49 protein-coding genes, 1 tRNA gene, 1 other RNA gene and 5 pseudogenes (1 of these 56 running past the window's edge) are annotated in these 57671 nt (G+C 40.3%); 38 read left to right on the forward strand and 18 right to left on the reverse strand.

The window, feature by feature from the left end:
• The 7 genes from ACFIKI_RS06260 to ACFIKI_RS06290 form a co-directional block, all read left to right on the forward strand.
• Positions 1–195 (forward strand): hypothetical protein (locus ACFIKI_RS06260; RefSeq protein ID WP_375666360.1); only part of this gene is annotated, 195 nt, incomplete at its 5' end.
• 28 nt (positions 196–223) lie between these two features.
• Complete coding sequence (locus ACFIKI_RS06265) at positions 224–388, forward strand: hypothetical protein (RefSeq protein WP_375666361.1); 165 nt, start codon at positions 224–226, stop codon at positions 386–388.
• Positions 385–579 carry a hypothetical protein gene (locus ACFIKI_RS06270; protein ID WP_375666362.1) on the forward strand — a complete coding sequence of 65 codons (195 nt, stop codon included), beginning with the start codon at positions 385–387 and terminating at the stop codon, positions 577–579. Before ACFIKI_RS06265 ends, ACFIKI_RS06270 begins: the two co-directional genes overlap by 4 nt.
• Entirely contained in the window at positions 576–794 is a 219-nt protein-coding gene (locus ACFIKI_RS06275; protein WP_375666363.1) for a hypothetical protein, read from the forward strand. Before ACFIKI_RS06270 ends, ACFIKI_RS06275 begins: the two co-directional genes overlap by 4 nt.
• 195 nt (positions 795–989) lie before the next feature.
• Positions 990–1754: a lambda exonuclease family protein gene (locus ACFIKI_RS06280; protein ID WP_375666364.1), complete on the forward strand. Its 765-nt coding sequence runs from the start codon at positions 990–992 to the stop codon at positions 1752–1754.
• Positions 1755–1873: 119 nt separating this feature from the next.
• A complete protein-coding gene (locus ACFIKI_RS06285; protein WP_375666366.1) occupies positions 1874–2155 on the forward strand; it encodes a hypothetical protein in 282 nt (93 codons plus the stop codon).
• Positions 2156–2183: 28 nt separating this feature from the next.
• Positions 2184–2429, forward strand: a complete 246-nt coding sequence (locus ACFIKI_RS06290) for a hypothetical protein (RefSeq protein ID WP_375666367.1) — start codon at positions 2184–2186, stop codon at positions 2427–2429.
• Positions 2430–3397: 968 nt separating this feature from the next.
• Here the strand turns inward: ACFIKI_RS06290 and ACFIKI_RS06295 are convergent.
• Positions 3398–3631 (reverse strand): annotated as a pseudogene (locus ACFIKI_RS06295) (DnaJ domain-containing protein); the annotation flags it as partial.
• 288 nt (positions 3632–3919) lie between these two features.
• Positions 3920–4369, reverse strand: coding sequence for a hypothetical protein (locus ACFIKI_RS06300; RefSeq protein WP_375666368.1), 450 nt, complete (start codon positions 4367–4369; stop codon positions 3920–3922).
• Positions 4370–5322: 953 nt separating this feature from the next.
• On the opposite strand from ACFIKI_RS06300, the gene ACFIKI_RS06305 reads away from it, so the two are divergent.
• Positions 5323–5484 (forward strand): hypothetical protein, encoded by a 162-nt coding sequence (locus ACFIKI_RS06305; RefSeq protein ID WP_375666369.1) that lies wholly within the window; start codon positions 5323–5325, stop codon positions 5482–5484.
• 665 nt (positions 5485–6149) lie between these two features.
• Here ACFIKI_RS06305 and ACFIKI_RS06310 read toward each other — a convergent pair.
• A tRNA-Thr gene (locus tag ACFIKI_RS06310) sits at positions 6150–6224 on the reverse strand.
• A 175-nt stretch (positions 6225–6399) separates the two neighbouring features.
• Between ACFIKI_RS06310 and ACFIKI_RS06315 the strand changes: the two genes are divergently transcribed.
• The 5 genes and pseudogenes from ACFIKI_RS06315 (at position 6400) to ACFIKI_RS06335 (ending at position 9885) form a co-directional block, all read left to right on the forward strand.
• On the forward strand, positions 6400–6552 hold the full coding sequence (locus ACFIKI_RS06315; RefSeq protein WP_375622776.1) for a hypothetical protein: 153 nt from the start codon (positions 6400–6402) through the stop codon (positions 6550–6552).
• 159 nt (positions 6553–6711) lie between these two features.
• On the forward strand, positions 6712–8007 hold the full coding sequence (gene murA / locus ACFIKI_RS06320; RefSeq protein WP_375666370.1) for a UDP-N-acetylglucosamine 1-carboxyvinyltransferase: 1296 nt from the start codon (positions 6712–6714) through the stop codon (positions 8005–8007).
• Positions 8008–8079: 72 nt separating this feature from the next.
• Positions 8080–8422 (forward strand): annotated as a pseudogene (locus ACFIKI_RS06325) (UDP-N-acetylglucosamine 1-carboxyvinyltransferase); the annotation flags it as partial.
• Positions 8423–8851: 429 nt separating this feature from the next.
• On the forward strand, positions 8852–9244 hold the full coding sequence (locus ACFIKI_RS06330; protein WP_375666371.1) for a helix-turn-helix domain-containing protein: 393 nt from the start codon (positions 8852–8854) through the stop codon (positions 9242–9244).
• 242 nt (positions 9245–9486) lie between these two features.
• Positions 9487–9885 carry a helix-turn-helix domain-containing protein gene (locus tag ACFIKI_RS06335; protein WP_375666372.1) on the forward strand — a complete coding sequence of 133 codons (399 nt, stop codon included), beginning with the start codon at positions 9487–9489 and terminating at the stop codon, positions 9883–9885.
• Positions 9886–10230: 345 nt separating this feature from the next.
• On the opposite strand, the gene ACFIKI_RS06340 is transcribed toward ACFIKI_RS06335, so the two are convergent.
• The 9 genes from ACFIKI_RS06340 to purE form a co-directional block, all read right to left on the reverse strand.
• Entirely contained in the window at positions 10231–11052 is an 822-nt protein-coding gene (locus tag ACFIKI_RS06340) for a TIGR00282 family metallophosphoesterase (RefSeq protein ID WP_375666373.1), read from the reverse strand.
• A gap of 18 nt (positions 11053–11070) precedes the next feature.
• Positions 11071–11676 (reverse strand): 5-formyltetrahydrofolate cyclo-ligase, encoded by a 606-nt coding sequence (locus ACFIKI_RS06345; RefSeq protein WP_375666374.1) that lies wholly within the window; start codon positions 11674–11676, stop codon positions 11071–11073.
• 288 nt (positions 11677–11964) lie between these two features.
• Positions 11965–12125, reverse strand: a non-coding RNA gene (gene ssrS / locus ACFIKI_RS06350) — 6S RNA.
• Between the two features lie 746 nt (positions 12126–12871).
• Positions 12872–13657 carry a tetratricopeptide repeat protein gene (locus ACFIKI_RS06355; protein ID WP_375666375.1) on the reverse strand — a complete coding sequence of 262 codons (786 nt, stop codon included), beginning with the start codon at positions 13655–13657 and terminating at the stop codon, positions 12872–12874.
• 146 nt (positions 13658–13803) lie between these two features.
• Positions 13804–13929: a type B 50S ribosomal protein L36 gene (gene ykgO / locus ACFIKI_RS06360; protein WP_013545486.1), complete on the reverse strand. Its 126-nt coding sequence runs from the start codon at positions 13927–13929 to the stop codon at positions 13804–13806.
• A 705-nt stretch (positions 13930–14634) separates the two neighbouring features.
• The gene (locus ACFIKI_RS06365) at positions 14635–14808 is read right to left on the reverse strand and encodes a hypothetical protein (RefSeq protein ID WP_375666376.1); all 174 of its coding nucleotides are present in this window, start codon (positions 14806–14808) and stop codon (positions 14635–14637) included.
• 13 nt (positions 14809–14821) lie between these two features.
• The gene (locus ACFIKI_RS06370; RefSeq protein WP_375666377.1) at positions 14822–15172 is read right to left on the reverse strand and encodes a hypothetical protein; all 351 of its coding nucleotides are present in this window, start codon (positions 15170–15172) and stop codon (positions 14822–14824) included.
• Positions 15173–16249: 1077 nt separating this feature from the next.
• The gene (locus tag ACFIKI_RS06375; protein WP_375666378.1) at positions 16250–17368 is read right to left on the reverse strand and encodes a 5-(carboxyamino)imidazole ribonucleotide synthase; all 1119 of its coding nucleotides are present in this window, start codon (positions 17366–17368) and stop codon (positions 16250–16252) included.
• Between the two features lies 1 nt (position 17369).
• The gene (gene purE / locus ACFIKI_RS06380) at positions 17370–17867 is read right to left on the reverse strand and encodes a 5-(carboxyamino)imidazole ribonucleotide mutase (protein WP_375666379.1); all 498 of its coding nucleotides are present in this window, start codon (positions 17865–17867) and stop codon (positions 17370–17372) included.
• 822 nt (positions 17868–18689) lie between these two features.
• Here purE and ACFIKI_RS06385 point away from each other — a divergent pair.
• From ACFIKI_RS06385 to ACFIKI_RS06415, 7 genes are all read left to right on the forward strand, one after another.
• A complete protein-coding gene (locus ACFIKI_RS06385) occupies positions 18690–18842 on the forward strand; it encodes a DUF5993 family protein (protein ID WP_375666380.1) in 153 nt (50 codons plus the stop codon).
• 10 nt (positions 18843–18852) lie between these two features.
• Positions 18853–19428: a disulfide bond formation protein B gene (locus ACFIKI_RS06390; RefSeq protein WP_375666381.1), complete on the forward strand. Its 576-nt coding sequence runs from the start codon at positions 18853–18855 to the stop codon at positions 19426–19428.
• Positions 19429–21033: 1605 nt separating this feature from the next.
• Entirely contained in the window at positions 21034–21252 is a 219-nt protein-coding gene (infA, locus tag ACFIKI_RS06395) for a translation initiation factor IF-1 (RefSeq protein WP_004857577.1), read from the forward strand.
• Between the two features lie 236 nt (positions 21253–21488).
• Positions 21489–22181, forward strand: a complete 693-nt coding sequence (locus ACFIKI_RS06400; RefSeq protein ID WP_375666383.1) for a Maf family nucleotide pyrophosphatase — start codon at positions 21489–21491, stop codon at positions 22179–22181.
• A gap of 21 nt (positions 22182–22202) precedes the next feature.
• Positions 22203–22487, forward strand: coding sequence for a DNA gyrase inhibitor YacG (yacG, locus tag ACFIKI_RS06405; protein WP_375666385.1), 285 nt, complete (start codon positions 22203–22205; stop codon positions 22485–22487).
• A gap of 782 nt (positions 22488–23269) precedes the next feature.
• Positions 23270–24448 (forward strand): MFS transporter, encoded by a 1179-nt coding sequence (locus ACFIKI_RS06410; protein WP_375666410.1) that lies wholly within the window; start codon positions 23270–23272, stop codon positions 24446–24448.
• Positions 24449–24835: 387 nt separating this feature from the next.
• Positions 24836–25033, forward strand: a complete 198-nt coding sequence (locus ACFIKI_RS06415) for a helix-turn-helix domain-containing protein (RefSeq protein WP_375666387.1) — start codon at positions 24836–24838, stop codon at positions 25031–25033.
• A 633-nt stretch (positions 25034–25666) separates the two neighbouring features.
• On the opposite strand, the pseudogene ACFIKI_RS06420 reads toward ACFIKI_RS06415, so the two are convergent.
• Positions 25667–26007: pseudogene (locus ACFIKI_RS06420) on the reverse strand (helix-turn-helix domain-containing protein).
• 1012 nt (positions 26008–27019) lie between these two features.
• On the opposite strand from ACFIKI_RS06420, the gene clpB reads away from it, so the two are divergent.
• Positions 27020–29599, forward strand: a complete 2580-nt coding sequence (gene clpB, locus ACFIKI_RS06425; RefSeq protein WP_375666388.1) for an ATP-dependent chaperone ClpB — start codon at positions 27020–27022, stop codon at positions 29597–29599.
• A 413-nt stretch (positions 29600–30012) separates the two neighbouring features.
• Here the strand turns inward: clpB and ACFIKI_RS06430 are convergent, their stop codons facing one another.
• Both ACFIKI_RS06430 and ACFIKI_RS06435 read right to left on the reverse strand, forming a co-directional pair.
• On the reverse strand, positions 30013–30384 hold the full coding sequence (locus ACFIKI_RS06430; protein WP_375666411.1) for a helix-turn-helix domain-containing protein: 372 nt from the start codon (positions 30382–30384) through the stop codon (positions 30013–30015).
• 376 nt (positions 30385–30760) lie between these two features.
• Entirely contained in the window at positions 30761–31132 is a 372-nt protein-coding gene (locus tag ACFIKI_RS06435) for a helix-turn-helix domain-containing protein (RefSeq protein WP_375610687.1), read from the reverse strand.
• Between the two features lie 1530 nt (positions 31133–32662).
• On the opposite strand from ACFIKI_RS06435, the gene ACFIKI_RS06440 reads away from it, so the two are divergent.
• Complete coding sequence (locus ACFIKI_RS06440) at positions 32663–33898, forward strand: MFS transporter (protein ID WP_375622732.1); 1236 nt, start codon at positions 32663–32665, stop codon at positions 33896–33898.
• 669 nt (positions 33899–34567) lie between these two features.
• Positions 34568–34963 (forward strand): hypothetical protein, encoded by a 396-nt coding sequence (locus tag ACFIKI_RS06445; protein WP_375666390.1) that lies wholly within the window; start codon positions 34568–34570, stop codon positions 34961–34963.
• 1950 nt (positions 34964–36913) lie between these two features.
• Here the strand turns inward: ACFIKI_RS06445 and ACFIKI_RS06450 are convergent.
• Positions 36914–37282 carry a helix-turn-helix domain-containing protein gene (locus ACFIKI_RS06450; protein ID WP_375622909.1) on the reverse strand — a complete coding sequence of 123 codons (369 nt, stop codon included), beginning with the start codon at positions 37280–37282 and terminating at the stop codon, positions 36914–36916.
• Between the two features lie 1526 nt (positions 37283–38808).
• Between ACFIKI_RS06450 and ACFIKI_RS06455 the strand changes: the two genes are divergently transcribed.
• From ACFIKI_RS06455 to ACFIKI_RS06515, 13 genes and pseudogenes are all read left to right on the forward strand, one after another.
• Positions 38809–39156 (forward strand): hypothetical protein, encoded by a 348-nt coding sequence (locus ACFIKI_RS06455; RefSeq protein WP_375666413.1) that lies wholly within the window; start codon positions 38809–38811, stop codon positions 39154–39156.
• A gap of 297 nt (positions 39157–39453) precedes the next feature.
• Positions 39454–39636: a hypothetical protein gene (locus tag ACFIKI_RS06460; protein WP_375666391.1), complete on the forward strand. Its 183-nt coding sequence runs from the start codon at positions 39454–39456 to the stop codon at positions 39634–39636.
• An 80-nt stretch (positions 39637–39716) separates the two neighbouring features.
• The gene (locus ACFIKI_RS06465; RefSeq protein ID WP_375666392.1) at positions 39717–39893 is read left to right on the forward strand and encodes a hypothetical protein; all 177 of its coding nucleotides are present in this window, start codon (positions 39717–39719) and stop codon (positions 39891–39893) included.
• 382 nt (positions 39894–40275) lie between these two features.
• Entirely contained in the window at positions 40276–41637 is a 1362-nt protein-coding gene (locus ACFIKI_RS06470; RefSeq protein ID WP_375666393.1) for a PBSX family phage terminase large subunit, read from the forward strand.
• Positions 41637–43475 carry a portal protein gene (locus ACFIKI_RS06475; RefSeq protein ID WP_375666395.1) on the forward strand — a complete coding sequence of 613 codons (1839 nt, stop codon included), beginning with the start codon at positions 41637–41639 and terminating at the stop codon, positions 43473–43475. The genes ACFIKI_RS06470 and ACFIKI_RS06475 overlap by 1 nt, the downstream gene beginning before the upstream one ends.
• Positions 43476–43753: 278 nt before the next feature.
• Complete coding sequence (locus tag ACFIKI_RS06480; protein WP_375666414.1) at positions 43754–44527, forward strand: hypothetical protein; 774 nt, start codon at positions 43754–43756, stop codon at positions 44525–44527.
• 348 nt (positions 44528–44875) lie between these two features.
• Positions 44876–45994 (forward strand): N4-gp56 family major capsid protein, encoded by a 1119-nt coding sequence (locus ACFIKI_RS06485; protein WP_375666416.1) that lies wholly within the window; start codon positions 44876–44878, stop codon positions 45992–45994.
• 83 nt (positions 45995–46077) lie between these two features.
• The gene (locus ACFIKI_RS06490; RefSeq protein ID WP_375666396.1) at positions 46078–46773 is read left to right on the forward strand and encodes a hypothetical protein; all 696 of its coding nucleotides are present in this window, start codon (positions 46078–46080) and stop codon (positions 46771–46773) included.
• 536 nt (positions 46774–47309) lie between these two features.
• Positions 47310–48773 carry a hypothetical protein gene (locus ACFIKI_RS06495; protein WP_375666398.1) on the forward strand — a complete coding sequence of 488 codons (1464 nt, stop codon included), beginning with the start codon at positions 47310–47312 and terminating at the stop codon, positions 48771–48773.
• A 282-nt stretch (positions 48774–49055) separates the two neighbouring features.
• Positions 49056–49538 (forward strand): hypothetical protein, encoded by a 483-nt coding sequence (locus ACFIKI_RS06500; RefSeq protein WP_375666400.1) that lies wholly within the window; start codon positions 49056–49058, stop codon positions 49536–49538.
• The gene (locus tag ACFIKI_RS06505; protein ID WP_375666402.1) at positions 49535–50674 is read left to right on the forward strand and encodes a tail fiber domain-containing protein; all 1140 of its coding nucleotides are present in this window, start codon (positions 49535–49537) and stop codon (positions 50672–50674) included. Before ACFIKI_RS06500 ends, ACFIKI_RS06505 begins: the two co-directional genes overlap by 4 nt.
• A pseudogene (locus ACFIKI_RS06510) lies at positions 50671–51033 on the forward strand (phage tail protein); the annotation flags it as partial. The gene ACFIKI_RS06505 and the pseudogene ACFIKI_RS06510, both read left to right, overlap by 4 nt.
• Before the next feature lie 256 nt (positions 51034–51289).
• The gene (locus ACFIKI_RS06515; protein WP_375666403.1) at positions 51290–51736 is read left to right on the forward strand and encodes a hypothetical protein; all 447 of its coding nucleotides are present in this window, start codon (positions 51290–51292) and stop codon (positions 51734–51736) included.
• Between the two features lie 1377 nt (positions 51737–53113).
• Here the strand turns inward: ACFIKI_RS06515 and ACFIKI_RS06520 are convergent.
• Positions 53114–53852, reverse strand: a pseudogene (locus tag ACFIKI_RS06520) (tyrosine-type recombinase/integrase); the annotation flags it as partial.
• A 675-nt stretch (positions 53853–54527) separates the two neighbouring features.
• On the opposite strand from ACFIKI_RS06520, the gene ACFIKI_RS06525 reads away from it, so the two are divergent.
• Entirely contained in the window at positions 54528–54971 is a 444-nt protein-coding gene (locus tag ACFIKI_RS06525; RefSeq protein WP_375666405.1) for a hypothetical protein, read from the forward strand.
• A 1332-nt stretch (positions 54972–56303) separates the two neighbouring features.
• Entirely contained in the window at positions 56304–57032 is a 729-nt protein-coding gene (locus ACFIKI_RS06530; RefSeq protein ID WP_375666406.1) for a DUF4167 domain-containing protein, read from the forward strand.
• Positions 57033–57574: 542 nt separating this feature from the next.
• On the opposite strand, the gene ACFIKI_RS06535 is transcribed toward ACFIKI_RS06530, so the two are convergent.
• Positions 57575–57671, reverse strand: the 3' end of a protein-coding gene (locus tag ACFIKI_RS06535; RefSeq protein WP_375622700.1) for a hypothetical protein. It continues 353 nt past the right edge of the window; only the last 97 of its 450 coding nucleotides appear in the window; the start codon falls outside the window, past its right edge — the gene reads right to left on this strand; the stop codon is at positions 57575–57577.

Below are 57671 nucleotides of genomic sequence, written 5' to 3' on the forward strand. Positions count from 1 at the left end.
GGGGGGGATAAGGCAATGGAGGGGCAGCGGGTTATCCAGTGGAATGATACGAAAGCATGTTGGAGAACAAAAATGAGGCTTTTAGGGAAGAGAAGCAGCAGTGCAGCGTGGAGGAAAGGCAAGCTGGCACGTGCTAGAGGAAAAGAGCAGAGGAGGAAGAAAAGCAGAGCGTGTGATGGAGGGGGCGGGGTGTAGGGAAGCTGGGGGTGTAGGGAAGCAGCACATGAATATGCAAACTTGTTGGGAAATGGGAGGGAGCTTAGAGCGCATGCAAGGTGTGTATGCTGGAGAGGAGAGCGAGAATGTGGGAGTGAGAGCAAGGTGTTTAGAGATATGGGGCGTGATTTGGGGCGCTTTTGTGGTGCGTGCTGGGGGAGTGCTGCAATGAAATGGCCCAAGAGGTTTTTCATTGTGGTGACAATGGTGCACCTTATGCTTTCATTCTTGGGAGGGAAGCTTAGGGGAGCCGCTTTGGGGGGTGACTTTGGGGGGGGTGACTTGGGGGGAGGAGCTTTGCGGGGGCGTTTGTGCGGCTTTGGGAGGGAAATGTTGGTTACGTGGGAGGAAAAGGAGGGATGAAGAGCCCCATGTATGGGCAATTACGGGCTCTTGTGGGGGGCGTTGCCGGCTGGTTCATTGGGGGGGATAAGGCAATGGAGGGGCAGCGGGTTATCCAGTGGAATGATACGAAAGCATGTTGGAGAACAAAAATGAGGCTTTTAGGGAAGAGAAGCAGCAGTGCAGCGTGGAGGAAAGGCAAGCTGGCACGTGCTAGAGGAAAAGAGCTGGTTTAGACGTATTGGGACACGGGGGGAGATGTAAGGAGGACAGATTTTTGTGGTTTCAGCGGCACAATATTGAAGGATGCAGGATTGAAGGATGCAGGATGTTGTCGTTTTGAGTCCGTGTGAAGGATACAGCTTAAAAAAGGTGAATGCTTTAAAGAGGATATATTGCAAAACACTTTAAAAATGAAGGGGAGAAATACTATGCCAATCATTATCGATTGTATTCAAGGAACAGAAGAATGGCAGAAGGTGCGTAGTGGTTTGATTACGGCTTCTTTGTTTGAGATGGTTATGGCACGAACAAAACAAGGGCAAAAAACGTCACGCTATCAGAGTGTGATGATGAAATTGGCGGGAGAAAGAATTACAGGAAAAACCGTTGATGAAGGAACAACGCTTGCTCAGCGACGCGGGACTGAATTAGAACCAATCGCGCGACAGCTTTATGGAAAACTGACACATACAGAACCTGAATGTATTGGCTTTGTTTTGGCTGATGATCGCGGACAAGGATTTTCTCCCGATGCTTTTGTGGGAAAAAATGGCTTATTAGAAATTAAAACAAAAAAACCTGAAATTTTGATCCCTCATTTTACTCAAAAGAGCTTTCCAGCAGAACATAAAGCACAATGTCAAGGAGGGTTGTGGATTTCTCAACGCGAATGGGTGGATTTAATGCTCTATTGGCCGGATATGCCCCCTTTGATTAAACGGGCTTATCGTGATGAAGCGTATATTTGCAAGCTTGAAAATGAAATTAGCCGTTTTAATGAGGCTTTGGAGAAGATGGTACAGCAAATTAAATCTATTGGGACAGGTTTTCATATAAGAACAGAAATTGCTTTGAAGGAGGGGGAAGAAAGGGTGCTTGGAATGAAGACAAGGCGTATGCTGGAGGGCAAAACAAGAATGAGACGGGGTGGGAAGGGATCTTGTGTAGCGTTGAGGAGAGGCAAAGTTCTATAAAAAGCAAGTTCAGGGGGAAAAGAGCTGTTTTTTGTATTGGAGGAGGGGGCCAAACAAGGGAGGGCGCAGGGAAGTAGGGGAGCGTAGCGACTTGGGGGAGGAGCTTTGCGGGGGCGTTTGTGCGGCTTTGGGAGGGAAATGTTGGTAGCCCCATGTATGGGCAATTACGGGCTCTTGTGGGGGGCGTTGCCGGCTGGTTCATTGGGGGGGGGGATAAGGCAATGGAGGGGCAGCGGGTTATCCAGTGGAATGATACGAAAGCATGTTGGAGAACAAAAATGAGGCTTTTAGGGAAGAGAAGCAGCAGTGCAGCGTGGAGGAAAGGCAAGCTGGCACGTGCTAGAGGAAAAGAGCAGAGGAGGAAGAAAAGCAGAGCGTGTGATGGAGGGGGCGGGGTGTAGGGAAGCTGGGGGTGTAGGGAAGCAGCACATGAATATGCAAACTTGTTGGGAAATGGGAGGGAGCTTAGAGCGCATGCAAGGTGTGTATGCTGGAGAGGAGAGCGAGAATGTGGGAGTGAGAGCAAGGTGTTTAGAGATATGGGGCGTGATTTGGGGCGCTTTTGTGGTGCGTGCTGGGGAAGAGGAATGCCGCGCGTTCTGCTTTTGTCTAGGGGGAAGTTTGGGGGGGGAAGTTTGGGGGGGGGAAGTTTGGGGGAAAAGTTTGGGGTCATGAATGTGAAAGCATGGTGGGAAAATGGGGAGGGTAAAACAAGAATGAGGCGCGGTGGGAAGGGATCTTGTGTAGCGTTGAGGAGAGGCAAGCTTTAGTCATAAGGCAAGAAGTAGGCGGAAAAGCAGGTGGGTGTTGAAGGGAGAGAGACTTCGCGTGACAGCTATTGCTTGGGAAAATGGAAGAAGGTGTTTCAGAGGGGAAGTCAAGTGAAAAATAAGAGAGATAAGGAAAAACTTTGGGGGAAGATGTTAGGGAAGTGAGATAGGAGATGGGCGCGCGGTTCTGGCCGCTTTTGTGTTGTGCTGTGTTTGGGGGCGCGATGAAAGACCCCCATGATGGCTAAGTTGCCGGACAAGTGCTTTTTCATTGGAGAGGAAATGCTCCTTGTGGTGCTTTTGTTCATTGAGAAAGTGTCGTTTGAGGGGCGTTTTTTAGCCGATATGGGAAAAAGATGTAGCGGCATGAGAAAAAGACTGTGTGGAGTCAAGTGAGCTTGGTGGGGGAAAGGTTGGGGGGCAGGTTGTGGAAGAAAATAGAGGGGTGGAGGAAACGGGAGAATAAAAAAAGAACGGATAAAGACGCGACAACCTTTATGGTTTCGACAATCCCTGGTTATAGAAAATCAAAAATGACCACATCTTGTAAATTCACTGTGGGTCGTTCTTAAAGCTCTTCAAAAGCACTGATCAATAAATATTTCTCCATATAACTTTGATAAATGATATTAGTATGATCCCGAAGATAAATGCTCCAATATTTACCAAATATCCTTTTATGCTGATGAAAATTAATAACCCTATACTTATTATTCCTAGTGGTATATTCCACGTAAAAAACGAAATTATATAACACATTATAGGTATTATTCCACAAATAATGAAAATTACATTCATGATACTACCAATTACATGTTCGGTATTATTTTGTCGTCTGTTCTCTTGGTTTCTACTAATTTCAGAAGCCTTATGATTATCTTTAAAAGCTTTATGATAGAACGGATTGTAAGCAGCTCTCTTTTGAGGATCTTTAAGAACTTCATAGGCTTCACAAATTTTTCTGAATTTTTGTTCTGCTTCGGTACTAGAATTATAATCAGGAGGGTATTGCAGAGCTAATTTACGAAAAGCAGATTTTATCTGTTTATCATTGCATGCGGAGCTTACACCAAGAATTCCATAATAATCGTCTTCATTTACTATCATTAATACAGCCACTTGTATATTGCTCTTATTTTATAAGATCGTTTAATTGATCTCTTTTGAATGTATCGAAATGTGTTATTTTTATGTTATAAATATGGTGAAAATTGTATTGAGTGGCATGGCTGTACTTGGGGCTATTGTCTCTAAATGAGAGGAGATACAGTTCAAAACGCTTAAAAATGCAGGGTGTTTTTAATATTTTAGGAATATTTTTTACAAAAATAGATTAAAAGAGAGACGATAAATCAAATGTAAAAGGGACAGCAATAATAGCCAAGGTTGTCATTATTATAAATAAACAGGCAGGAACCTAAATCTAAAACGCCAAAGTAAACTTATGGGAACAGACATTATCGTTGTTATTACGAATGCTACGATAAACCATTGCAGGAATAAGTTCATTATATTGATTTCATGATTAAAACGATTTTGATTAAGACGATTTTGTTTTAGTTCTTCCTCTGAAACACAATCGATAATAGAAACACCATAATAAACAGGAAATTTTCTACTTGGACAAGCACTAACAGAAAATTGTTCAAGCTCTAACCATTCTCTTTCGCGTTCTTTTTCTAATAGCTTCTTTTTTATTTTCTGTCTTATATATTCTTTTGAAATACAATTGATCGGAGAAGTACTTTCAACAAAAAGACCATCTATTGTACATCCACTCGTTGTATGATGCGTAAATAAAACAGCGCTTATTACGATAGCGAGGAAACTAAAGTGTTTAAACATAGGGTATTTATTGTCGTTTGTTTCTGATAAGCTTTTATAATTTATTTCTGTTGAATAAATCAATATGTGTTATTTTTATGTTGAAAATATGTGCAAAACATGTTTAATGAAAACGACAATGATGGTCATACTGTACTAAATAAGGGTGTGGTACAGGCTAAAACCCCGCACATGCGGGGTTTTAGTTCGCTGGAAGAGATATCACAGCAGAAAATATGCAGAATATGTAAGGGGACTCTGTAACCAAAATGGTTATTCTAGAGATGGGGATAGGAGGGAATATCCAAAATACTTCAAATGAAATATACTTGTTGTTGTACATTCACGCGCTTGCTTTAATAGAGATATCTCGCTCTAAGCTCATTTCACACCTATTTCTGCTGGCGTTCGTAAATCTTATACTGGCGCCTGTGAATAATATCGTGAGGGGTATAACGATAAAGCCCTTTAGATTATAAAGTCCGTAGATTATAAACATTGCGCATCTTATCTTTACTTTATGAAAAAGTAAGTTGGTACCATCTTTGGCTCGGTGCCAAGATTGTGACATGGGCTGTAGTTTTTGAGACGATTCATAATTTCATTCACTGTGGAGGGATTTTTTATAAAAGGCATGCTTTTCTTGGAAAGTTTCACGCCATACGGATCTTTCTGCTTGTGAACTGTAAGCGAAGAGGGGTGCTTGATTTCAATAGAACAGAGGGAAAGAACTTTTTACCCTTCGGATTCTTATGCAAGAGGAATAACGCTATCTGTATCAATTAAAGTATTCGTGTAAAAAAGATGCATGTTGAAAGAGGGGGGCTTAGAGCACGTGGAAAATCATAGTGTATAAAGTTGGCAATGAGGGATCTTCTTTGAAACGGCGGGCTATCAATTTTCTGGCATATGGGATGTCTGTTATATAGCTGGTATATAGGATGCCTGGTATATGGGGATGTCTGGTATATAGGATGCCTGGTATATGGGATTTTTGCCATATGGGAGCGTGGGGTGGCTTCTTGAAAGCTTTATTGAGGGGGGGCTGTTTGGTTTTTGCTTTTGGTAAGGGGCGGGGAGAATGGGAAAGGCGTTGTGAGGAGGGGCTGGAAATGGCTTTGTTAGATCTGTTGTAAATGACGAATAGGATCGATGAAGCTTATTCTAATTTTTAGAGGGAATGCTTGTGCTGCTTGAGGTGGACAGAGGAGCTGGAAAGATAAGATTATGGGGTTGGAGGCGGCTAAAGGTATCAACGGGATGTATTCAAACAATGAGTTTATAATAATTCATTATTGAGATTCAATTTGAATTGTAATGAGAGCCCAGAATGGTGTGAGATGGTCTTAGTCCTCTTATTCAAACGTTCTTATATTGAATCAAGTAAAATCGTTTGCTTGCATATTACAAGCGGGATGAGCTTGTGGGGGAAAAATATTCAAGAAATAAAATATTGAAAAAATAAAAATGCCTATATCGTCTCAAGTGACAAGAGCTGTTGCAACAGTGAGGCTTGGTAAAGAGAAGGATAGGGAAAATCTTACAGAAAGGAAAGAGAGGGAGAAGCAAGGAGAGAGAGGGAGAAGCAAGGGGTGGGGGATATTCTTTGGGGTGTGTCAATTTCAAAAGCCGTTCGCAAAGCATTTTGGAAATTAAGCGTGTCATTGAGGCTCTTGATTTTGAAAGCCATTGATTTTGAAAGCCATTGAAACCCATGGTTTAAAGAATGGAGGATTTGATAAAGCTGATGGAGGATGGTGGAAAAGAGAAGAGGAAAGAAGAAAAATAAAGAAAAATAAAATGGTGCTGCGAGAGAGGATTGAACTCTCGACCTCTCCCTTACCAAGGGAGTGCTCTACCACTGAGCTACCGCAGCCCTTTTCAATCTTTGCGCTGTCTTGTGCCATATTGTCAGAAAATAGGCAAGAGAACATTTGTATATTCTTGCAAGAAAACGTATCTTATGTCATGACATATGTTTCTTATATGCTTAAATATTTAAGGTTATGAGTTGCTTGATAGAAGCTCAACACTGTTTAAAAGGTTGCGCAATGACACAAATGTATCAAAAACAAAAACAAAATGAAATTAATCATCAAGATGAAAAAGCAAAACGACGTCAAGAAAGATTGGCACAACAATTGCGTCAAAACCTGAAACGTCGAAAAGAGCAAAGTCGTAAAAGAGCACAAACAGAACTCTAAAATGCAAAAAAATGTTTTTTAGTAAATTTTTGCAACCAAACTTCTCAATAATTTGTTCTCATAGTTAGAATGCGTTCTAAAACAATTAATAAAGCATAACTTCCCGAAGGGGGATAATCCTTTGGAAGGGCAGGCACAAAGGAAAAGAGGGAAAACACAATGGATTCTATTCAAATTGTTGGGGGAAAAAAACTTCAAGGAACAATTCCTATTTCTGGGGCAAAAAATGCTGCATTGCCTCTTATGATTGCAGCGCTGCTTACTGAAGAAACACTCACTTTAGAAAATATTCCGCATCTGGCCGATGTCGAATTGCTTATTCGTATTCTCAATAATCATGGGGTTGGATATGCCGTTGATGGACAAGAGTTTAACGATGAATGTGTGAATTCAAGAACAATTCATTTTACAGCGCAAAAAATAGCCACAACACGGGCGCCATACGAACTGGTGAAAAAAATGCGCGCAAGCTTTTGGGTTATCGGACCTCTGCTTGCACGATGCGCAGAAGCTTATGTTTCGCTTCCTGGAGGATGTGCTATCGGAACACGACCTGTCGATTTTATCCTTGAAGGACTGAAAACTTTAAGCGCACAGATTACTATCGAAAATGGATATGTTCATGCAAAAGCGCTAAAGGGGTTAAAAGGTGCTCACTATCGCTTTCCTAAAGTTACTGTTGGTGGAACCCATGTGATGCTGATGGCGGCGACAATGGCAAAGGGGACAACCGTTCTTGAAAATGCGGCTTGTGAGCCAGAAGTGACAAACCTTATTCGAACCCTGAATGCTATGGGGGCTCAAATAACCGGTGAAGGAACAACAACACTTACAATTGAAGGGGTGAAAAAACTCAGCGGTGCTAGAGTACGCGTTATTGCTGATCGAATCGAAGCGGGAACATATGCAATGGCTGTTGCTATGACGGGAGGAGATGTCTTTCTTAAAAATGCAAATCCTAATCATCTCACAAAAGTGCTTAAAGTTCTCCAAAAAACAGGACTCGAGATTCAAATAGAACCTCATGGAATTCATGTTAAGAGAAATCCAAAGAACACCAAAATTATGCCCGTTGATATTAAAACAGGACCTTATCCTGCTTTTCCAACGGATCTCCAAGCACAATTCATGGCGCTCATGACACGGGCTGAAGGAAGCGCGCATATTACAGAGACGGTTTTCGAAAATCGTTTTATGCATGTTCAAGAACTCAATCGCTTAGGAGCACAGATAAAGCTTGATGGGCAGACGGCAACCGTTTATGGAACAGAGAATTTGCAAGGGGCTCCCGTTATGGCGACGGATTTGCGCGCTTCTGTTTCTCTTGTAATTGCGGCATTGGCGGCAAAGGGAGAAACAATCGTTAATCGTGTTTATCACCTTGATCGTGGATTTGAGAGATTAGAAGAAAAATTGGCTCGTTGTGGCGCAAAAATCCAACGTATCACAGTGTAAAGCTTTCAAAGATATGCTCCAAAGAATGGCTTTGAGAGGTTGCTTGGGGGTTGGCTGTTGTGTGGGCGGCATGCTTTCATGACGCGGGCTGAAGGAATCGCGCATATTACAGAGACGGTTTTCGAAAATCGTTTTATGCATGTTCAAGAACTCAATCGCTTGAGGGTGCCGATAAAGCTTGATGGGCGAGAGGGCAACCGTCTCATGGAACAGAGAATTTGCAAGGGGCTCCCGTTATGGCGACGGATTTGCGCGCTTGTTGTTTTTCTTGTAATTGCGGCCCTCTTATCTTGTTCCATTGGCGGCAAAGGGAGAAACAATCGTTAATCGTGTTTATCACCTTGATCGTGGATTTGAGAGATTAGAAGAAAAATTGGCTCGTTGTGGCGCAAAAATCCAACGTATCACAGTGTAAAGCTGTAAGATGTCTCTCAAAAATGGCTTTGGGAGGGGGTGATATGTTGTTAGGTGTGCTTTTGGGAGGTGTGATCTCAAAAATAAAGGGTTATTAGTCCTCTCAATAAACGTGGGTTTTATTTCATGGTTTTGGAGTTTTTACGAGCGGGCATAAAAGTTTGAGAGGCGGGGGTGGAGCTCATAAAATAAAGACTGTTTTTAAATTTTATTGCTAATTTCCTGAAATTGCTTTATACCTTAAAGGGTAACTTTGGTCGTCTACGCAGCGATCAGTAGGGTCTGAAAGCCCTAAAGTTCAGTACATAAGATTAGCCTACTTTTGTAGGTATCCCGGGATTCCGGGAGTTTTTGCCATGTCCAGGTGCGATGAGCACTAAAAGCAAAAAAAGCTGACTGAACTCAGTACTTTCAGACTCCCGGAATACCAATGCGAGGGCGCTCGCAACCGGCAGGGGAGCTTGAAGTGAAAGCTAAAAATCCACACTTTAACGATATTTCGATAGGCAGAAAAATTCGCTTTAAAAGAACAATGATCGGGATGTCGCAAAAGAAATTAGGTAGCCAGTTAGGTGTGACTTTTCAACAAATCCAAAAATATGAAAAAGGCTCTAATCGTATAGGAGCTGGGCGTTTACAAGAAATTGCCGATATTCTTAATGTTCCCATTTCTTTTTTCTATACGGATCTCTCGACAAAAGAAAATGCCTTGTATTGCTGTGATGAAGGGATCGCAAGTAAAGAAGAGCACATCCTTTTGAAAAGTTTTAGAGAGCTCAAACCTAAAAAACAGAAAGCAATTTTGTGTTTGATTGTCTCATGAGATAAAAACACTGTTTTAAATTTATTGCTGGTCTCCAGAAATTATTTTATGAACAAGCACCAAGGTTCTCGTCGTACAGTGTGGTTGAATGGTGGAACCCAAAGCCTGAAAATCCAAGATGAAACATTAGCCTGCTTTATAAGTATCGCGAGATTCCGGGAGTTTTTGCCATGTCCAGGTGCGATGAGCACTAAAAGCAAAAAAGCTGACTGAACTCAGTGTTTTTGACTCCCGGAATACCAATGCGAGGGCGCTCGCAACCGGCAGGGGAGCTTGACGTGCAAACTAAAAATCCACACTTTAACGATATTTCGATAGGCAGAAAAATTCGCTTTAAAAGAACAATGCTGGGAATGTCGCAAAAGAAATTAGGTAGCCAGTTAGGGATGACTTTTCAACAAATCCAAAAATATGAAAAAGGCTCTAATCGTATAGGGGCGGGGCGTTTACAGGAAATTGCCGATATTCTCAATGTTCCCATTTCCTTTTTTTATTCCGATCTCTCAACAAAAGACAATGTCTTGTTTCCTTGTGATGAAGGGATCGCAAGTAAAGAAGAGCACATTCTTTTGAAAAGTTTTAGAGAGCTCAAACCTCAAAAACAGAAAGCAATTTTATGCCTGATTTCTCATTTGAAGTAAAAAGTTTAAAAAATCTCTTGCTAAATAAAATTATTATATACGCTCTTTTTTTAGAGAAGGGGTGTTAACATTTCCTCCGCAGAAATGTCCCAGTGTAGGCTTCTTCTCTTCATTCTAAAAAATCATAAAAAATTTATCCTTTATCTAAAGAATGACTTATGTCTGTTAGGAAGGTTGGGGAGCAAATTAAGGTGACAGCGTTTTAGGAAGAAAAAATTTTGCGAGGGGCTGGAAAAATCATCTTGCCAAAAAGAATAAGGGAATATTGGAGAGAAACCATCAAAGAGGCGGCTTAAAAGAGCAATCATTAAAAGAAGGGCAATAAAGAAGGATACCCAAAAAAGGCTACCAGAAATCTGGAACCTCAGGCTTTAAATGAGGACCAATCCGTACCGCCGAGACCTTGTTTGCTAAACCTGTGCGATCTGAAATCTCAACCGCTAAACCACAAAGGGTGGCTTCTCCACACGCCGGTTCAAAACGATCTCGCTTCTTTTTGTAAAGAAAACGGTGTAAGGGTTCTTCTTTATTCATTCCAAGTGATGAGTTGTAATCTCCACACATGCCAGCATCCGATAAATAGGCGCTCCCGTCTTCTAAAATCTGCGCGTCAGCCGTGGGAATATGCGTATGAGTGCCAACGATAACACTCACCCGACCATCAAGAAAATGTCCAAAACATTGCTTCTCACTCGTCGTTTCTGCGTGAAAGTCAAAAATAATCGCATCGGCTTGTTCCATCAAGGAACAGGCAGAGAGAATATTTTCTGCTGTTTCAAATGGATCTGATACTTTGCACGGCATAAAAACACTGCCTAAAAGATTTGCAACAAGAACACGGGCACCATTTCTTGCCGTAAAAACACCAACTCCTCTTCCTGGAGTCCCTTTCAAAAAATTGGCTGGACGTAAAAAACGATCACTCTCATGCGCATACTGCAATGCTTCTTTGTGAGAAAAAGCATGATTGCCTGTGGTGACAACATCAACACCGGTCATCAAAAGATCTTGATACGTCTCTTGCTTAAGACCAAAACCACCAGAGGCATTTTCACCATTTACCACAACAAAATCAAGCTGCCATTTCTCAATCAGTTGAGGAAGGTGTTCAAAAACAGCTTTACAGCCCGTGTTACCAACAATGTCACCTAAAAATAAAAAACGCATAGGCGCTTTAATCACATTTTAACATTTTAAGAAACCTTTTTCTGTAAAAATGCCCTGTAACTGTAAATCATATTCTGTCGGAGGAATAGAGGAAACTTCCTGACACGAGAAACCTATGCCCCATAATGTCATTGAATGTCCTTGCTTTTTGAGAGATTCAACCGCACGGTCATAATATCCTCCTCCATAGCCAAGACGGTGACAGTGACGATCAAACGCAGAAAGCGGAACAATAATATTATTGGGGACAACAACGCCATTGTCTGCACCCGGACCAAAGGTGCCAAAACGCATGGGCTCTAAAATCGTGCTGGGCGAAAAGGCACGGAAAATCATGGTGGTGGAATCAAGAACTGCCGGTAAGGCTAAATGTCCACCGCGTAACGCTATAGCATCAAGTAAAGGACGCGGGTCAATTTCCGATTTGATGGGCCAGTAGCCTGCCAAAATGAGGCGTGAAAAATCGGTTCCTTTTTGTTCAAGATACTCAATAACATGACAACAGGCACGCTGTGAAAAGAGGGCGCGCTCTTGTGTCGAAAGAGCATCACGCCGCGATAAACCACTTTGGCGGTGCTGTATGCGAACAGATGTAGCTGTCTTAGCAGAAGTATTCTGAGTCATTTTCTTAGCAATTCTTTTTATAAGCTGCTGGTATTTTATCCATTGTTGGCATTTTGTAAATCTCTGTATGCACAAAAGCTGGGCTGTGAAAAGAATGGGCGCGCTCTTGTGTCAGAAAGAGCATCATGCCACGATAAACCACTTTGGCGGTGTGGAAAGCGCCATAAAATAAAGCTCAGCGTAATTCTTATCTCTTGAAAAAGAAGTATCCTTATTGGGTCTATGAAAAAAGACGATCTTAATTTTTTAGCGGGAAAAATTTTTATGCAAAAAAGTTATACAAATAAAGGGTGATCCACAACAGCCGATGGAAAAAGTTGATCCCGGGAACCTATACAAATAGGTGGGCGCCATATGAAAAAACCCACGGGCTTCATCAGGGACAGCTCCCTTGGAGATCACTAAGGTCTCAGGAATATGTTATTTCCTGTCGAGAAGCGCAGAACACCCCCCTTAATATAAAACAATTTCAGAGTTTCTGCTAGTGATAAAATAACCTCGATCTCTTCTTTTTTATAAGGTTTCTTCAAAAGAGTGATGTTGCTGGTGACGGCTGGAAATAGCTGTATGATATATAGAATGCTTTATTCAAAGTAGAAAACATGAACGAGGGCGTAATGTGAAGCAGAATTTTTATTGAAAATGCTTGATTTGCTCTTTCAGGACAATGCTTGATTTTTATGTTTTGGAGGAGCTTTGAAGCGGGAGGGTTAACGGTGCACCTTTGAAGCTTTTGCTTTGTGGGCTTATAAGTTCAGGGCTGTTTTATCAATTTTGAGGAGTGGAGGAGAGCCGATATGGTATGGGCTGCTATGGTTGAGGCTCATAAAAATAAAAAAACAGACGATGACAGTTTATCAGAGGCGCTAATTATCAGAGGCGCTAAGCGATGTTTTAAGCTTTTTTCAAAAAGTATTTTTTGAGGATCGTGTTTACAAATTTTTTTTATCCATGATGGAAGGTGTGAAAAGAAAAAACGGTGTGAAAAGGACTGAAGCGTGAAGCGTATGTTTGCTATGAAAAGAAACTCTGTAAAGAGTAGAAATGTTTGGAAGATGCCTTCAATACAAAAAAGGTCCAAATTCAAAAACACTATCATTGTGCGGCTCAAGTGCAAGAGCATTAGTCAATATAATCAAGCACAAGTCCATCGTCTCACACCCCGATTGGGACCATCAATGTTGAATGATGGTGTTCAAAGAGCTTGTGGTGATTGTTCGTCTAACAGAGCTTGCACGCGCTTTTGAACCCTTTGCATTTGTGGGTAGTAATCTAATGCCGCTTCATAAGCTTTGAGAGCAAGGTATGGACGCTCTGTCGCTTCCATGGCAACGCCAAGTTCAAAAAAAGCACTATAATTACGTGGCTCAAGTTCAAGAGCATGGTTGAGATCAAGCAGGGCAAGTTTGAAATCGTTCAGTTGAATGTGAATCCAAGCACGTCTTATCCAAGCTTCAACGTGAGTAGGTAAAAGTGCAAGAGCATTGTCAATATAATCAAGCGCAAGCCCATAATCGTCGCTGTTGAGTGCATTTTCAGCCCATGACATCAAAAGATCTATCGTCTCACTCCCAGATTGAGACCATAAATGTTGAAGTTGTTGATTGATCTTTTTCGCTTTAGCAACATCAGCACAATATTTCAATTCTTTAAGTAAACGTGAAATTTCTGCTTCTTTGCGTTGCTTCATTCTCTCAACATGGGAAAGCTGTTCTGAGTCAAAATCTTCAAGAATAATCGCCGATGAATCAGAAGCAGTGAACGTTGAGGAAGCGGCTGGAGAATTGGGGATGAGATCTTCTAACGGTAAAAGAGATTGTGGAGAAGGACGATCTTCAGGAAGAGAAGGAGGATTTTGCCCATAGCTCGAGGGAACAAAACAAAAAATACCAACAAAAAAAAGAAAAAACGCGCGCTGAAAAATACAGAAAAAACGCAGCTGAAAAAATCGAAAGGCTTTTAAAAAAATAGAAGAATCCATAAAAACAAGCCCTCAAAAGATAAATCACCAAACATTATCAAATACTAGACTTGTAATCAAACAATAAACTCGTAACTCAAAAAAATCTCAGACAAAAATTTCTGCCTACAATTAAAGTAGGCATAAAAATATTAACTCTGAAAAAATTAACCTTGACGTGCTCTAAAACGAGGGTTCGTTTTATTGAGGATATAAATACGACCCTTACGACGCACCAAACGATTGTTACGGTGGCGCTCCTTTAGTGCTTTAAGCGAATTTTTAATTTTCATCATATTCACCGTTGAAACAGTTTACTTAACTCAATATCATAACCCCAATACGATAACACACTGCCTATCCTACGAAAATTGCATTATGATATCATCATTGCAGTATAACATTAAACGATACACTTTTTCATTGTGATCACAAAAAGAAAAACGCACCCCTTAAGGTACGCATTAACACACTTCATTAGCACAACGAATAAGTGAAAATTGCAAAAAAAACTGAAAGGAATCTAACAAGAAGTCTTATTCTTGTCAAGGGTGTATTCCTTACAAATTCCTTAGGCAGTGTTAATGGTTGCCTTGAAGGTAAAAAAATATTCTCGCAAAAGAAGGACAAAAAGATAAAGAGTGTAAACAAACTAAAAACTTTTCGACTTTGAATCAATAAATCCTGTCAGAGATGGGGTGCTTTGTCTTTGAGGAGGGGCGAGGGGGCTTCTTAAAAGGGGGGCTGGTGAAGCCCTGTTAGACGCATGTGCTGGCTGAAATGCTTGAAGTAGAGGAAATCAAGGGAGGGGGACGTTGGAATTGTTTCTTGTATTTGCTATACGCACATAATATCATGCCTATCGTTTCAAACGCTCCCTTACAAAAAGTCTCATATCCTCAATATGGGCTCTCAATAACTGGTAATCACATTAAATACATCGAGAAATATGAAAATAAGGATTATGGTATTTTAAATACCACGTTTTTCACGCTTTTTTATTTATTAATTCCTTTATTACATTTTTGATTTGCTAAGTTTAATCCTGTAAGCGCTTTACGGTACAGTTTTCGATATTTAATGGTAGAATAAACAAGCCAAACGGATAATGTTATTATTGCACAACCGATAATGATCCCTAGAATGCGCCCTAATATTATAGCTTCAATCATTTTTCTCTCCTTATTAATTTTGATTAGCAACCGCTTCGTTTAGTTGTTTCATTACTTTTTTCAGTTTCTTCTTTACTATGATCCGTAGCACCAAAGAGATGGGTATCGAACCGTACAGAATTAATGTGCATATCAGCCCGATTAAAGTTGCAGCATCCATTTGAGGTTCATCCGCATGGCCTAATATTGAGAGAAAAATGTATAAACAGACGCTTATAAAAATTATGAATATAAATTCTCCCAGTGAAACAACACCAGCCTTTATTGTTTCCTTAACTTCTTTTTGGATATCAAGGACTAAATCCCATTGAGGATATGTATCATTTTGATCTTTTGACGATGCATTTAATAAGTTTTTTTCCATGTTGATATTCATTTGTTTCTTAAATTTGTCTTTTGATAACGTAAATAACTCAATCTCTCAAATTATTTTTATGAGATGAAAAGAAGATTTCTGTACTTGTTATAATATAATACGACTGACTATAATACCTCTATAGCATATCTCCCCTTTATTATTATGAAACATGTACAGTTCTTCGTGCCGCTGTATAAACGATTCTTTTTGTGAGTACAATTATGGTTTATGACTAAACTATAGGTGAAGAGGCGTTTAATATGAAGTGTTTATGTCGGCTAGAATTTACTTAAGAGAAGCCTGATTGTTGACAGATTTGAATAACGTAACTTTATAGGGGAAAGAACGAAGGCAATAGACATAACGAAGGTGACAAATATTACAAATGTTAAAGTGAATGATATTTTAAACGGTTGGTGTTTTTGAGCGTAAGATAAATTTACGGTTTTCTTTCAGTGTGTGGTGTATTTACATCTGCTCTTTTAAGCTTTATCGCGAAATGAAACAAGAAAAGACGCTTCAAACTCTAGAAAATACGACATAGGTAATATCCGCCTTGTGAGGGAAAAGAGGAGGTTTCTATGATGGATGAGCTTAGTACTGTAATGATATCTTTGATGTGGAGTTCAGGAGTGGTGCGGGGCACTTGGCACTTTTGTGAAAGAATGAACACAAAAAGGGAGACTAGAGGCAATGAGAACGCATTGTTAGAATGCTCTCTATAGGCGCAAGAGAAAAGTTTATCCCCTAAAGGGTGGAATTAAAAGGGAAGTGAAGAGGACGACCTATAGCCTATAATATGGGGGAAAATGATGCCGTGGAAGGTGGAGGTGAGTGGGCTGGTGAATTGCTTTTAGTCGTGAAGGGATAGCCGCGATGGGATGTTTTTGAAAAGAGCAGGTGAAAGAGCTGGATAGGGGGGTGAAGAGGTGGGAGTGCTTGTTGTGCTGCATGGATATCGGGGTGGGGGGAGGCTTTTTTGAAGGTGGATAGATGTTCATGTAGGTTAAGCGGTTTGGAAAGTGAGAAGTTGTTTTTTCAGTTCATTGGGGAAGTGTGAAAAAGCATTTATATATATGTGTGTTAAAATTTGTTGGCAGTCCCCGTTAATTGGATCACATGACCCATTTTGCGGTGTGGGTGAACAGTGCTTTTGCCATATAAATGGATCGAGGTGTGCTGTTGCTTCAGAAAATATTTTAAAGTGTTGAGATTGTTACCAAGGAGATTTGTCATTTGGCAATCGCTGTGGCGATAGGTGCTGCCTAAGGGAAGTCCGCAAATAGCACGGATATGTTGTTCAAATTGTGAAGTTACGCATGCCTTTTGTGTCCAATGACCCGAATTATGCACACGCGGCGCTAATTCATTCACTAAAATATTACCATTCGTTAAGACAAAAAATTCAATGCAAAGAACACCAACATAATCGAGAGCATCCATAACCGTTAGGCTGATTGCTTGTGCTGCTTTTTGCACCTCAAGTGGAATATGTGATGGAACAAAGGATTTATGAAGAATTCCGTTTTTGTGTTGGTTTTCAGGGCAATCATAAAAAATATGCTCCCCTTGTTTGGTGCGTGCCGAGAGAACCGAAATTTCCGATAAAAAAGGAACTATTTCTTCCAAAATACAAGGCTGTTCCTGAAATGTCTTAAAGGCTCCGTCAAGGGTTTGTTCATCTGGGTGATAAAGCTTGATCTGATTTTTTCCGTCATAACCAAAACGACGCGTCTTTAAAAGACCACGTCCACCTAATGCATCAAGACCAGAAAGAAGAGAAGAAGAATTGTCAACAGCATGCCATGACGCGGTGCTGATCCCTTGATCATGCAAAAATTGCTTCTCAAAAAGCCGATCTTGCGTGATCTCTAAAGCTTTGGAAGAAGGATAAACAGGCTTGCTCTTCTCTACATATTGAACCGTTTGAAGCGAAAGATTTTCAAATTCGTAGCTGACAACATCACACTGAGAAATAAAATGATCTAAAGCCGATATATCATCATAAGAGGAAACCATATGGCTGTTTGCTGTTTGGGCCGCTGGACAATCTTCTTCAGGGCAAAAAATAACAGTTCGAAATCCTAACTCTGCTGCCGCTATGGCTAACATGCGGGCTAATTGTCCTCCACCAATTAAACCAATGACGCTCCCTGGAGGTAGTATGTGAGATGAAGGGATAGTGTTGGAGAACGGTGCCATTTTAAACCTCCGTTACAGGTGTTTGGGCAACATTGGCTGTTTGTTGCTGACGCCAATCTTGTAATCGTTGTGCGAGATCATGATCGTAAACGGCCATAACGGCTGCGGCTAAAAGCGCTGCATTAATTGCGCCTGCTTTGCCAATGGCTAACGTGCCAACGGGTATCCCTGCCGGCATTTGCACGATTGAAAGCAAAGAATCTTGACCCGAAAGAGAGTGTGAGTGCACTGGAACGCCAAAAACAGGAAGAGGCGTGAGGGCGGCTAACATGCCAGGTAGATGGGCTGCACCCCCCGCACCGGCAATTAAAACTTTAAAACCTGCTTCTTTGGCTTCTTTGGCAAATTGGTAAAGGCGTTCAGGAGTACGGTGGGCTGAAACTATATGCGAACTATGTGAAATACCAAGATTCGTCAAAATATCTGCACTATGGCACATCGTTTGCCAATCCGATTGACTTCCCATTAAAATTGCAACATCACATGATTTTTTCGTCATCCACCATCCTTTTCAAATGTTTAAGGCGATTCTTTCTCATCATTTTTTGTAAGAGTTTTATATTCTCTTTGCAAAGCCAATTGATGTCAGAAAAATAGTTTTTTTCAAATAAGATTGAAAGGTAAAAATTTAAGGCGGGATACGAATAGATAAAATACAGAGTCTTGAAGGTCATGAAACACTGTCCTTTGTGGTCTGGTTGAAGTGCTGGACGGTGAGACGGTGAAGCCGTTGGAGTGTCGTTTACCCAAGAAATACTCAGCAAAGAGGAAAAAATAAAAAAATATAGTGTAGAAAAGTCATTGATTGTAAGAGTTTTAGAAAATATCCTCATTTTTTTATTTGCTAAAATAAACTCTGTACCCATATTATGTAAAATATGGAGCAATTGAAAATATTGCTTTTAATAAAAAAGAGATTTTTATGGCAAAAGTGCGTTGCAATCTCGAATATTCTTTCGAGAAAGAGGTATCTCTCTCTCAATTTCAAAGGAGACTTCTTTTGCAGGTTAGGTGATTCTTTACATGGGGGGGAAATATGCTCTTTATATAATTGCTGATATTTTAGAGAAGATAATAATCAACGCTTTTGTACTTTTATGGAAATGTGTTTTTAGGCGATTATCTATTTCAGCATTTCTTCACACAAATATAATGATATATATATAACGTTATAATGACACTATAACGTTATAATAATACGATAACGTGAATGATGAATTGTTAATAATAAGTTCATGGTCTCTTTTTTGCCCAATTTTGTAATATGGTGAAAACTCGATAATTAAGAGTTGAATATTGGATATTAAGAAAGGTTAAAGTAATGTTTTTTCCATTTTTAATCGCTTTAGGCACTGCGATAACCACTGTGTGTGGAAAAAAAAATATGAGTTATGTTTTGTGGGCAATTTTGTTTGTTGTCATCCTTCTCACCTTTAATCATCATGCAACTTCCACTTTAAATCTATCTTTTTGAGAGAATAACCATGGAACATGTTGAACAAAAAAATCCTCATTTCGCTATCTTTATGAATACACTAGGACTCTTCGGATTATCCATCGTTTTGATGGTGGCTTTTTATTATCAATTGGTAAAGTTTGAGTTGCCTTGTCCCCTTTGTTTGCTGCAGCGCGTTGGTTTGATGCTTGCAGGGTGTGGGTTCTTGCTTAATATTCACCATAAAGTGAAAAATACCCATTATGGTATGGTTATTCTCGGTTGTATGGTAACCAGTATTATTGCGGCACGGCAGGTGTTTTTACATATTACACCAGATGATCTGGGATATGGTTCAACGTTCTTTGGATTGCATTTTTATACTTGGGCTTTCATTATTTCTGTCCTTTGTATCTTTGCTGTTTCGTTAGTCATGATTTTAGGCGAATTAGCACATAGGTTTAAAGAATTTTCTCCTTTTCCAGTGTTAAGTAAAACAGCAAGTTTTTTATTTGTGTTTTTAATTGCGGCAAATTTGATTTCTACCATACTGGAATGCGGTGGCGGACAATGTGCCGATGATCCTGTAAGATATGAATTGTTATCAAATTGGTTCTCTTCATAGTCTTGAAATTTTTCAATAAATTCTTATCATAATGTTACTGTTTAAAGAGGCGGAGATGGTAAAAAATCCGCTTCTTTTTTTATTGGGAAGACCTGTTATCGAAATTGTTGATAATCTAAAATGATCTTTTATGAAAATACTGAACTTTATGAGCAACGTGTTGTTTTATATTGATTTATAAAGATAATTTGGCGTTATTCAACTGGAAAGAATGCGTGCTCCGAATATCGTAAGATTCTTTCATTCTAAACCTGTTTATCTTTAATTAAGAAAAAGTATCCCCTTGCACAACGCAAGTGGGATGGACGTGTGGCGTGAAACTATAAAAAAGGAGTAAAAATGCCTCTTATGAATCTGAAGCGTTTCAAGTGCCTAGGGCTATCGCAATATTGAGAACTTGCAATTGATCTTTTTTAGCTAAGATTTTCTAGGTACGGAGGGCGGTGAAAATCGCGTCATTTAAGTTAGGGGTGAGTACGTTAAGAGCTGTTGAATACGTTAAGGGGTGGTGGAGGAAGTGGTTCGGGAGAGCTGTCGGGCAGCCGAATTGTATTAAGGCTCCGGCTAAAAAATTCATTTTTTAAAGGACAAATTAACTATAAAAATTTTTTGTGCTTGATTTTTTTTTATTTTTTATTAAATAAAGTGTTTGTATTCATTTTGGTGCTTCTGAAGTATCTTGTAGTGCTTCGAGAGGTGGAATTTTGAAAATTACTTAAATAATTTTCTACAGAGGTCTGTTTTTAATAAAGCAGACCTTTTTTTATCTACTTTTTAGAGGTTTCCTTTAAATTTCAGTGTGAAATTTCTAAAAATGTGAAACTTTTCTTTTAGAAATAAAGACAAGCATTTTGATGATGAGGCTTCTACCGAAAAAACAGTGGTTTGTAAGGATAATTTTTCGTTGTCTATACTGAATGAGATTATCGAATAAGTTCTCTTATATCAAAATTTAAAATATTTTTGTATGTCATAAAAAAAAGCAGCGATGGGGATAAAATTCTTTTAAAAGGCGTAAAATGCTTCTTATGGACTTTCGCGATAATTAAAATTTGTCGAAAAATTTTATGCTGGTCAATAAAATAAGGAGACGGTTTTTCACACTGTTGTTAATAAAAATGGGGGCGAGATTTTGAAGAGGTGAGGGGTGCGTGGCATGTTGTGCATTTTGTACAGATTTGCTGCTTTCTGTAAATGCGTAAAAGCGTAAAGGTGGAAATACATAAAAAAGAAACCACGGTTTTACATGTTTATGGGGTATTGGGGCACGGAACGTATGAGGATGTGTTTTTAAGGGGGGAAAAATATAAATGGAGAGAGGCTTCGATGACATGTATTGGGAGAGAAGATTAAGCGTCATTTCGTGTTACTCTGTTACAAGATCATCATAAAAATTGGAGGAAATTGGTGGGTGAAATTTGAAGGGATAAAGTTTTGTGTTTCAAAGTGTGGGGTGAAGTTTTTTGAGAACAGAAAAGAGAAAACTTGAAAAACCTTCCATTTTTGTTGAATTTTTATTCACAAACTGAAGAAAATAGGATATGAACGCTGAAAAATAAAATACAGCTTAACAAAGTGTGCGTACTGTAAAGGAAATAATTATTTATGTCAAAAGAAGAAGTTTTAGAATTTTCTGGTATCGTTACTGAACTCTTACCCAATGCCATGTTCCGTGTAAAACTGGAAAATGATCATGAAATTATTGCCCATACCGCTGGAAGAATGCGAAAAAATCGTATTCGGGTGTTAGCAGGTGATAAAATCATGGTGGAAATGACACCTTATGATTTGACAAAAGGACGCATTACATACCGCTATAAGTAGCTTAATGCGTGGCATGCGTTTTTTTGTAAAAGTCATAATTATATTATTTCTACGATTTTTAACATCCCTTTCGGGTGCTTTTCGTGCGTGAAAAAAGGCGAGGGTTAAAGGGCGCTAGAGTGTTAAAGGACCTTGAAAAACTGTAAAATTAATGCGGGAAAAGGATGAGGAGATCAGGGGTGCTTAAAAGGGGCGCTTAAAGAGGTGAGAGAAAAGCCAATTGTGAAGGGGTGGAAATGGAAAACATAAGAAAGTGGGGAGAAAAACGTTTGGCAGAAACTCTTGCGGAAGAAATTCATTTGGTACTTGCCTCCGCTTCGCCACGGCGTTTGGCGCTCTTAGCGCAAATAGGAATTGATCCGCAGCAGGTTTATGCAAGCGATATTGATGAAACACCAAAATTAAAAGAACATCCCACAAACCTTGCCAAACGTTTGGCAAAAGAAAAAGCGCTGAAAGCCCAAGAAATTTTGCGCTGGTACAGTCAGAATGGTCAAGACGAGTTGTTTGAACAGAAAATGATTATCTTGGCGGCTGATACGGTGGTGGCTGTTGGGCGCACCATTCTGCCTAAACCGCAAGGCGAGGATGAGGCTTATGAATGTTTACGATACCTTTCTGGGCGTTCACACAAGGTCTATGGCGCCGTTTGTGCGCTTAATGAACAGGGAAAAATAACCGTGAAATTGGTTGAAAGTCGTGTCCGTTTTAGACGCTTAACCTCTGCCATGATGAAGGCTTACCTTGCTTCAGGAGAATGGCAAGGGAAAGCGGGAGGATACGCTATCCAAGGAAAAGCAGGGGCTTTTGTTGTCCATATCACGGGTTCTTATTCTAATGTGGTGGGATTGCCTTTGGCTGAAACCGCCGATCTCTTGACCGCTTATCACTATCCACTTTTTACTCACTGGGCTGAAGAAACGCATTAGAAAAACTTTAAGGCAAGATCAATGCAAGGTGAAAAGCAACAAAAAGAGAAAAACAAAAATGAAAAAAAAGGAACAGAAGAAAAGTTAATGAAGAGGCCAATGACAAAGGGGCGCCAAGAAAAAAAAGAGCTAAATTTGCAAAAACAGACCCGTCCGCCGCATCCTTGTCCTATTTGTGGTCAAATGGCACAACAAAACGCTTATCCTTTTTGTTCTACACGATGCCGAGCTATTGATCTTAATCGTTGGCTTTCAGGCGCTTATATTTTACCACCCCCACCGCACAAAAGTGATGATGAAGAATAAAGAAGAGCATTCCTTGGAGAGAATGTTGAGGGATTGTTTGGGTGGGAGATGAAGGGGACATATCTTTCAATGTAAAACAGAACGCCATTGTGTTGCCAAATTATGTTGCCAATTCACGGGCTTGTTTTAGAAACATGTTTCAACGCTCTCCACGCCCATTTCGCGACGGCATCCGTGAAGGGTATAACGATAAAGCTCGGTGACGTATATAATACTTATAGAGCACTCCCTCTTTACGTTTCATAAAAGAGCAAGTGGGCACCATCACACACTCTGCTAGCTCCCAAAGTTGCCGACGGGCCTTAACTTTAAGACGATTCATAAGAGGCATTTTTAGTTTTTTCTTATACAATTTTTGTTTATATGTCAGCCCCACTTATGATGTGCAAGCAAGTGATTTTGATTGATTCAATATGAGAGGGGTTGTAATGAGAAGATCTTATTATATTCGGGGATATGATTTAAATTGAAATAAATGATAATTTTTCATTATAAATCAATGTGTTGTGTTGAATGGAAACCGCGGAATTGTCGTAGAGGAATTATCCCTATGTAATGGATTCAAGAGCTGGATTAACGGCTTGGTTATTGTCGTCATTCGCAGAGACGCAGATTAAGTTCAATCAATAATGAAAGTTTTAATATATATCTAAAACTTAGCATTAGTGGTTTTGTAATTATAAATTTCTTTGTTGTAAGAAGATCGTTAATGCCTTTAGGATATGAGGAAAAATTGATAGTCCAATCAGTATTGCTAACAAAAAGGAAGGGGGCGTGTTTTGGTGCAAAGAGACAGGGCAACAAAAAATCGCTTGTTGGTGCTTTTGCTGGGTAATGGCATGGTGTCATTTGGGGGGTGGATTGATTATATCGTGATTTTGACCGTATCTGTGTTCACTTGGAAAGCAGATCAATATGATGTCGCTTTTATTGGGGCGGCAACATTATTACCTGGTATCGTTCTGTCTAAGCCAATTGGAATGTTGGTAAGTCACCGTTCTATGATCCATTGGTTGCGGGCCTCACTGCTGTTACGGGCACTCTGTACTGTCGGTTTATTGATGGCGACGAGTCTGCAAGGATTTATTATACTGGCAGTTATTCGAGCGACATTCAACAGTCTAGCCATGCCTGCAATTTCCGTTCTTAGTGCAAATTCGGTGCCTGAAAACGGACGGACTCGTTACTATTCTGTGCTTAACATGATCAATAGCGCAGCAAAGATGATAGGACCTGCTTTGGGGAGTACGCTTTCTGCGTTTTTGTCAGATACATATACTTTATTATTTTCTGGTTTTTTGACATTCCTAGGCTTTATGGTGTTTTGTTATCTTGGTGCACAACCTGTCTCATCGCTAAGAATAAAAAAAGCGAACACCAGAAAATTACAGCAGAGGCTTTATGGGACAACTTGGTATGCCTATGTGGGGGTAATATTCATTTATTTTGCTATGGTCTTTATGGTGAATAATCAGTTGCCCGTTATTCTTAGTGCAATGAAAATGAATAAACAGACTCTTGGAATGCTGGTATCTGCTTCAGCGATTGGTAATTTTCTCTATGGGTTTTGGAGTGTGAAACAATCAAAGCATAAACCCCTTACAGGCAAAATATCAGAGTTGTTAATGCCGGCAATGTCAACAATGATTGGTTTTGTCATGATCTCAGTGTGCTTTTTTTACTTGGATTTACTCCGTATTGAAACTTTGTTGCTCTGTTTTTTCCTTATTGGAATGGTTAGTGCTTACTTTTCCATATCTTCTAACGTTTATCTGGTAAGCAATTTCAATGAACAGATTGGATTGGCTTCCGGATGGGTGCAGTCTATACAAAATTTAGCTATGTTGGTGGCGCCCTTTGTTGGAGCGTTTGTTTTAGGTCACACTTCGGCTGGGCAGTTGTTTCTTTTTTCTGGATTAATTGGATTATGCTGTTTATTGGGGATCAGGATGTTTTGGTGAACCGTTCTTTGTTAAGGGGGGCGGAATGAGTTGCTTGTTCACTCAATAATTGTTTTGATTCATTTTCTTAGCTTCAGGGGACATGAAGACAGTGCAACATAGGGGTGCGTCAGTTTTTTTGTAACGCTATAGCGTTAAAATTAGCACGTTATGTGGATTTTCTAAGATTCTGGAAGTTTTTGTTATGTCTGAGTGTTTCTCAGCGCTAAAAGCAAAAAGCCGATTGTAATTCAGTATTTTTGATTCCTGGAATACCAATGCGAGGGTATTCCCACCCAGTTGCGGGAGAAAGTTAAAAGTGCAAGACAAAAATCCGCATTCTAATGATATTTCTATAAGTAAAAAATTTGTTACAGAAAAAATTTCATGGGAATTTCTCAAAAATAATTGGGAAAAAAATTAGGCGTAAGCTTTCAACAAATCCCAAAATATGAAAAAGGCATAAACCGCGTAGAAGCTGGACGTTTGCAGGAAATCGTCAATATATTCGATGTTTATATCTCTTTTTTATCCTATTATGCTTTAAAACACCGTTGTTTGAGGGGGGGGATGTTAGGCGTGGAAAACTTTAGGCGGGGAGATTGACAATTGATGGAGCTTTCTTTGCTTAAGTAAAGGTGGATGATGTGCAAAACGCAATGATTCACCATTTTTTTAGATGATGAGGGTTTTTCTATTTTAGAATTTTTTGAAAAGCTTTTTTAAAGCTGTTTGTGTTGATCGCATTTTTATCGATGGATAATGGATAAGGTGGTGGCGCGTGATCACTTCGATACGTTCCACTTACCTTATTATGCCGTAAACACTGTTCGTTTGAGGGGGGATCTGAAGTCTGTGAGGGAGGAGGCTTTGTTCTGTAGGGGGCTTAGGGCAAGAAGTTGGGGTGTAGAGCATTGTTGATAGAACAGTGTGGGGTGGGCGTTTCATAGGGCTCTGTTCTGTGTAAGTGTAAAAGCGTAAAAGCGTGGAGCCGTAAAAAATGAGCTGGGGTTTAATGCGTGGTGTGTGCTTTTGTCATGGTATGGGGTGAGAAAATGGAGGGGCGTGGATGAAGAGGCGGTGTGTTGAGGGGAGAGGGGGGATGGAATGAAGAGGATGTGAGGAGAGAGGCTTTGTTTTTTACGCCTGATGAAACAGCGTTGTTTGAGGGAGATGAGGTGATCTGAAACTTATACTTTAGGGTATTGGCTCTATTGGCAAAGAATGTTGGGCTTTTGCTTAATCAGAAATCAACCACAAAATTGCCTTTTGTTTTTGGAGTTTGAGTTTTCTAAAATTTTTCAAAAGGGTGTGTTCTTTTTCGCTGTATGTTTCTGATCATGGAGTAGAGCATTTTCTTCTGCTGAAAGTGCTTCTTTTGTAGCAATATCGGCATAAAAAAAGCTTATGGGAACTTCTAGTTTTGGGGCAATTTCGAGTAAATATCCTGCGCTTACACGATTGAAGCCTTTTTCATATTTCTGGATTTGTTGGAAACTAACGCCTAAATGACTTCCTAATTCTTTTTGAGAAAACCCCATTGAAATGCGTCTGTGACGGATTCTTTTGCCTATCGAAATATCGTTGAAATGTGGATTTTAGTTGGCACTTTACCCCCTCCGGTTACGAGCGCCCTCGCATGAGTATTCCGGGAGTAACAAGTACCGAGTCCGAGTTAGCATTTTGCTTTTAGTGCTGAGAAGCACCTGGACATAGCAAAATCTCCCGGAATCCCAAGATACCCGCAAAGCGGGCTCATTTTTACGCTCGGACTTAGGACCTTTAATCCCTCTTGATCGGTGCGTAGACGACCAAAAAACATTTTTCAATTCGTAGAGTAATTTCAGAAGATTGGCAAGAAAAATTAAAAATTTTCTATTCTGTTATGTCGTAAAATAGGGGTATTTGAGGGGGGGGCGTGATATCAGGCATATCAATATAGATGAGGTGATTTTTTTTAAAAGAGTGTGATGAATATTTGAATACTCACTTTTCTTGTTGAGTCTGGTGAAACAGTGTTTTTGAGATGAGGGATCTGAAGTCTGTGAGGGAGGAGGCTTTGTTCTGTAGGGGGCTTAGGGTAAGAAGTTGGGGGGGGGAGAGCATTGTTGATAGAACAGTGTATTTCATAGGGCTCTGTTCTGTGTAAGTGTAAAAGCGTAAAAGCGTGGAGCCGTAAAAAATGAGCTGGGATTTAATGCGTGGTGTGTGCTTTTGTCATGGTATGGGATGAGAAAATGGGGGGGCGTGGATGAAGAGGCTGGGAAGGGAGGAGAGAAAGGAATGGGGAGAGGTTTTTGGGCAAATAGTGTGATGGGGGCGCTTTGTCTTCTGGCTCTATCATTCTTTTCGCACTCGTTGCTTGCTGTTGTTCTTTCTTTCATGTTTTTGTTTTTGCTCTTGTACTCGTTTGGTTCAAAACCCATATTCAGTTTAACACTACAGTTCCTTTATTGTTATCATTTTCAGTGTTTTGTGGGGGGATCCAAGCTTTGGGGCGTGATGAGGTGAAAAAAAGCCTATTGAGGAAGAGAAAAAGGGCAGTGGTGGGGACAAAAGGGGATCCCAGACGGTGTCCAAGAAAGGAAAAAAATGAACCTGGAAAAATATAGCGAACGCATGCAAGGTTTTTTACAGTCAGCACAAAATAACGCTCTTGCTTCTGATCATCAACAATTTATGCCGGAGCATCTGTTGAAAGTGTTGTTAGACGATTCTCAAGGATTGGCGGCATCGCTTATCCAAAAAACAGGGGGGGATCTTACCCTTATTCGAAAGGCGCTGAATGAAGCACTGGATGCTTTGCCAAAAGTGCAGGGAGGAAATGGGCAACTCTATCTCTCGCAGCCGGTGGCAAAAGTCTTCGCGCTCGCTGAGGAACTCGCGCAAAAAGCCGGTGATCAATTTGTTACCGTGGAGCGCATGTTGCAAGCGCTTATGATGGAAAAGTCCGCAAAAACAGCTGATATCCTAACAAATGCGGGGGTAACCCCGCAAGCCCTTAATCAGGCAATTAATGCGTTGCGGAAAGGAAAAACAGCAACAAGCCCCCATGCTGAAGGACAATATGATGCTTTGCAAAAATATGCCCGTGATCTTACAAAAGATGCACGCGAAGGAAAACTCGACCCTGTTATTGGACGGGAAGAGGAAATTCGACGGACCATTCAAGTGCTCTCACGGCGGACGAAAAATAATCCGGTGCTGATTGGGGAACCCGGTGTGGGAAAAACCGCCATTGTGGAAGGATTGGCTCTGCGCATTATCAATGGCGATGTGCCCGAAACTTTGCGCGATAAACAACTCTATGCGCTCGATATGGGCGCCCTTATTGCAGGCGCAAAATATCGCGGAGAATTCGAAGAGCGCCTCAAAGCGGTGCTGGCTGAAGTGCAAGCTGAAAATGGGCAGATCATTTTGTTTATCGATGAATTGCATAATCTCGTTGGGGCTGGAAAATCCGATGGGCCTATGGATGCTTCTAACTTGTTAAAGCCTGCTCTGGCACGCGGAGAACTCCATTGTGTGGGCGCTACAACCCTTGATGAATATCGAAAATATGTCGAAAAAGATGCTGCTCTGGCACGCCGCTTTCAACCTGTCTTTGTGCCGGAACCCTCTTTGGAAGATACAATCTCTATCTTGCGCGGTATTAAGGAAAAATATGAACAACACCACAAAGTGCGCCTCGCAGATAGTGCTTTAATTGCAGCTGCAAAGCTTTCTTCTCGCTATATTACCGATCGTTTCTTGCCGGATAAAGCAATTGATCTTATCGATGAAGCGGCTGCACGGTTGCGCATGCAAGTCGATTCAAAGCCGGAAGAACTTGATGCCCTTGATCGGCGTATTTTACAGCTGAAAATCGAACGCGAAGCTTTGAAAACAGATGTCGAGCCAACAGCAAAAGAACGTTTGAAAAATGTGCAAGAAGAACTCAAAACATTAGAACAACAGTCTGCTGAAATGACAACCGCTTGGCAGGCTGAAAAACAAAAATTAGGGCATGCCGCCGATTTGAAAAAACAACTCGAAGAAGCTCGTAATGGTTTGGCTATTGCACAACGTGATGGTCAATTCCAAAAAGCTGGAGAATTGGCTTATAGTGTCATTCCTGAACTCGAAAAACAATTGACTTTGGCTGAAAATGATGACCAACAAAATCATCTCGTCGAAGAAACCGTGACGGCTGAACATGTGGCGCGCATCGTTTCTCGATGGACTGGAGTTCCAGTGGAGCGTATGCTGGAAGCAGAACGTGAGGCGCTCTTGCGGATGGAAGATGAAATTACAACCCGTGTCGTGGGGCAGGGAGAAGCTGTGCAAGCTGTTGCTCGCGCTGTACGGCGTGCGCGTGCAGGGTTGCAAGATCCCAATCGTCCGCTTGGCTCTTTCATGTTTTTGGGTCCTACCGGTGTGGGAAAAACCGAATTAACCAAAGCACTTGCCGCTTTTCTCTTCCAAGACCCCAATGCCATGTTGCGCATCGATATGTCGGAATATATGGAAAAGCATGCCGGGGCGCGGCTGATTGGGGCCCCTCCTGGATATGTCGGATATGAAGAGGGTGGGGTGCTGACCGAAGCTGTACGTAGAAGACCTTACCAGGTCATTCTATTCGACGAAATTGAAAAAGCACACCCTGATATTTTTAATCTTTTATTGCAAGTGTTGGATGAGGGACGTTTGACCGATAGTCAAGGACGTACCGTCGATTTTCGCAATACCTTGCTGATTATGACTTCTAATCTTGGTGCTGAGTTTTTAACTGCTTTGCCTGAAGGGCAAACTGTTGAGCAGGCAAAAAATGATGTTATGAATGTTGTGAAAGCCGCGTTCCGTCCGGAGTTTTTAAACCGTATTGATGAGATTATTCTCTTTCAAAGGCTGCAACGTCACGATATGGAAGCTATCGTCGATATTCAGATAGAACATTTGCAAAATTTGCTCAATGAACGCAAAATAACTTTGCAAATCGAGCCAGAGGTGAGAAAATTTCTTGCCGATAAGGGCTATGATCCCCTCTATGGTGCACGTCCCCTTAAACGGATTATCCAAAAAGAAATTCAAGATCCTCTCGCAGAGAAAATCTTGTTTGAAGAAATTCACGATGAGACAACGGTGAAAATTACAAAACAAGGAGATCGGTTGGAATTTTTGCCTGAAGATTAAGTTTGGAAAAATTCACGCTATAAAGGGCGGTGGTAATCCTATTATGCGATAAAACACCGCTCTTTGAGGCGAGCTGATTTAGAAAAATTCACGATGAGACAGCGGTGTTTTATTGCAAAGCAAAGGGAGTGGCTGGTGTTTTTGCATGTTAAATGAGCGTTCTCGAATATCGTAGGATTCTTTTACTCCTGATTGTCGTGAAAACTATTTTCTTGCAATGTTATAAGTGAAGTCACAAGCGGGATTGCTTTATTGCTTTATTGCTTTGTGCGTAAAAGCGTTAAAGAGAAATGCCGTTTATCCGCCGTAAAACATTGCTTTTTGAAGGGGTGTGGGGAGCTGATCTGAATTTGACTTAAGGATGTTTCGTTGTTTGATATATTAACAAATAATGTTGATCGTTGCGCTTTTGCCTAATCAGAAATCAACCACAAGATTGCTTTTTGTTTTTTCGCTTCGAGCTCTCTAAAGTTTCTCAACAGAGTGTGTTCTTTTTCGCTATAGGTTTCTTGATTGTGGTGTAAGAGGGTTTCTTTTGTTGAAAGATCTTCTTTTGTGGCAATGTCTGCATAAAAAAAGTTCATAGGAACTTCTAGTTTTTGAGCGATTTCTAGTAAACATTTGGCACTTACACGGTTTAAGCCTTTTTCGTATTTTTGGATTTGTTGGAAACTGACACCTAAATAGTTTCCTAATTCTTTTTGGGAAAGTCCCATGGAAATGCGTCTATGACGGATTCTTTTGCCTATCAAAATGTCGATAAAATGTGGATTTTTAGTTGGCACTTCAAGCCCCCCCTCCGGTTGCGAGCGCCCTCGCATTGGTATTCCGGGAGTTAAAGGTACTGAATCCGAGTCAGCTTTTTGCTTTTAGTGCCAAAGCACCTGGACATAGCAAAATCTCCCGGAATCCCGGGACACCCGCAAAGCGGGTTCATTTTTACGCTCGGATTTAGGACCTTTAATCCCTCTTGATCGGTGCGTAGACGATCAAAATTACACTTTAAGTGATAAAGTAATTTCAGAAAATTGGCAAGAAAAATCAAGAATTTTCTATTCTATTATGCCGTAAAACACCGCTCTTTGAAGGGGTGTGGGGAGCTGGTTTGAATTTGACTTAAGGGGGATATGAATGGAATAATGTTGATCGTTGTGCTGTTGCTTAATCAGAGATTAGCCACAAGATTGCTTTTTGTTTTTTCGCTTCGAGCTCTCTAAAGTTTCTCAACAGAGTGTGTTCTTTTTCGCTATAGGTTTCTTGATTGTGGTGTAAGAGGGTTTCTTTTGTTGAAAGATCTTCTTTTGTGGCAATGTCTGCATAAAAAAAGTTCATAGGAACTTCTAGTTTTTGAGCGATTTCTAGTAAACATTTGGCACTTACACGGTTTAAGCCTTTTTCGTATTTTTGGATTTGTTGGAAACTGACACCTAAATGGCTTCCTAATTCTTTTTGGGAAAGTCCTATTGAAATGCGTCTGTGACGGATTCTTTTACCTATTAAAATGTCGATAAAATGTGGATTTTTAGTTGGCACTTCAAGTCCCCCTCCGGTTGCGAGCGCCCTCGCATTGGTATTCCGGGAGTCTAAAAGTACTGAACTCGAATCAGTTTTTTTGCTTTTAGTGCTGGGAAGCACCTGGACATAGCAAAAACTCCCGGAATTCCGGGATATCCGCAAAGCGGGACAAATTCATGTACGAGTTTTCGGGCTTTTAGCTCCCTATTTGACCGCTGCGTATACGATCAAAAACACAGGTCAATTCATAAGGCAATTTCAGAAAATTGGCAAGAAAAATTAAAATAATATCAAAGACTATAAGATTGGGTACTTTTTAAAAAAGTGCAAAATATGGATTTTTGGTTGGCACTTCAAGCCCCCCGCTGGGGGCGAGCGCCCTCGCATTGGTATTCCGGGAGCCTGAAAGCACTGACCTCGAATCAGCATTTTGCTTTTAGTGCTCATCGCACCTGGACATAGCAAAATCTCCCAGAATCCCGGGATACCCGCAAAGCGGGATAAATTTATGTGTCAAGTCTTCGGGTTTTTAATCCCTATTGATCGTTGCGTAGACGACCAAAATTACACTTTAAGTGATAAAGTAATTTCAGAAGATTAGCAAGAAAAATCAAAAATTTTCTATTCTATTATGCCGTAAAACACTGCTCTTTTAGGGGGAGTGAAGAGCTAGAATATTTGAGGGCAGGGCTTGATTTGTTGAGCCTGATGAAGTGTTGTCGTTTGAGGGGGGGGGGCTGAAGACTGTAAGGGTACTAGGCAAAAAGCTGGGTTCGTTTATAGACTATTGTTTATAGAGCGGTGCGGGGTGGTGAACCTTTCGTTGGTTTCGTTCTGTAAAGATGTAAAAGCGTAAAAACGTATATCCGTAAAAGTGAAGTGGGGGATTTATGGATTTATATATTGTGCGTGTTTTTGGTCACTTTGGGCTTTTGGGGGCGTGGAATGTGGTGCGAGGATTGGGGGGAAGTGTCTTCGTGAATGGAAGTTTAGAGGAAGAGTGCTGTTAAGTTGTTAAGTGTGTGACGGGAGAGAAAAAGGAGGAATGGAGGATGAAGAGAGTGCGCATGGATAAGAGGAGAGTGTGGGTAAGGCGGGTGTTGCAAAGAGATGTGTGATGGATGGCGGCTATCAGAAGATAGAGCTTGATTTGTTGAGCCTGATGACGTGCTGTCGTTTGAGGCGTGGGTGGGTGTAAGCTTTATTTTGTGGGGAAAGTTGCTTTTTGACGTGGGATTGTAGACTAGTGCTGGTTGGGAATTTTCATTTTTTGAGACGTGGGGTGGAGGTCAATGTAATAATATGGAAGATTGTGATCTCATAATTTTTACATTCTTTCTTTTTTTAAAGCAAATAAGCAAGAAAAATTAATATATTACTTGATATTAGAGTAAATGCTTATATCAAGAGGAGTATTTCTTTAAAAATTTTCACTTAATTTATTAAGCGATTTATTAGAATAAAAGACTCTTCTGAAGTTCATATCACCAATTGTATCGAAGGAAGTGTAACTTTAACTGTAGAAAAGTTTAATATCGGATGGTTGGTATGAATTTATTTTTAAAAAAGAGTCCATTAGCTCTTTTTTGCTCTCTCTTTATTTCCAAAGTTGGTGATTATGCTTATGAAGTTGTTTTTATTTTACTGGTCTTAGAATTAACAGATAACACCTTTTTTACAGGTCTTGTGTATTTTTTTCGATTTATCCCTTTTCTCTTTTTTGGCCCTATAGGAGGTTGGTTAGCGGATAATTTTTCTTTGAAGAAAAATATGATCTTAAGTGAAGTTGTGAGATTATTAGCTTCATTGTTTGTTTTTATAACTTATATAACAGGTACGGCACATATCATTGTTCTTATTTTTGCAGCAATATGTACAACGATAGGAAGAAGTATTTTCCAACCAAGTTTTCAAGCTGCTATTCCCAGAATGTTTTCAATAAAAGATCTTACAAAGGCCAATAGCATTGCTCAAATTATCATGGAAACGGCAGCTGTCATTGGCCCTTTGGTTTGTTCCATACTGCTTTTTTTAGCAAATAAATCGGCAGTACTCATTTTTGATTTTTTTACCTATTTTATATCTATTATCGTGTTATTTAATCTCATGAATTTAAATTCAAGCGAGAATAAATCATTCAATTTTATAAAAATTTATCGAGAAACAGCTTCATATCTTAAATATATTTCTACAGAAAATAATAATTTATTTATTACGCTCGTTGGATCGTCGTTTGCTATTCTCTTTACGGGTGCTATTTTAAGATTTTTAATTCCAGCTTTTGTTCTTTTTGTGGGGGGAGAGGAAAGCTTTGTGAGTTATATTTTTTCTCTCATGGCTGTTGGAACTATTGTTGGTGGTTTGTTATATAGTAAAATTATATTAAATATTACATCGTTGAAGCTCATGATATTTTGGCTTCTTTATGGGGTTATTCTGTTTGTTATGCCCTTAGCTGCAGAAATTTATTTAAAATTCCTTCTCGTGTTAGCATTTGTTCTAGGATTTATTGGTGCCTTTGTGGATATTGGTTTAGTCTCAGCTATTCAATTATATTCTCGTCGTGAAGATTTTGGTAAGAGCTTTGGAACCTTTTCAACTTTAGCAAACTCTGCGGAAGCAATGTCTGGCTTTATTGCTGGACTTTTGGCACTCGTGGGATTGTTAAGCTCTTTTTTAGCTATGTCCGCATTAATTATTTCCACCGGAATTATTGGCGTTGTAAAAATTAAGAAAAATAAAGAGTTAACACCCCTTAACACGACAGTCGATGATGACCATTGATATATTTTATATCTCCATGCCGTTTCTTTTTTCTAAAGACGGTTCGCTCATTATCTTATTCATGAGGTAAAAACACAGCTCTTTGAAGGGGGTGATCTGAAACAAATGAGTGGTCAGTGGTGGAAACTTGCGAGGCAAGCATTTGAACTCTTTACAGACCGTTGTTTATAGAGCGGTGTGGGGTGGTGAACCTTTCGTTGGTTTCGTTCTGTAATGATGTAAAAACGTAAAAATGTGAATCTGTAAAAGTGAAGTGGGGGATTTGTGGTTTATATATTGTGCGTGTTTTTGGTCACTTTGGGCTTTTGGGGGCGTGGAATGTGGTGCGAGGATTGGGGGGAAGTGGCTTCGTGAATGGAGGGGAAATGAAGGGTGCTGTGCGTTGGTTTATGTAATGCAACACACTATGAAAGTAAGTATACATATACTATATGTATACTACATGCTTTACATGTGTTTTTTCGTACTTTTAACATATATATTTTGTGTCTTAAACATAAGCTTTGAGTACTATGAGAGATGGTGGTCGTTTTTTTAAACAAGCGAGAAAGTGATTAACTAATGCTTGATAGTAAAGAAATATGTTGTTAAGGCTATTCTTTGAAAGGAGGCTCTTATTTCTGGTGTAGGAGCTTCTCAGAAGAGAATGCAATTAATAGGGGAGTTAAGATGTCAAAATATTTATTTCCGTTACCGCTTGTATTGGTGGCTGGTTGTGCATCTATCAGTAATTATTCATCAAGTTATGTCAGTCCAAATATTACGCAAGATGATATAAAATTAATTGCTAACGATTTTGTCCGTAATCTTAAAAAACCTTTACCGCCCGCTACAACAACACTTATTGTGAAAAAAAATAAAACAGAAGACAACTTTACTCCTGTCTTTATTGATCTCTTGCGACGGAATGGATATAACGTGATCTATACAGATCAACCAAACAAACAGCAAAATGGTGTAATCTTGACTTATCAAATAACGCCAATAAAGATAGGTATCTTGTCTATGGTTTCTTATGATGAGGTTGGAGTAACGCGTTATTATATCCGCACTTATAATCGATGAAACCCCTTTGCCGGTTTGTCTCAAAGAAGTAGATAATGAAGAAATGTGTTTCAGGGGAAGTGTTGGGATTGAATTAATCAATAAAAATTTGCAGATGTGAAAATTACATGTTCAGATGACAATTATTCGTCGTTTCGGTTACAATTTCAGTGTTGTAACGAAGAAAGATGTCGTTTTATCTGTTTGCAATTCTTCATGTTCTGTCTCAGTTATATAGCGCTTTTATCGTTTCTGTCTTATAGAAAATTACTTTCTGTTCTACGGCTCTGTATGCCAATCTAATAGTCAGATCTAAACAATCAAATTCATATGAACTCTTTACAGAAATCTGTTGTTTGAGATTGTTGGAAAGGTGTTTTGTTTTTATCAAATTGTCGCGTGGTGGTTTGGGAGTTTCCTTTGGCTGCGTTCTGTAAAGATGTAAAAGCGTAAAAATGTGAATCTGTAAAATGAAGCGGAGGATTTGTGCTTTGTGTATGCTTTTATTATGGCATGGAATGTGGTCAGAGAACTAGGGGACGCGTTTGTGAATGGAGCGGGGAAAGCTGGGATGAAGAGGGGTGTTAAGTGCGTTTTCTGGAGAAGAGTGTGTGGGGAATATTTGAGGGCAGGGCTTAATCAGTCTTGTCTGATGACACGGTATTATTTGAGGTGTCGTGATAACCATATGAAATAATCAGCAGGGGAATTTGATAGACGAGAAATCAGATTGTTGCAGACCAGTGTTTGCAGAGCGGTGCGGAGTGGTGATGTGGAAATTTTATTTGGCTTACGTTCTGTAAAGATGTAAAAGCGTAAAAACGGTGATCTGTAAAATGATGCGGAGGATTTGTGCTTTGTGTATTGTGCATTTTTTTGTCATGGTATAATGATAAATCCATTGAGCACCCCTATCTTTACGCTTCATAAAAGAGCAAGCCGGCACTATCATTATATTTGTGCTAGCTCGTGGGTGTTGGCTACAGCCCTTGGCACTTGAGACGGTTCATAAGAGCCATTTTATTCCTTTCTTAATCGTTTTTTATCCATACGGGCTCTCCCCTGCTTTTGACGTGCAAGCGAGTGATTTTGATTGATTCAACATGGGAGGGATTTGAAATGAGAGAATCTTACGATATTCGGAACTCTTAATCAGTATCAATAATGCTAAATTATCATTATAAATCAATATATTGTCATGGTATCGAGGGGTGAGAAGGATTGGGGGAAAGTGTCTTCGTGAATGGAGGAGAAAGTTGGGATGAAGAGTGCTGTTGAAGTGCGTTTTCTGGAGAAGAGTGTGTGGGGAATGGCTGTGAACAGATTGCAGAGCTGATGTGTAAAGAGATGTGAAGAGAGAAAAATCGTGGTGGGCGTTTATTTTCTATGCGGAACTTAACAATTATAGTTGCATCTATATTTGTATGGGGGATATCCGTGAAATGGGTGTGAGAAGCATTGAGAGGTGTTTTTTTAGTAAGCGGGTGGAATGAGCAATACAATGAAATCCTATTTAGAGGGGAAATCCTATTTAGAGGGGAAATCCTATTTAGAGGGGAAGCCTATTTAGAGGGGAAATCCTATTTTAGCTCTTGTTGTTTTAGACATTGTGTTTTGTATGAGGGGCATTTTGCAGGAAAAGTGTTTTGAGGGATGTGGCTCCCTTAAAGAAAAACACAAAAATATCAAAAGAAAAATATAAAAACTTGACAAGGTAAATGTAAAAAGGTATCATAATGATACAATCGGAATTGTGCGTTTAAATCAGAAGAGATCTCTTGATAAAATTCTGTGAGAGGGGTGGGGATGTCTTTCCAAGATTTTGGTGTTTGTTATCCTATTTTGAAGTTTGTTATCCTATGATGTCGTAAACCGGTGCCTAAACCGTTTTTTGAGATGTGGTGGTATCAGGCGGCAAGGCTTTAGGCAGAGGGGGATATTGGCAAAGGATGTCGATTGATGCTCTTTTGTCTAATCAGAAATTAACCACAAAATTGCTTTTTGTTTTTTCGGCTGGAGCTCTCTAAAGTTTTTCAAAAGTGCATGTTCTTTTTCGCTGTATGTGTCTTGATCGTGGTGTAAGGCATGTTCTTTTGTGGGAATATCTGCTGTTAAAAGGTCCGCATAAAAAAAGTTCATAGGAACTGCTAGTTTTTTAGCAATTTCGAGCAAACATCCCGCGCTTACACGATTGGAGCCTTTTTCGTATTTCTGGATTTGTTGGAAACTGACACCTAAATGGCTTCCTAACTCTTTTTGAGAAAGTCCCATTGAAATGCGTCTGTGACGGATTCTTTTACCTATTGAAATGTCATTAAAATGTGAATTTTTAGTTTGCACTTCAAGCTCCCCTCCGGTTGCGAGCGCCCTCGCATGAGTATTCCGGGAGTTTGAAAGCACTGAGCTCAGCCAGCCTTTTGCTTTTAGTGCTGACAAGCACTTGGACATAGCAAAAGCTCCCGGAATTCCGGGATACCCGCAAAGCGGGATAAATTTATGTACTGAGCGTTCGGGCTTTCAAATCCCTATTTGACCGTTGCGTGGACGATCAAAAACACAGATCAATTCATAAGGCAATTTCAGAAGATTGGCAAGAAAAATCAAAATAATTTCAAAGACTATAAGATTGGGTACTTTTTAAAAAAGTGCGAAATCTGGATTTTTAGTTTGCACTTCAAGCTCCCCTCCGGTTGCGAGCGCCCTCGCATGAGTATTCCGGGAGGTTGAAAATACTGACACTCGGATCAGCTTTTTGCTTTTAGTGCTGAGAAGCACTTGGACATAGCAAAAACTCCCGGAATTCCGGGATATCCGCAAAGCGGGATAAATTTATGTACCGAGCGTTCGGGTTTTCAACTCCCTATTTGACCGTTGCGTGGACGATCAAAAACACAAGCCTATCAGTAAAGTAGTTTCAGAAGATTGGCAAGAACAATTAAAAGATTTGGAAAATGAGAGCATTTTTTGTATCTTAAAAATTGTCTCGTTATCTTCTTATGCCTTATGCTGTAAAATATTGTCATTTGAGGTAGGCTGAGATGGGGGCATTAGAGGCAAGGATATGCCGTCGAGGGACCTTCAAGCATATCAATTTATACGGTGCTTTTTGTGAGAGTGTCTGGATATTGGAGGGTAGGGGTTATGTCCGTTTCTGGTGAAACAGTATCCTTTGAGGCGTGGTGAGGGGTGTTTTCCAAGTGCAATATACGTGATAAAAGTTGAATTGTTTACAGACTCTTGTTTATCGAGTGGTGGGTTAGTTTGGAAGTTTCGTTTGGCTGATTTCTGTAAAGATGGAAAAGCGTAAAAACGTGAATTCGTAAAATGATGTGGAGAATTTATGCTTTTGTTATGGTATGGAATGTGGTCAGAGGACTAGAGCGCGCGCATTTGTGAATGGAACGGAGATCTGAAGTCAATAAGAGGGATTTGTTGAGTAAGAGGCTGGATTATAGTTTACAAACCGGTGCAGGATGGACGCTTGATCCAGTGAGGAAATCTGTTTTTTGAAGTGGAATTGTCGACCCGTACTTGTAAGAATTTTTGCTCTTTAAGGTGTGGTGATCTGAAATTAGTAGGAGAAGCCGTTAGAGTGAGTAGCTGGGTTGTTGATAGACCCGTGTTGACAGAGCGGTGCGGGGTAGTGATTTGAGCGTTTCGTTTGGCTGATTTCTTTAAAGACGTAAAAGCGTAAAAACGTGTATCTGTAAAATGATGCGGAGGATTTGGGCTTTATGTGGGCTTTTGTCTTTTAGGGGGTGGTCTCATTTTTAATTGTTGATTGCTTGTTAAGTTTTTTTGCTGATTTTCATGTCATTTTTTGTGTTTGAGATTTTGGTTTCTCTTTAGTTGGAAGGAACATGATGATGGTAGATGAACATTGTCTTCCCTTACGTCGAAGAGGGCGGAAAAAAGGGGCTTTGAATAAAACAACAAAGCGATTTAATGAAGCTCTTTTGACAGCGGCGGAGCAGGCTGGATATCACTATGGTGAAGATGGGCTGGTGTCTTATCTGCAATATCATGCGCTGAATAATCCCGTACCGTTTTTTTCGCTGCTGGCAAAAGTCTTGCCTCTCCAGGTGACGGGAGAAGCAGGGGGAGATGTCAAAACAGTTTCACGTATCGAGATTGTACCAGTGAAGCCTAAAAATACCGAACCAGAGAAGCGTGATCCTTCGGCTACTGAGGCTTGTGATATTGGAAAATGTTGAGCTGATGCTTGTTGAGGGTTGAGGGATATCGTCTCTTGAACGGGGGTGCTTTATGCCTGTTTGAGAGCTTATGATTGAAGTTGTGGTGAAGGGCGTGTGCTTTAGGCGTGTGAGCCGTGAAGTTGTTGGGCTTTGGTGGGGGATGTGTGAGGATGTGGACTGGAGGAGGCTTCGGTGCATATGGTGTTTTTGGGGCACATAGCTGTCTGGGGTGGTTTGTGTGAGGGGACAGATGCTTTTATGGCGATGCGTGAGGGGTGCGATACCTGAAAGGTGCGGGGGAGTGCTTGATGATATTTGCTGTTTTGGACCTCTGGTGAAGGTTTGGTCTTTGCTTGTTATCGAAATGGGGGAGATGTCAAAACAGTTTCACGTATCGAGATTATACCAGTGAAGCCTAAAAATACCGAACCAGAGAAGCGTGATCCTTCGGCTACTGAGGCTTGTGATATTGGAAAATGTTGCGCTGATGCTTGTTGAGGGTTGAGGGATATCGTCTCTTGAACGGGGGTGCTTTATGCCTGTTTGAGAGCTTATAATTGAAGTTGTGGTGAAGGGCCGTGTGCTTTAGGCGTGTGAGCCGTGAAGTTGTTGGGCTTTGGTGGGGGATGCGTGAGGATGTGGACTGGAGGAGACTTCGGTGCATATGGTGTTTTTGGGGCACATGGCTGTCTGGGGGGGATGCATGGTTTTTGAGTGTGGTACGTGAAAAATCCGCTTTGATAAGGGATGCGTGAGAACGTGAAATTTAAAAAGTGTGATGCTTTTGCGGACTTTTATGAGGGTGTGCTTTGGGGGGCTTTAGAAGAGGAACTTGGGGCGGATATCGTGCTTTGTGGGGGACAGAGGCGCGGTGTTTGAGGGGCGTGATGGAGAGGCATGCTTAGGGGCGCATATCATGTGTATGTGGGGTGAGGGGAGCCCCATACAAAAAAGTGACATTCATTGAACATGTGCGATAACGAACATGGGATAACATGTGGGATGAAGAAAAGACAAAGTGCTGCTTTGGAGAAGGGTGCTTTTCATTCAATTGCTCTGGGATAAGTAAACTTGGGATAAAAGGGTGTAGCGCAATTATTGCTAAAGGCAATTATTGCTCAAGTATGAAAATTTATAATGACAACTGTTCAGAAAATTTCTCAAAAAATGGAGCAGAAAACGGCTCAAGTAGCTCTTATCCCAAAGCTTATTCCTGTTTTTACTGGAAATGCCGATGTGCGAGCTGCTTGGGGAGGACGCGGTTCTGGAAAAACACGTTCTTTTGCTTTGATGTCGGCCGTGGTGGGATATCGCCATGGAATGGCTGGAGAACGCGGGATTATTCTTTGTGCACGGCAATTTCAAAATTCTCTCAATGAAAGTTCTTTGGAAGAAATTAAACGCGCTATCGAAGCTTATCCTTTTTTACAAGATTATTATGAAATCGGCGATAAATATATTAAGTCAAAAGATGGACGGATCGTCTATGTGTTTGCTGGGCTTGATCGCAATATCGCAAGTATTAAATCAATGGGACGCGTTTTCCTTTGTTGGGTCGATGAAGCTGAGCCCGTGACAGAAAATGCTTGGCAAACACTTATTCCAACTTTGCGCGAAGAAGGAAAAGATTGGAATGCAGAATTATGGGTCACTTGGAACCCGTGCCATGAAAATGCACCCGTGGAAAAACGTTTCCGAAATGTCGATAATCCTCATATCAAAGGGGTGGAAATCAATTGGCGCGATAATCCGCAATTTCCTGAAAAACTCAATCGTGATCGTATGGACGATTTGCAGCAAAGACCAGAACAGTATAACCATATTTGGGAAGGCGAATATCTCCAGGCTATGCAAGGGGCTTATTATCAGAAATGTCTGCTGGAAGCCGAAATGGAAGGGCGGATTACCACTGTTCCACGGGATCCTTTGATGCAGGTGAGAATCTTTTGGGATATCGGGGGAACAGGCGCAAAGGCTGATGCTACCGCATTGTGGGTCGCGCAATTTGTTGGACGGGAAATCCGAGTGCTCGATTATTATGAAGCCCAAGGTCAACCTCTCTCAGAACATGTGGGCTGGGTCTTTCAAAGGGGATATGAAAAGGCTCTTATGGTTTTGCCTCATGATGGCGCAACAAAAGATCGTGTCTATAATGTGAGTTTTGAAAGTGCCCTTCAACAAGCCGGTTTTCAAACCAAAATAATTCCTAACCAAGGAACAGGCGCTGTTAAAATGCGTATCGAAGCCGTAAGGCGGTTGTTTCCTGCTCTATGGTTTAATCGTGAAACGACATCTGCCGGGAGAAAAGCGCTCGCCTGGTATCATGAAAAGCGTGATGAACAGCGCAATATCGGACTAGGCGCTGAACATGATTGGGCAAGCCATGGCGCCGATGCCTTTGGACTGATGTGTGTGGCTTATGAACAACCAAATGCTAGAGCGCAAAAAAAACCTTATCGCTCTTCTCACCATTCTCAAACTTCATGGATGGCTTTTTAATGAATAGTTCTACAAATTCTTCTTTTAATCAAATCGAAACGCTTGAAAATCAAGCTCTCTTTAAAAAACTCGTGGGATGGTATCAGGATGATATTACCCATGTCGAAAAATGGCGAAAAAATGCCCAAGAAGATTACGATTTTTATAATGGGCGGCAATGGAATGAGCAAGACCTTGCTGTCTTGCACGAACAAAACAGACCCGTGATGACTTTTAATCGTATTGCACCTTTAATTAATGCTGTCATCGGGGCTGAGCGCAATAATAAAAGGCAAGTCCAATTTATTCCACGACAAGAAGGCGCTGCCTTTGCAAACCAGATTCTGACAGGAGCAGCCGAATGGTTTCGTGATGAAGCTGACGGGGAATACGAAGATTCCGATGCCTTTCAAGATGCAATTATTTGCGGAATGGGCTGGACAGATACACGCCTTGATTATGAACAAGATCCGCAAGGAAAACCAGTCATTGCGCGGCTGGACCCTATGAAAATGGTGTGGGATGCTAGTGCTGTTAAGTCTAATCTCATTGATGCTCAACGCTTATGGTATATTGATGAAAAACCGCTTGCTGTGGCGCAGGAAATGTTTCCCAATGTTCATTGGAGCGATCTTCATGCTGATTGGGTTAAATATCAGAGCTTTTTACACCCAACCAGCAATGGAATGACACAAAATTATCAAGCAGAGGGAGGGGATCTGCTAGAGGGAGAAGAGGCAAGCTGTTATCAACGTCCTAAAATGGTGACATTGGCGGAATGTCGCTGGTTTGAACGCGAGGTGGTTTATAAAGTCCTTGAGCCTCAAAGTGGAAAATTTATCGATTATTCAGAGCAGGATTTCCAAAATTTAAGTAAAACCTTTCCGCATGTTCAAGCAACAAAATTGACCAGAAAAATTGTCAAACGAGCATTTTTGGGCAGAAAGCTGCTCGAGGCGCCTGATAAGCCCTTGGGGCCACCCAATCAATTGGGATGGGAGTGTATTACCGGTACTTTTGATAAGTTAAGCCGACAATTTTATGGACTGGTCAAGCCAACAAAAGATCCGCAACGGTGGGCAAATAAATATTTTAGTCAAGTGATGCATTTGCTTAATAGCCAATCAAAAGGCGGAGTTATGGCAGAACGCGATGCTTTTGATGATGATCGACAAGCCGTCGAGAGTTGGGCTAGAGCCGATAGCATTACTTGGTTGAAAAGTGGCGCTGTCTCTGGCGGTAGAATCCAGCCTAAACCCGTGGCACAATTTCCGCAAGGATTTTTCCAATTGTTTAATGAAGCAAAAAGCGCTCTCGAACAGGTGACGGGGTTGTCTTCTGAATTTGTTGGGACTCGCGCTGTCAATCAGCCCGGTATTCTTGAACAACAACGACGACAATCGTCACTTAATCTTTTGGCTTCCTTTTTTGATGGGTTGCGTCGATATCGGCAACGACAGGGAAAAATTATTCTCTATCTTATTCAAAATTATCTCTCCGATGGGCGGTTGGTGCGTATTGCTGGGGATGAAAATGCCCAGTATGTGCCGCTGACACGCGAAATGGTGACGAGTTTGGAATATGATATTGTCGTGGATGATGCGCCAACAAGTCTTAATGAAAAAGAGCGTACCTTTGCACTCATCATGCAATTGCTGCCTTTGATGCAAAATTTTGCAACACCTGAAATTATGCTCGATCTCTTACGCTATTCGCCTTTACCCGCTTCACTTATTCATAAAATTGCGATAAAGGCGCAAAACTCTTTTCAAGAAGAGCAAAATGCCTCAACACAGATGGAGAATAATGTGGGGGCAGAGCAGATAATGCAGATGTTGCAGACACTAAAAGCTCAATAATAGGACGCTTTGTCATGCGTGACTTCTGATAAATGCCATATATCATAAATTGCTTATCGATTTTCGTAGTGCATGGGCTCCCTTTTCTTAAAAGACCTGTTTTATAGGGCAGGATTGTTGGGAAAAGCAGGGTGGAGAGGGAGGCTTGCCGTCATGTGGGGTGATGGTGGGAATGGTGGTGCTAAATGATGAGAGAGCATTGGGGGGATAAATGCTCACAGGCTGTTTTATCTGAAAAATTTGATTTTATTGTTTTAAAAAAAGAGAAGGCTAATGTCATGGATCAAGAACACTTAACGCCGGCAGAACAAAACCAATTGAAACAAGATTTTCTGGTCTCAACACAAGAGGGAGAAGATGGTGAAATTGCAAGAGAAGAAAAAACTCTTGAAGATAATTTCCAAGGGCAAATGCATCAACAACAGGACTCTTCGCAAAAGGCTGGAAAAGAGGTTCAAGGGGGAGAAGATGCTCCACCAGATCCACAAAAAGACTTTATGGGCTATATGCAATGGTTGGGAAAAACACTCCAAAAACAAGGGCTTTTACATGAAAAACAACAACCTTCTCTTGGTTTGGAAGCAGAGCAGTTGCATGCATTCTATCAACAGTCTGTTGCCGGTGTTAAACAAAAACATCATGATTTTGATCAAGCAGCTGATTTTATTTATGAAACGCGGGCTAAACAGTTGGCAGCTTGTGCTTCGCTCTATCCCGAGATGGCAGACCCCAAAAATATTGATGCGATAATTGGTGATGAGTTGAAGCAGATCTTGCGCGATTGTGCGCAAAAAAATCAAAACCCCGCTGAAGTGATTTACACGATTGCACAAAAAATTGGCTACACAAATGTTCCCAATAACATGGATGAAAATTTACAGGAAAGACACAATTCTGCGCGTACTCTTGCTGCTTATAACGGCTTGACTCCAAATGGGCCAATTTCTTTGGATATGCTTGATAAAATGTCAGAAGCAGAGTTTAGCGCTTGGGTTGCTGATCCTAAAAATAAAGCCGCTTTTAATCGTTTAATGGGTGGGAGAGAATTTTAAAAAACAAAAATGTGGCAGGAGGTGTTTTCTTGCGGGAATGTTAAGAGGCTTTTAGCGCAGGAGAATGCGGGGGTGTTTTCTTGCGGGAATGTTAAGAGGCTTTTGGCGCAGGAGAATGCGGGGGGGGTTCCTGCGGGAATGTTAAGAGGCTTTTGGCGCAGGGAATGTGGGGGATTTCTCAAAGCGCGGATGTGGTGAGAAGAGCTCTTATAAGGGGGAGGCAGACGCTAACAGAAATTAGATAAAACTCACGAACAACCTATTCACCATCTGAAATGAAATGTGGTGTTTTGAGCGCCCGGCGCTTTGCCGGGTTTTTTTATGTCAAGAAAACTTTTAGAGGATAAAATGACCGTAACTTATATCGGACTTAATGACCCAATGGCAGTGCGCACATGGTCTAAATTACTAAACCAAGAAGTCTCAAAAGCACTTCCAATTGCACCGTTGATTGGAAATGATTCAAATAGTATCGTACAGTTAAAGGATGAAACCACAAAAGCAAGTGGGGATGCTATTAGCTTTGGTTTGCGGGTGCAGTTGCTAGGCGATGGGGTGAGTGAAGGGCAGACATTGGAAGGCAATGAAGAAGCTTTACAGTTTCTCAATGATCGCTTGGCAATTAATGAACTCGTTCATGCCGTGCGTGTCAAAAATGAGGGAACGATTGATCAGCAACGAATTCTCCATGATTTGCGCACCGAGGCAAAAAATGGTTTGGTTGATTGGTATGCAGATCGTCTGAGTATGATGTTCTTCATTCAAGTGTGTGGTTATACCGCAAAAACAATTAACTTTGAAGGACGCACGATTACCCTTAAACCTGTTCATTATGGGTTTAATGCGCCAACGGCACCAACCAATAAACGCGTGGTACGTCCTAAGGATAAAGCAAAAGATGAAGATTTAAAAGAAGGCGATGTTTTTGATCTTAAGCTCATTGATAAAGCTGTTGAACGGGCTAAATTGGCAAATCCTAAAATTAGACCCGTGCGGATTGATGGCGAAAATGTCTATGTGCTTTATCTTCATCCAACCCAAGTGACGCAATTGCGAACCAATACTGATGCGGGGCAATGGCTCGACATTACTAAGGCAATCTATAGTGGAAGTCGTATCAAAAATCCACTCTATGATGGGTCTTTGGGCATGTATAATGGTGTGGTTTTGCGCGAAGCTGAACATATTACTGAAGGAGTCGAGTCTGGGACCGCTAACAAAGCTGTACCAAATGTGCGGCGAGCTGTTTTGCTTGGTGCGCAGAGTGCTGTGATTGCTTTTGGTAAAGATCGAGGAGCAACACGCTATAAATTGGTGGAAGAACTCTTCGACTATGAAAGAGAATTCGGGGTCGCGGCAAAAACCATTATTGGGATGAAAAAAACTTGCTTTACTTTGCCTGGAAGTACGCAAGGGGCTCAGGATTTTGGCACTATTGTTATTCCAACTTATGGAGCGCCCGCTTAAAGCGAACGCTTGCTCACTTCCCCCAACAAGAGGGATCTGTTGGGGGAAAAATTTAAAATGCTTCCAGAAACAAGGACAGGCTTATGACCACTTTATCCACTGATCCCCAAAATCTAAACCTTACACATTCAGACCATTCTAAAACTTTTGCTTATATGGTCGCGCTTATTCAAGATGAAATTGACGATACAACAGCGGAATATTCCCTGCAAATTCAAGATTCAATTTTTACGGCTTTGCGTTTGTGTGAACGCGAACCCTTTTTCTTTAATGAAAAAAGAGAAAGGACGTTTAAAACACAAAGTGGTCAAACATGGTATGGGCAAGAAGAGGGGGTTTTTATTGAAGCAGAAAAGAGTTTGGAGGGCGTCTTTTTAGAAACAAAGGAGGCAACACCAGCAAAGTTGTTCTTTAAGCCCTTGGAAATGTTGCATCAACAATATGGCATGCATCCTGCGCTAGGAACGCCGTTCTTTTATACCTGCCTTGATCAAAAAATAGGACTCTTTCCAACACCAGAACATGTGGAAACCGTAAAGCTCTCGTATGCTCCTGTTCATATTGCCGATGAACAGCTGAAAGAGGATGAGAACCCTTGGTTGATTTATGCTTTTGATCTTATTAAAGCACGGGCAAAATATGAACTTTATAAAAATATTCTTAAAGATCCTGAATATGCCGCCGTTTCTTTCAGAGATTTTCAAGAACAGCTTCAAGCTTTGCGTATTGAAACATCGCGCCGGAAAGGTTCGTCAAAGATTCACCCAATGCGTTTTTAAAAGACTTTTTTCCAAATCGTTTATGGTTGGCGTTGAAGGTGGTTTGGCACTGGTGGCTGGTTTGTCCCTTATGGCTGGATACGCCGTTGGGTGTTGATGGTGAAGGGCTGGTGGATGGCGTTGGGGGCCATTATTGATGGTATCGTTTTTTCGGTGCGTTAAACAACTTGAGGTTGTTTGTTTTGTTGAATTTTATGCCTTTAGAGTTTTAAGAGCTTTTGTGGTTTTTTATCCATAAGCCTTGGTGTTTTGAATGGCACTGAGCTTTTCAAAGATTTTATGGGGGTCTTGATGGCTCTTTTCCCCGTCATTGTAGGGGGGTGATTGCGGGCAGTTGATTTTGGTTTGGCGCTGGTGGATGGCGTTGGGGGCCATTATTGATGGTATCGTTTTTTTGACGCGTTAAACAACTTACGGTTGTTTGTTTTGTTGAATTTTATGCCTTTAGAGTTTTAAGGGCTTTTGTGGTTTTTTTATTAATAAGCCTGGGTGTTTTGAATGGCACTGGGCTCTTCAAAGATTTTATGGGGGTCTTGATGGCTTTTTTCCCAATCGCTGATTATCGACCCGATGTGGCGGATATCAATGGAATTTTTACCGATGAACTTGTTAATGTGCTCCCGGCGGATGGCTCCTATATCCCTATGCCAAGTTTTGAGCCTTTATCAGAGCCTTGTCCCCAGCCAATTTTAGGCACTCTTGCGGTTAAAACAAAAAATGGGGTTTCTATTATTGTCGGGACAAGAGATAAAATCTATTTACTTGATAATACAACAATGAACTGGAAAGATATTAGCCAAAAAGGAAAACCTTATCTGGCTAATGTTGATGCTCCGTGGTCTTTTGCTTTGTTTGGTGATTTGATCATTGCGGTGAATGCCAATAATAAACCACAAGTGATTGATATTAATCATGATAAAACATTTAGAAATTTAGGAGGAAATCCACCACAGGCAGGGATTGTTCGAATCTGGGGAGATTTCGTTTGTTTGATGAAATTAACCGAAAATCCAAGACGGGTTCATTGGTCTGGATTAAATGATGCTGAATTTTGGACCGTGGGGAAAAAAAGTTGTGATTATCAAGATTTTCCTGATGGTGGTTTCGTCCAAGGGGCAACCGAGACAACAAATCCAATTATCTTTATGCGTTCTGCAATCTATGCCGGTTCTTTTATCCCTGGCTCTAAGATTATTTTTAGTTTCCAAAAAATCCACGATAAACGAGGCGCTAAAAATGCTGAATCAATCGTTTGTCGGGGCGATTTAGCATTCTTTGCTGATGAAGGCGGTTTTTATCAAATAACAAATGAGGGACAGATTATACCCATTGGGTTCGAAAAAGTCGATCGAACGATGACCGCAAAATCAAGGAAGGATAATCTGTACACTCTGTCGGCTGCTATCGATGGGGTGTATAATCGTGTTTATTGGATGGTTGATTCTGATGAGAGCCTTCATAAACGTATCTTGCTCATTTATGATTGGGGATTGCAAAAATGGACAAAAGCTCTCGTCGATATCAAAATGATATTGCCTATTTTCTTAGCCGGAACAACCTTGGAAGGTCTTGATTTTGTGACTAAGAATATTGACGATTTGTCCTTTTCTCTTGATAGTAAAGCTTGGAAAAATGAATCGCCTATTCTGGGGGCATTTGATCAACAGGGGAGACTGGGTTCGTTTTCTGGGTGTTCTATGGCTTGTGTCGTGACATCACAAGAAATGGGGCAGACAAATGGCATGATAACACGGGTGAAAAATATTATGCCTCAAGTCAATAGTGGAAAGTTTTATTTGTCCGTGGGGATGCGCTTTCGACAATCTCTTGAAGAGAAAACTGTTTGGTTGCCAGAAAAACAGCCCTCTTATAATACTGGACAAATTCATTGTCGCGCAAGGGCACGGTTTTATCGCTTTAAATTGCGTATTCCTGAAGGGGTAAATTGGACTCATGTTACTGGATTTGATGTGGAATTGACGCGGGCCGGCATGCGATAGGCATGCCCTTTTGTAATACCATGCGATAGGCTCAAAGCCTCTATTATTTAAGAACAAATGCCCCATAGGCTCACAAGCCTTTAGAAATAAAGGTACAATGTGGTGCGTTATGTTTCATGCTTTTCTGCGATAAAGGAAAAATAGGCTGCACCATGGTTTATTTTTATAAAGAAGAAAGTTCCCTCTTTGTTGTGACAAAGGGATGATGGGGCTTTTTTTTCTTTTATTGTGCGGTAAGCATGAAACGCATGAAGTGCGTAGGGGGATGTTATTTGAGGGGAGATGAGTGACAAAGCTAAGAGAGCCAAAATTATGATGCAAGAGAGTCAAGATTTATATTCTGCTTATCTAACAGAGCAGTGGCCATGGGAAAAAATAGCTCCTTATCAAGAGGCTCTCAATGCTGCATTGAAAAAATATGCTCAGCGCTTTCCGGATGATGTTTGTTTGGAGAAAATCGCTGAAGAAATCGCTACAGGACAAGCACAATTGTGGCTGGTCTTAAAAAATAAAATCCAATTTAGTGCTTTTGCAATTACCAAAGTTGAAATAACCCATACGGGAAAAAAATGCGTCGTTCTCGCTGATCTTGCTGGAGAGGGAGGGCTGAAATTGGTCAAATTGATTGATGAAGTCGAAAAATGGGCGCGAACAATCAATGCTGAAGAAATGCACATGTTTGGAAGAACTGGATGGGCGAAAAAGCTCGCTCATCACGGATATTCTCGTAATCTTATTCAATATAGAAAGGTTCTGAACCCATGAGTAGAAAAAAAACACCTCAAGTACAGACAACAACACAAACAAATGCACCACCCGCTTGGGCAGCTGATATTCTTAAACAAGCTAGTGCTGACGCGCTTGGACTTTATAATAAAGGAATTGGCGGAAACGTTTATCAGGGAGAGAGAGTTGCTGGTTTTAGCGATATGACAAAAAATGCGCTAACTGGTTTACAACAAGCGGCAGGGCTCTATAATAATCCAACAGTAACCCAATGGTTGAATGCACCAACCAACAGCGCTACAAATCTTTCCGGTATGGCTAAGGGAAGCTGGATTGGAAGCAATAGCAAATTTAATACTGCATTGCAAAATGCTCTGAATAAAACTTCTGATGCAATTAATCAATCGATGTCTGGAGCAGGACGTTATGGTTCTGGTGCCCATACCGGTGTGCTGGCTGATGAACTAGGCGCTTTGGCAACAAATGCGGCGGTACAGCAATATAATCAAGATATTAATAATATGATGAATGCAAACCAGATGATTGATCGTTCTCAGCAGAATCAAGTTAATGCGGCAAATAGCTATTATCAAGGACAGAGTAACGCTCAAAGCAATGCTTTGAAAGGGGGAATGATTCAAGATATAAACCGTCAAAATGTCTTAGATGCGCAACGCCAAAAATGGTCAGAAAAAGATAATCAAGATTGGAACCGATTGGAACGCTTGTTACAGGTAGGAACACAGGCTGCTGGAAATTACGGAACAACTTCAGGAAAATCTACAACAATACCTTCTGTTACAAAAGATCCCTTGCGTGATGCGCAGCAAGTGCTTGGATTGGTCGGAGGAATTTTAGGGCTTTGTGACGTGAGAGCAAAAGAAAATATTATCCCTGTGGGACAGAAAAACGGATATCCACTTTATACCTTTAATTATAAAGGAAATCCACAACGTTATCAGGGCGTTATGGCGCAAGATGTGTTGCGTGTGAAGCCGGAAGCTGTTTATGTCAATGCGAAAACAAAGTTATTGCATGTTGATTATGACAAAATAGGACTGAAAATGGAAAAAATGAAAATGGAGAAAATCCCGGCATCTAAAAATAAAATTACGGCTTTCTTTTCTTCATTTTTTGCTCGTTTTCCCTTTTTGAAAAACGAGTATCTTCTATGAGTTCGATTTATGATTGGTCAATTGTTGCATCAGAAAATGCTTATGCCGATGAGAGTATAAACTGGGCAGAAGGGCAACCACCAAGCACAGTCAATGATAGTGCTCGCGCTATGATGCAACGCATCAAAGAATATTTGTTGGATAATGGGAGCGTGATTGAAACACAGTTTATTGTCGATATGGAAAACGAGAGAACGTCACTTCGTTTGGCAACAAAGTCTTTTTTGGGGACTTATGTGGATGGTATTGTTGTGCGCTTTAAAGCACAAGGCGTCAATAGAGGAATAACAAATATTTCTTTAAATCAATTGCCGCCAAGACCAACTTATAGAGCAATCCTAGAGGGTATCGTGCCTTTGGGGAGAAGCTCAACAAAGCACGCAAGATGATCATACATTTTTCTTTGATTTCAGGTGGTAAAATCATCATTTTAGGTGGAAAACAGCGTATAATTTTAAAAAATGCCTTGAAAAATTTTTAATGAGGACCTTTTTTCAAAAGCCTTAGCCTTTCAGAAGGTTTCACGAGGTTGCAAGAGAAACGCAAAAAAAACTGCAGAGAGAAAAAATATGCAAATGATTAATGGGCGTTTAGCTTATCAAAAAGGGGAATATAATGGCACTTTTTCCATTTTCTATTGCTGATATTGACGATCCTGAACATATTCGTGTGGTTCTTTATGCCAGCGGAAGAATGGGACATGCTCCTTTGAACGCATTGTTGAAGAAAGCATATGAAGATATTACAAAAATTTCAAAGCGTATGGATGCTTTAGAAAAAAAATTAAATACTCTAGATCTTACCAATGTCAAACAGAAACAAAATGCAAAAGAAGGGAAGCGAGACAGTCTTAGTCATATTGTTAACCGTGACATAACCATGGCAGACGTGAAGATGGGAACATCAGAACTTAAAATAGCTTCATCTTCGGATATGGATCTATCGGTTCCAAAACTTACACCACAGAAGACGCTAGAAATATACAGTAATGCTGATCAAGAGATCGTAATTCAGCCTTCTAGAAATATGTTTCCTTTTTTTAAGAAAAAAAAATATTTTTAGGAAAGTCTATCATGCGTTGTCAGGGTGATGAGGGCACATGTTGAAATCGATTTGAAATCGATGGGCTAGCTTTTAAAACCCACAGAGAAAAATTTTTCCTCAAGCAGAAATCTATGGCAAAAGAAGTTTGTAAAAGATCTGGCAACAACTTGAAAAAGCTGGTGGATAGAGCGTTCTATGGTTTTAAATCTATAAATAATTTGCCGTTTTTACGCTTTTAAAAGAAAAAAATAACTATTCGTCGCAATTTTAATTTGTCAAAAGTTTCTTAAAAAGAAAGCTTTAATTGCCAAAATAGATTAATGTGGGTGAGAATGTGTATAGTTTAGTCTTTTCTTATAAGCAAAAAAATGGTGGATTGTTGGAATAGGCTTGAGGGCTAAAGTTGTGATTGTTTTCTTAGCAGACAGAGGTGTACAAGTGGTTGTTTATTTATCTTGTCTTGTTATGCTGTAAAATACCCCCATTTGAGAGGGGATGATATAAGAAATATTAGGTCTTCCTGACACTTGCGTTTTTAAAGGCGTTCTTGAATATTCAAGAGAGCTTGTTTGTTGCGTTAAGTTTAAGTGAATCACATGCGTGGGAAGCCAAATGAAAGCTGCTAAAATCCAGAATATTGATAAATCAGATTGGGTGAAAAATCTTCGTCTTTTGAAATGGTCAATATAAGTTTATTTGGAATAAGAAAAAAATGCTTTCATATTTCATTATTTATACTTTTGGGGGATAATTTTTATAAATATAATTAAAAAACTTGCAATATTATACGTTTTGTGTATAAATGTTTATTATTGATTTCTTTTGTATTTTATTTAGTTATATCTCTATTCATAAGTCGCGCTTATTTAACGGCGCGGCTTTTTTATTGTCTAACAGCAGGAGGCGCTATGAGATCTGTTAATGAGAAGGTTTCAGATGGTTTTCTCATTATTCTCATAATTGTATTTTGTGATTTCGTTTTGCCGTAAAATCTCTAAATTCTTGTGCGTTTTTTATCTTAATAGGGGGCGCCAAGGCAAAAATGCAGGTGTCTGTTTTGTTTCTTTGCATTGGTTATCACGGAGGCAGTTGAAGAGTAAAAAATCTTTGTTACTCTTTGATGGAGAGTGATATGGGGTGAAGTATAAAATGGAGGCGTACGCAAGGAGAAATTATCATAAATACCTAGAATGTCCCCAAATGCCAATGGATTTCTAACAATGTTTGTTGAGCTTGATCAGAAAATGCGTTCTTTTCTTTGTGTGGAATTTTACCTCAATCATCTCTTATCCCATCTTATCCTGTTGTTGTCACTGCCCTTTGGGAGTGCTGTTATGTAAGGTATGTAAGATTTTATACGTGAAGGGTTTGTGTGTGGTGTATTCTCGAGCCAAGAATTGTCCAGATATCGCCATCAATCTGATTTTCACGAATATGATGTGAGGGATTGGTACGAACGCCTGGTAGAGTAAGTAAACGCAAAGCTCATTGTGTTATAGCTGTTGTTTGGCAAAAGCGTTTTATAAAAGCCGGGACCTCTCTCCAATCCATTGCTGGAAAATTTAGCGTTTTATGGCGTTGTGCGTCTGAGAGAGCCCGTGCTTTTGTTGTTGCTTGTCAAGCAACACCCAATCCTAATGCAGCCGCATGTTTGAAACAAAGGTTAAGGCGGATAAGAGCTCTATTCGCTGTTGCTGCTTTTGTATGCCAAATGGGGCGAAAGTATTGCTTATCTCTGTTTGGGTAATCTCTGAAACAGGCAGACAGCCTAATGGGGGGAGAATGTAAAGCCGCAAGGGAGAAAAACAACGTCCATCTTTATCATCATTCTTTAGTTTGGCTTTACGGCTTTCAAAAGTATCTAAAGCAATGCCCTTTAAATAATGGAGATTGTGCATTGCTGCACGCTTTTGTTTATTGCGTTCTTTAATTGGGGCATGAGCCTTATGCAAAACAGAACGCTATTGGGTTGCACATTACATGGGCTTGTTTTAAAGAGACATGTCTTAAGGCTCTCAAGCCTGTTCACGATGGTGCCCGGTATAACGGTAAAACCTTGTGCACTGCCATCTTTACATTTATGAAGAAGCAAGCTGGCATCATTATACACTTTGCCAGTTCGTGGGTGTGGCACACAGCCCTTGGTGCTAGAGACGGTTCATAAGAGGCATTTTTAGTCCTTTCTTCTCTTATATCGTTTCACTCCGCACACGCATTCCGCTTGTGGTGTGTAAGCAAGAGATTTTGATTGATTCAACATGGAACAAGTTTGGAATGAGAGAATCTTACGTTATGCGGAATTTTCATTCAATAGGTAAAAATAGTTAATTATCATTATAAATCAATGTGTTAACTATAATGGGCGTTTGTTCTGGAGCCTCATGTGAACGCACAAGAGGTTTTTTTGTTCGGCGTGTGATGAACTATTCGGAAGGAGGTGCTTTTGTTCATAAACTCCATGAAATATCGCTTTTTGAGGGATGGTGATAGAAATCACATGCGTGGGAAGTCAAAGAGGGAGTCTAGGAGGAAGGGCGAGGAGATTCTCGTTGAGAGAAGCCGCATTGTTTACAGATCAGTATGGATGAAGAAGCTTCGTCTTTTAAGGTGGTGGGAAAATTATAATCTCTCCTTTTTCATAAAGAGGATGAGAAAAGTTTTTCATAAGAATTTTATACGATAAAAAAGAAGTCTTTTGATATATAGAGTATTGATCTTTTGCCGTTATAACCTGTATTCTGTACACAGATATTCTATCATTTTTTGCTGTAAAAAGCTTCTCCTGGGATGTTAAAGGATACAATCTTTAATGGAAAAAAGAATCCGCGCAAGGCAAAAGGCTTATTTCAAAAGATTATATCGCAAGATTGCTTTTGTTGGCATGATCCTTTTTTGTATCGTGCTTTTGTGTTTTGTTGTTATAAAAATAGTCGGTTATTTTTCTTCTCATAAAGAAATAACACAACAAGCGCCTGTTAAATTGGTTATTCCTGTCTTTGATCTGCGCGTGTATTGCAAGGAAATTTCTGCTTCCGTTATGCCTGATATGAAAAAAGAAGTTTATCAGCGCTGCCTTAATTTAGAAAGTGAAGCCTATTTTGATATTCGTGAAATGTGGGATAAGCTTTCTGATACTGAAAAAAAACAATGTTTGACGATGGTCCGCCCCGGAGATGGAAATTATTTTCTCTTGCGGGACTGTTTCCTCAATGAAAGAGAGAATAAACAAGGCAAAATACGCAATTACTTTTAAGTGTTTACATGGAAAGTTAAAAGACTGCGAAATTGGAAAAGATAAAAATTTCCTGATTGTTATCGTCCTCTATACCAATAAAAGAGTGATTTGTTTGTCTTATTGTGCCGCACTTTCATTTAAACTGTGGCGACATAAAGTATGGATGCTTGCTTGAAGGATTGAAATGTTCGTGCGGGGTGAATATTCGTAGATTTGTTGAGCCGTTCGTTTAAATGAATCACATGCGTGGGGAAGCCAAGGAGAACGCTTTTGACAAAAATTCAGCTTGTTTACACACCAGCGTGGGTTAAGAACCTTCGTCTTTTGAGGGCGGGAGTCAATAGATATGGATAAACATAAATATTTCTTTCTTTGAGAGGCTATAAACATTCAAGGTTATTCCATGCATAAAACGCTGCGCTGGGGGGATATATGCTGGGGTTATAAATCTGCTTGTTTTATAACTATCAGAAAGTGTAAAACGAGGAAATCCATTGTGCCAGTCTTAATTTATAAATGTTAAAGGATAATTTTTTGAACAGAATTTGATTTTTATGAAAGTGTGACATATTGGTCAGTTTTTTCATAAATTGATATTTTTTTGTATTTAAGTATTGGGCTTTTAGGCTCAATTTGTTCTCAATAAAGAGATTTGATTAATTTAAAAATTTCAAGGGCTTAAAATAAAAATTAAGCGTATCGTTGGTCTGTTTTTTTAAGAAGATTGATTTCTTGGTCATTACTAGGTCTTGAATAATACTTCATATTAATCTATCTATAAAAATTAAGGGGTTTTGTGGAGCGGTCGTGGATTATCGCTCGTGGGGGGTTGCTTTAGCGATGAAGAGAGGCTATATTCGTAAATGAAGAGGTTCATGCAGTGACTCGTTGAGATATAAGTGCTTGTGAGTTAAGTGCATGAGGGGGAGACAATATCGGTATTTTTAGGAGCGGTGGTTTTAGGGCAAAAAAAAGAAGCTTCTAATGTCTTCTGGCGTTTTTTTCTTTGTCAGGGGTGTTATGTATGTGTTCTTCTTTTTGTTTTCCACAAGATAATTATTTTTTTTAGTGAAATATGGTTTATTTTAAAAAAAATACTTGGCATTTTACGTGAACATCACTAGGTTTCTGCTGGTTGACAGAGAAATAGGGAATTTTTGATTTACGATTTCCCTGCTGTTTTGTGATTTTCAAAAAAATATATGTTTTTATCATTATCAGTAGGGTTCATTTGAGTGAAATAAATGCGGATAGCTTGATAACCGTATGTTAAACGTGATCAACATTATCAAAAAATGATGCAATGAAGAAGAGTCAATTAAGACATATACTCCAAAAAAAGGGATAAAGATGAGGCCACAACAAAATAGACGGGTACGCGGACGCAATAATAACAATAATAATAATCGTCGCGGTCCTAACCCGTTGTCTCGCAATTATGAAAGTAGCGGTCCGGATGTTAAAATTCGCGGGAATGCTCAGCAAATTGCCGATAAATACATAAGCCTTGCGCGTGATGCACAAGGAGCTGGTGATCGTGTTATGTCGGAGAATTATTTGCAACATGCGGAACACTATTTGCGTATTATTTTAGCGGCTGCTGGGCAAATGTCTCACTCTGCTCGACATGATGAAAAACGGGATGAAAACGAAAATCGTGATGAAAACAATGGGCAAGAATGCGGTGAAATAAATCCTGAAGGTGAAAAAAAAGATGCTGTCGAATGTGATACAGATGTATTACAGATGCAGTTGCAAAAAAATGGTCATGGACAATATGCCAAAGCGCACAATGGGGATGATCGTGAAAATGCTTTAGAAACTCTAGCGGATAAAAAAATTGCTCAAGAGAACTGTCTCTCTGAGGAAAATGTTGAACCTGTCAAAAAAACACGCCGTTCTCCCCGTCGACGTATTGCGCGGACTCAAGACGAATCATCTCTTGAACTTTCACTCGCAACACCAGAAAGCTCGAGTAATGGGGATGCATCAACATCAACAGAAGAAACTTCTTCTTTGCCGGAATTGGGTGAGGGGGTACAGAGAAAAATCCGCCGCCGCCGCGTGGTGAATATTTAAGCAGAGGAAAATATTCAGACCGCAAGAATGCTGTGTCAGCGCTTGTGGTGATGTTGTTGGTGTAAGGGGGGAAAATTGTATATGCTCAAGAATCTTCTTAGGCTTTCTTTGAATTTTTATGAGCAATATCGGAAACTGAACGAGGGGTGTTGACGGAAAAGATTGTTTCTTTGTTGGGGATAGGTGAAGGGATACAGAGAAAAATCCGCCGCCGCGTGGTGAATATTTTTAACCTTATCACATTGATTTATCATAATCATTGTTTTTTATGTTGGGCGAGAGCCCCTAAAACCCTATTCTCTCTTTTCAAATTTGTCCCATATTGAATCAAGCAAAATCATTCGCTTGCACGTTGCAAGCAGAGAGAAGCCTGTGTGGATAAATTTTATAAGAAAGGAATAAAATGGCTCTTATGAAATCTCTCTCTCGTGCCAAAGGGGGGCGTCACACCCACAAGCTGGTAAAGCGTGTGATAATGCCGGCTCGCAGAAAATGTTTAAACCTTCAGAATGCTATGTCAGCGCTTATTGATGTTGGCTTGCTTAATGAGGCGTTGTTGTCGATATTTTTTCTGTTGTTTCAACAGAAAGAATGGAGACAAGTGCACCGGTATGATAATTGTAAATCATAAATTTTGTT

Source organism: Bartonella sp. TT121SHDZB (assembly GCF_042193415.1).
Lineage (GTDB): Bacteria > Pseudomonadota > Alphaproteobacteria > Rhizobiales > Rhizobiaceae > Bartonella.

Coding starts and splice junctions, on each gene's coding strand:
- ACFIKI_RS06530 (WP_375666406.1), top strand. CDS start 56,304: ATGAGGCCACAACAAAATAGACGGGTACGCGGACGCAATAATAACAAT.
- ACFIKI_RS06275 (WP_375666363.1), top strand. CDS start 576: ATGAAGAGCCCCATGTATGGGCAATTACGGGCTCTTGTGGGGGGCGTT.
- ACFIKI_RS06265 (WP_375666361.1), top strand. CDS start 224: ATGAATATGCAAACTTGTTGGGAAATGGGAGGGAGCTTAGAGCGCATG.
- ykgO (WP_013545486.1), bottom strand. CDS start 13,929: ATGAAAATTAAAAATTCGCTTAAAGCACTAAAGGAGCGCCACCGTAAC.
- clpB (WP_375666388.1), top strand. CDS start 27,020: ATGAACCTGGAAAAATATAGCGAACGCATGCAAGGTTTTTTACAGTCA.
- ACFIKI_RS06495 (WP_375666398.1), top strand. CDS start 47,310: ATGGCTTTTTTCCCAATCGCTGATTATCGACCCGATGTGGCGGATATC.
- ACFIKI_RS06330 (WP_375666371.1), top strand. CDS start 8,852: ATGCGAGGGCGCTCGCAACCGGCAGGGGAGCTTGAAGTGAAAGCTAAA.
- ACFIKI_RS06385 (WP_375666380.1), top strand. CDS start 18,690: ATGTTTTTTCCATTTTTAATCGCTTTAGGCACTGCGATAACCACTGTG.
- ACFIKI_RS06500 (WP_375666400.1), top strand. CDS start 49,056: ATGAGTGACAAAGCTAAGAGAGCCAAAATTATGATGCAAGAGAGTCAA.
- ACFIKI_RS06400 (WP_375666383.1), top strand. CDS start 21,489: ATGGAAAACATAAGAAAGTGGGGAGAAAAACGTTTGGCAGAAACTCTT.
- ACFIKI_RS06390 (WP_375666381.1), top strand. CDS start 18,853: ATGGAACATGTTGAACAAAAAAATCCTCATTTCGCTATCTTTATGAAT.
- ACFIKI_RS06305 (WP_375666369.1), top strand. CDS start 5,323: ATGCCTGGTATATGGGATTTTTGCCATATGGGAGCGTGGGGTGGCTTC.
- ACFIKI_RS06440 (WP_375622732.1), top strand. CDS start 32,663: ATGAATTTATTTTTAAAAAAGAGTCCATTAGCTCTTTTTTGCTCTCTC.
- ACFIKI_RS06370 (WP_375666377.1), bottom strand. CDS start 15,172: ATGGAAAAAAACTTATTAAATGCATCGTCAAAAGATCAAAATGATACA.
- murA (WP_375666370.1), top strand. CDS start 6,712: ATGGATTCTATTCAAATTGTTGGGGGAAAAAAACTTCAAGGAACAATT.
- ACFIKI_RS06355 (WP_375666375.1), bottom strand. CDS start 13,657: ATGGATTCTTCTATTTTTTTAAAAGCCTTTCGATTTTTTCAGCTGCGT.
- purE (WP_375666379.1), bottom strand. CDS start 17,867: ATGACGAAAAAATCATGTGATGTTGCAATTTTAATGGGAAGTCAATCG.
- ACFIKI_RS06365 (WP_375666376.1), bottom strand. CDS start 14,808: ATGATTGAAGCTATAATATTAGGGCGCATTCTAGGGATCATTATCGGT.
- ACFIKI_RS06515 (WP_375666403.1), top strand. CDS start 51,290: ATGGCACTTTTTCCATTTTCTATTGCTGATATTGACGATCCTGAACAT.
- ACFIKI_RS06485 (WP_375666416.1), top strand. CDS start 44,876: ATGACCGTAACTTATATCGGACTTAATGACCCAATGGCAGTGCGCACA.
- ACFIKI_RS06300 (WP_375666368.1), bottom strand. CDS start 4,369: ATGTTTAAACACTTTAGTTTCCTCGCTATCGTAATAAGCGCTGTTTTA.
- ACFIKI_RS06335 (WP_375666372.1), top strand. CDS start 9,487: ATGCGAGGGCGCTCGCAACCGGCAGGGGAGCTTGACGTGCAAACTAAA.
- ACFIKI_RS06480 (WP_375666414.1), top strand. CDS start 43,754: ATGGATCAAGAACACTTAACGCCGGCAGAACAAAACCAATTGAAACAA.
- infA (WP_004857577.1), top strand. CDS start 21,034: ATGTCAAAAGAAGAAGTTTTAGAATTTTCTGGTATCGTTACTGAACTC.
- ACFIKI_RS06345 (WP_375666374.1), bottom strand. CDS start 11,676: ATGACTCAGAATACTTCTGCTAAGACAGCTACATCTGTTCGCATACAG.
- ACFIKI_RS06315 (WP_375622776.1), top strand. CDS start 6,400: ATGACACAAATGTATCAAAAACAAAAACAAAATGAAATTAATCATCAA.
- ACFIKI_RS06280 (WP_375666364.1), top strand. CDS start 990: ATGCCAATCATTATCGATTGTATTCAAGGAACAGAAGAATGGCAGAAG.
- ACFIKI_RS06525 (WP_375666405.1), top strand. CDS start 54,528: ATGGAAAAAAGAATCCGCGCAAGGCAAAAGGCTTATTTCAAAAGATTA.
- ACFIKI_RS06455 (WP_375666413.1), top strand. CDS start 38,809: ATGGTAGATGAACATTGTCTTCCCTTACGTCGAAGAGGGCGGAAAAAA.
- ACFIKI_RS06290 (WP_375666367.1), top strand. CDS start 2,184: ATGAATATGCAAACTTGTTGGGAAATGGGAGGGAGCTTAGAGCGCATG.
- ACFIKI_RS06445 (WP_375666390.1), top strand. CDS start 34,568: ATGTCAAAATATTTATTTCCGTTACCGCTTGTATTGGTGGCTGGTTGT.
- ACFIKI_RS06470 (WP_375666393.1), top strand. CDS start 40,276: ATGACAACTGTTCAGAAAATTTCTCAAAAAATGGAGCAGAAAACGGCT.
- ACFIKI_RS06475 (WP_375666395.1), top strand. CDS start 41,637: ATGAATAGTTCTACAAATTCTTCTTTTAATCAAATCGAAACGCTTGAA.
- ACFIKI_RS06490 (WP_375666396.1), top strand. CDS start 46,078: ATGACCACTTTATCCACTGATCCCCAAAATCTAAACCTTACACATTCA.
- ACFIKI_RS06375 (WP_375666378.1), bottom strand. CDS start 17,368: ATGGCACCGTTCTCCAACACTATCCCTTCATCTCACATACTACCTCCA.
- ACFIKI_RS06270 (WP_375666362.1), top strand. CDS start 385: ATGAAATGGCCCAAGAGGTTTTTCATTGTGGTGACAATGGTGCACCTT.
- ACFIKI_RS06505 (WP_375666402.1), top strand. CDS start 49,535: ATGAGTAGAAAAAAAACACCTCAAGTACAGACAACAACACAAACAAAT.
- ACFIKI_RS06340 (WP_375666373.1), bottom strand. CDS start 11,052: ATGCGTTTTTTATTTTTAGGTGACATTGTTGGTAACACGGGCTGTAAA.
- yacG (WP_375666385.1), top strand. CDS start 22,203: ATGCAAGGTGAAAAGCAACAAAAAGAGAAAAACAAAAATGAAAAAAAA.